Annotated in this window: 49 protein-coding genes and 1 pseudogene (1 of these 50 running past the window's edge); 35 read left to right on the top strand and 15 right to left on the bottom strand. The window is 73.1% G+C overall.

The genetic code is table 11. From position 1 onward, the window contains the following. Together ABZT74_RS20320 and ABZT74_RS20315 are read left to right on the top strand one after the other, a co-directional pair. Positions 1-454, top strand: the 3' portion of a protein-coding gene (locus ABZT74_RS20320) for a GNAT family N-acetyltransferase (RefSeq protein ID WP_356436603.1). 17 nt of this gene lie to the left of the window's left edge; only the last 454 of its 471 coding nucleotides appear in the window; its start codon lies beyond the left edge, outside the window; its stop codon occupies positions 452-454. A 19-nt stretch (positions 455-473) separates the two neighbouring features. Next, positions 474-1295: a serine hydrolase domain-containing protein gene (locus tag ABZT74_RS20315; RefSeq protein WP_356175269.1), complete on the top strand. Its 822-nt coding sequence runs from the start codon at positions 474-476 to the stop codon at positions 1293-1295. Between the two features lie 34 nt (positions 1296-1329). Here the strand turns inward: ABZT74_RS20315 and ABZT74_RS20310 are convergent, their stop codons facing one another. Next, entirely contained in the window at positions 1330-2151 is an 822-nt protein-coding gene (locus tag ABZT74_RS20310) for an NAD(P)H-binding protein (RefSeq protein ID WP_356175266.1), read from the bottom strand. A 96-nt stretch (positions 2152-2247) separates the two neighbouring features. Between ABZT74_RS20310 and ABZT74_RS20305 the strand changes: the two genes are divergently transcribed. Beyond that, positions 2248-2847, top strand: a complete 600-nt coding sequence (locus tag ABZT74_RS20305; protein WP_356175263.1) for a TetR/AcrR family transcriptional regulator — start codon at positions 2248-2250, stop codon at positions 2845-2847. A 22-nt stretch (positions 2848-2869) separates the two neighbouring features. Here ABZT74_RS20305 and ABZT74_RS20300 read toward each other — a convergent pair whose 3' ends face one another. Beyond that, positions 2870-3526, bottom strand: coding sequence for a pirin family protein (locus tag ABZT74_RS20300; protein ID WP_355863858.1), 657 nt, complete (start codon positions 3524-3526; stop codon positions 2870-2872). A 97-nt stretch (positions 3527-3623) separates the two neighbouring features. Between ABZT74_RS20300 and fasR the strand changes: the two genes are divergently transcribed. From fasR to fabF, 5 genes are all read left to right on the top strand, one after another. Then, positions 3624-4829: a fatty acid biosynthesis transcriptional regulator FasR gene (fasR, locus tag ABZT74_RS20295; protein ID WP_356175260.1), complete on the top strand. Its 1206-nt coding sequence runs from the start codon at positions 3624-3626 to the stop codon at positions 4827-4829. A gap of 89 nt (positions 4830-4918) precedes the next feature. Continuing rightward, a complete protein-coding gene (locus ABZT74_RS20290; RefSeq protein WP_356436599.1) occupies positions 4919-5836 on the top strand; it encodes an ACP S-malonyltransferase in 918 nt (305 codons plus the stop codon). A 13-nt stretch (positions 5837-5849) separates the two neighbouring features. Further along, positions 5850-6881 (top strand): ketoacyl-ACP synthase III, encoded by a 1032-nt coding sequence (locus ABZT74_RS20285; RefSeq protein ID WP_164375621.1) that lies wholly within the window; start codon positions 5850-5852, stop codon positions 6879-6881. A 73-nt stretch (positions 6882-6954) separates the two neighbouring features. Next, entirely contained in the window at positions 6955-7203 is a 249-nt protein-coding gene (locus ABZT74_RS20280; RefSeq protein WP_081217104.1) for an acyl carrier protein, read from the top strand. 127 nt (positions 7204-7330) lie between these two features. Beyond that, a complete protein-coding gene (gene fabF, locus ABZT74_RS20275; RefSeq protein ID WP_356175254.1) occupies positions 7331-8602 on the top strand; it encodes a beta-ketoacyl-ACP synthase II in 1272 nt (423 codons plus the stop codon). Positions 8603-8689: 87 nt separating this feature from the next. Here fabF and ABZT74_RS20270 read toward each other — a convergent pair whose 3' ends face one another. Beyond that, positions 8690-9184, bottom strand: a complete 495-nt coding sequence (locus ABZT74_RS20270; RefSeq protein ID WP_355863735.1) for a DUF3145 domain-containing protein — start codon at positions 9182-9184, stop codon at positions 8690-8692. A gap of 301 nt (positions 9185-9485) precedes the next feature. Between ABZT74_RS20270 and ABZT74_RS20265 the strand changes: the two genes are divergently transcribed. Continuing rightward, positions 9486-10382 carry an SGNH/GDSL hydrolase family protein gene (locus ABZT74_RS20265; RefSeq protein ID WP_356175251.1) on the top strand — a complete coding sequence of 299 codons (897 nt, stop codon included), beginning with the start codon at positions 9486-9488 and terminating at the stop codon, positions 10380-10382. Between the two features lie 10 nt (positions 10383-10392). Next, positions 10393-11367, top strand: a complete 975-nt coding sequence (locus ABZT74_RS20260) for an aldose epimerase family protein (protein ID WP_356436597.1) — start codon at positions 10393-10395, stop codon at positions 11365-11367. Between the two features lie 80 nt (positions 11368-11447). Here ABZT74_RS20260 and ABZT74_RS20255 read toward each other — a convergent pair whose 3' ends face one another. Further along, a complete protein-coding gene (locus tag ABZT74_RS20255; RefSeq protein WP_356436595.1) occupies positions 11448-13898 on the bottom strand; it encodes a glycoside hydrolase family 3 C-terminal domain-containing protein in 2451 nt (816 codons plus the stop codon). 102 nt (positions 13899-14000) lie between these two features. On the opposite strand from ABZT74_RS20255, the gene ABZT74_RS20250 reads away from it, so the two are divergent. Beyond that, positions 14001-14576: a TetR family transcriptional regulator gene (locus ABZT74_RS20250; RefSeq protein ID WP_356436593.1), complete on the top strand. Its 576-nt coding sequence runs from the start codon at positions 14001-14003 to the stop codon at positions 14574-14576. Between the two features lie 168 nt (positions 14577-14744). Then, positions 14745-16037 (top strand): pyroglutamyl peptidase, encoded by a 1293-nt coding sequence (locus ABZT74_RS20245; RefSeq protein WP_356436591.1) that lies wholly within the window; start codon positions 14745-14747, stop codon positions 16035-16037. A 50-nt stretch (positions 16038-16087) separates the two neighbouring features. Here the strand turns inward: ABZT74_RS20245 and ABZT74_RS20240 are convergent, their stop codons facing one another. From ABZT74_RS20240 to ABZT74_RS20230, 3 genes are all read right to left on the bottom strand, one after another. Continuing rightward, positions 16088-16900 (bottom strand): EI24 domain-containing protein, encoded by an 813-nt coding sequence (locus ABZT74_RS20240; protein WP_356436589.1) that lies wholly within the window; start codon positions 16898-16900, stop codon positions 16088-16090. Positions 16901-17048: 148 nt separating this feature from the next. Further along, positions 17049-17468, bottom strand: coding sequence for an organic hydroperoxide resistance protein (locus tag ABZT74_RS20235; RefSeq protein ID WP_355863720.1), 420 nt, complete (start codon positions 17466-17468; stop codon positions 17049-17051). A 180-nt stretch (positions 17469-17648) separates the two neighbouring features. After that, positions 17649-18671 (bottom strand): NADP-dependent oxidoreductase, encoded by a 1023-nt coding sequence (locus ABZT74_RS20230; protein WP_356436586.1) that lies wholly within the window; start codon positions 18669-18671, stop codon positions 17649-17651. Between the two features lie 140 nt (positions 18672-18811). Between ABZT74_RS20230 and ABZT74_RS20225 the strand changes: the two genes are divergently transcribed. Next, complete coding sequence (locus ABZT74_RS20225) at positions 18812-19261, top strand: MarR family transcriptional regulator (RefSeq protein ID WP_356436583.1); 450 nt, start codon at positions 18812-18814, stop codon at positions 19259-19261. A 73-nt stretch (positions 19262-19334) separates the two neighbouring features. Here the strand turns inward: ABZT74_RS20225 and ABZT74_RS20220 are convergent, their stop codons facing one another. Continuing rightward, a complete protein-coding gene (locus ABZT74_RS20220; protein ID WP_356436580.1) occupies positions 19335-20249 on the bottom strand; it encodes a hypothetical protein in 915 nt (304 codons plus the stop codon). 311 nt (positions 20250-20560) lie between these two features. Between ABZT74_RS20220 and ABZT74_RS20215 the strand changes: the two genes are divergently transcribed. From ABZT74_RS20215 to ABZT74_RS20170, 10 genes are all read left to right on the top strand, one after another. Beyond that, the gene (locus ABZT74_RS20215; RefSeq protein WP_356436577.1) at positions 20561-21718 is read left to right on the top strand and encodes a mandelate racemase/muconate lactonizing enzyme family protein; all 1158 of its coding nucleotides are present in this window, start codon (positions 20561-20563) and stop codon (positions 21716-21718) included. Further along, positions 21715-22719 carry an alcohol dehydrogenase catalytic domain-containing protein gene (locus tag ABZT74_RS20210; protein WP_356436574.1) on the top strand — a complete coding sequence of 335 codons (1005 nt, stop codon included), beginning with the start codon at positions 21715-21717 and terminating at the stop codon, positions 22717-22719. The genes ABZT74_RS20215 and ABZT74_RS20210 overlap by 4 nt, the downstream gene beginning before the upstream one ends. 120 nt (positions 22720-22839) lie before the next feature. Beyond that, entirely contained in the window at positions 22840-23820 is a 981-nt protein-coding gene (locus ABZT74_RS20205) for a hypothetical protein (protein ID WP_355863708.1), read from the top strand. 45 nt (positions 23821-23865) lie between these two features. Beyond that, complete coding sequence (chvE, locus tag ABZT74_RS20200; protein WP_355863706.1) at positions 23866-24978, top strand: multiple monosaccharide ABC transporter substrate-binding protein; 1113 nt, start codon at positions 23866-23868, stop codon at positions 24976-24978. 32 nt (positions 24979-25010) lie between these two features. After that, positions 25011-26561 carry a multiple monosaccharide ABC transporter ATP-binding protein gene (gene mmsA, locus ABZT74_RS20195; RefSeq protein WP_355863704.1) on the top strand — a complete coding sequence of 517 codons (1551 nt, stop codon included), beginning with the start codon at positions 25011-25013 and terminating at the stop codon, positions 26559-26561. After that, complete coding sequence (gene mmsB / locus ABZT74_RS20190) at positions 26558-27802, top strand: multiple monosaccharide ABC transporter permease (protein WP_356175225.1); 1245 nt, start codon at positions 26558-26560, stop codon at positions 27800-27802. Before mmsA ends, mmsB begins: the two co-directional genes overlap by 4 nt. Before the next feature lie 54 nt (positions 27803-27856). Then, the gene (locus ABZT74_RS20185; protein ID WP_356436570.1) at positions 27857-29005 is read left to right on the top strand and encodes an aldose epimerase family protein; all 1149 of its coding nucleotides are present in this window, start codon (positions 27857-27859) and stop codon (positions 29003-29005) included. A 161-nt stretch (positions 29006-29166) separates the two neighbouring features. Then, a complete protein-coding gene (locus tag ABZT74_RS20180) occupies positions 29167-30876 on the top strand; it encodes an aminotransferase class I/II-fold pyridoxal phosphate-dependent enzyme (RefSeq protein ID WP_356436567.1) in 1710 nt (569 codons plus the stop codon). Between the two features lie 202 nt (positions 30877-31078). Next, positions 31079-32341 (top strand): extracellular solute-binding protein, encoded by a 1263-nt coding sequence (locus tag ABZT74_RS20175; RefSeq protein WP_356436564.1) that lies wholly within the window; start codon positions 31079-31081, stop codon positions 32339-32341. Between the two features lie 237 nt (positions 32342-32578). Beyond that, positions 32579-35557, top strand: a complete 2979-nt coding sequence (locus ABZT74_RS20170) for a beta-galactosidase (RefSeq protein WP_356436561.1) — start codon at positions 32579-32581, stop codon at positions 35555-35557. 14 nt (positions 35558-35571) lie between these two features. On the opposite strand, the gene ABZT74_RS20165 is transcribed toward ABZT74_RS20170, so the two are convergent. The 4 genes and pseudogenes from ABZT74_RS20165 to ABZT74_RS20150 all read right to left on the bottom strand — a co-directional run bounded on the left by ABZT74_RS20165 (position 35572) and on the right by ABZT74_RS20150 (position 39186). Further along, a complete protein-coding gene (locus ABZT74_RS20165; protein ID WP_355863691.1) occupies positions 35572-36459 on the bottom strand; it encodes an SMP-30/gluconolactonase/LRE family protein in 888 nt (295 codons plus the stop codon). Then, positions 36456-37229, bottom strand: coding sequence for an IclR family transcriptional regulator (locus ABZT74_RS20160; protein WP_355863689.1), 774 nt, complete (start codon positions 37227-37229; stop codon positions 36456-36458). The genes ABZT74_RS20165 and ABZT74_RS20160 overlap by 4 nt, the downstream gene beginning before the upstream one ends. Positions 37230-37429: 200 nt before the next feature. Then, positions 37430-38653 (bottom strand): annotated as a pseudogene (locus tag ABZT74_RS20155) (helix-turn-helix domain-containing protein); the annotation flags it as partial. Positions 38654-39033: 380 nt separating this feature from the next. After that, positions 39034-39186 (bottom strand): hypothetical protein, encoded by a 153-nt coding sequence (locus ABZT74_RS20150; RefSeq protein WP_355863687.1) that lies wholly within the window; start codon positions 39184-39186, stop codon positions 39034-39036. 268 nt (positions 39187-39454) lie between these two features. Between ABZT74_RS20150 and ABZT74_RS20145 the strand changes: the two genes are divergently transcribed. The 10 genes from ABZT74_RS20145 to ABZT74_RS20100 all read left to right on the top strand — a co-directional run bounded on the left by ABZT74_RS20145 (position 39455) and on the right by ABZT74_RS20100 (position 52276). Then, positions 39455-40432, top strand: a complete 978-nt coding sequence (locus tag ABZT74_RS20145) for a DUF3068 domain-containing protein (protein ID WP_356175207.1) — start codon at positions 39455-39457, stop codon at positions 40430-40432. 282 nt (positions 40433-40714) lie between these two features. Continuing rightward, complete coding sequence (locus ABZT74_RS20140) at positions 40715-41866, top strand: glycosyltransferase family 4 protein (RefSeq protein WP_356436558.1); 1152 nt, start codon at positions 40715-40717, stop codon at positions 41864-41866. Between the two features lie 89 nt (positions 41867-41955). After that, complete coding sequence (locus ABZT74_RS20135; RefSeq protein ID WP_356175337.1) at positions 41956-42666, top strand: class I SAM-dependent methyltransferase; 711 nt, start codon at positions 41956-41958, stop codon at positions 42664-42666. Continuing rightward, positions 42663-47426 (top strand): alpha-(1->3)-arabinofuranosyltransferase family protein, encoded by a 4764-nt coding sequence (locus tag ABZT74_RS20130; protein WP_356175334.1) that lies wholly within the window; start codon positions 42663-42665, stop codon positions 47424-47426. Before ABZT74_RS20135 ends, ABZT74_RS20130 begins: the two co-directional genes overlap by 4 nt. Continuing rightward, entirely contained in the window at positions 47423-48928 is a 1506-nt protein-coding gene (locus tag ABZT74_RS20125; protein WP_356175201.1) for a condensation protein, read from the top strand. The genes ABZT74_RS20130 and ABZT74_RS20125 overlap by 4 nt, the downstream gene beginning before the upstream one ends. Next, entirely contained in the window at positions 48925-49698 is a 774-nt protein-coding gene (locus ABZT74_RS20120; RefSeq protein ID WP_355863679.1) for a class I SAM-dependent methyltransferase, read from the top strand. Before ABZT74_RS20125 ends, ABZT74_RS20120 begins: the two co-directional genes overlap by 4 nt. A gap of 14 nt (positions 49699-49712) precedes the next feature. Beyond that, positions 49713-50618: a hypothetical protein gene (locus tag ABZT74_RS20115; RefSeq protein ID WP_356436648.1), complete on the top strand. Its 906-nt coding sequence runs from the start codon at positions 49713-49715 to the stop codon at positions 50616-50618. Continuing rightward, positions 50615-50842: a Trm112 family protein gene (locus ABZT74_RS20110; protein ID WP_355863676.1), complete on the top strand. Its 228-nt coding sequence runs from the start codon at positions 50615-50617 to the stop codon at positions 50840-50842. Before ABZT74_RS20115 ends, ABZT74_RS20110 begins: the two co-directional genes overlap by 4 nt. After that, a complete protein-coding gene (locus ABZT74_RS20105) occupies positions 50839-51744 on the top strand; it encodes an FkbM family methyltransferase (protein WP_356436555.1) in 906 nt (301 codons plus the stop codon). Before ABZT74_RS20110 ends, ABZT74_RS20105 begins: the two co-directional genes overlap by 4 nt. Then, positions 51650-52276, top strand: coding sequence for a hypothetical protein (locus ABZT74_RS20100; RefSeq protein WP_356436551.1), 627 nt, complete (start codon positions 51650-51652; stop codon positions 52274-52276). Before ABZT74_RS20105 ends, ABZT74_RS20100 begins: the two co-directional genes overlap by 95 nt. Here the strand turns inward: ABZT74_RS20100 and ABZT74_RS20095 are convergent. From ABZT74_RS20095 to ABZT74_RS20085, 3 genes are all read right to left on the bottom strand, one after another. After that, positions 52270-53148, bottom strand: a complete 879-nt coding sequence (locus ABZT74_RS20095; protein WP_356436548.1) for a hypothetical protein — start codon at positions 53146-53148, stop codon at positions 52270-52272. The two genes, ABZT74_RS20100 and ABZT74_RS20095, sit on opposite strands and share 7 nt — an antisense overlap. A 188-nt stretch (positions 53149-53336) precedes the next feature. Further along, entirely contained in the window at positions 53337-53990 is a 654-nt protein-coding gene (locus ABZT74_RS20090; protein ID WP_356436545.1) for a toxin-antitoxin system, toxin component, read from the bottom strand. Continuing rightward, on the bottom strand, positions 53987-54283 hold the full coding sequence (locus tag ABZT74_RS20085; protein ID WP_356436542.1) for a hypothetical protein: 297 nt from the start codon (positions 54281-54283) through the stop codon (positions 53987-53989). The genes ABZT74_RS20090 and ABZT74_RS20085 overlap by 4 nt, the downstream gene beginning before the upstream one ends. 238 nt (positions 54284-54521) lie before the next feature. On the opposite strand from ABZT74_RS20085, the gene ABZT74_RS20080 reads away from it, so the two are divergent. Together ABZT74_RS20080 and ABZT74_RS20075 are read left to right on the top strand one after the other, a co-directional pair. Further along, positions 54522-56066, top strand: a complete 1545-nt coding sequence (locus ABZT74_RS20080) for an acyl-CoA synthetase (protein WP_356436539.1) — start codon at positions 54522-54524, stop codon at positions 56064-56066. Next, positions 56059-57444: a carboxyl transferase domain-containing protein gene (locus tag ABZT74_RS20075; RefSeq protein ID WP_356436536.1), complete on the top strand. Its 1386-nt coding sequence runs from the start codon at positions 56059-56061 to the stop codon at positions 57442-57444. The genes ABZT74_RS20080 and ABZT74_RS20075 overlap by 8 nt, the downstream gene beginning before the upstream one ends. Positions 57445-57671: the final 227 nt, after the last annotated feature.

Genomic DNA, 57671 nt, shown 5'->3' with positions numbered 1-57671 from the left:
TGCCACAGCCGAGGACGCCAGGGAAGTGCTCCGCCTGCGCCAGGTGATGATCGACTCGGTCTTCGCCGCCGACGGCTCCAGCGGGTGGCACACCGCCTCGCTGCCCACCGTACGCGCGAAGCTCGCCGATCCCGAGGGGTCCTTCGTGGCCTTCGTGGTCGACCACCCGGACCGGCCCGGCGCGCTGGCCGCCCTCGTCGCCGGCACGGTCGAGTACCGGATCGGACGGGCGGAGAATCCGCACGGCGCGGTCGGGCACGTCTTCAGCGTCGCCACCGACTTGGACGCCCGGCGCCGCGGGTACGCCCGCGCCTGCATGCGGACGCTCCTCGACTGGTTCCGCGAGCGGGGTGTCCGGCAGGTCGACCTCAACGCGTCCGCCGAGGCCGAGCCGCTGTACGCGTCCCTCGGCTTCTTCCGCAAGCCGGACCCCTCGATGCGGCTGACCCTGTGAGCCCCTTAGGGTCGTGAGCATGTCCTTGCAGAGTCTGGCGCTGATCGCGAACTGGCCCGTCCCCACCGCCGCCGCCGCGGTCGTCCGCGCGGACGGCACGGTCGTGGGCACCCAGGGCCCGGGACAGCACCGGTTCGCGCTCGCCTCGGTCACCAAGCCGCTCGCCGCGTACGCCGCGCTCGTCGCGTACGAGGAAGGGGCGATCGAGCTCGACGAACCGGCCGGACCTCCCGGCTCGACGGTCCGGCATCTGCTCGCGCACACCTCCGGTCTGGCCTTCGACGAACACCGTGTGACCTCGGCTCCCGGCGAGCGCCGGCTGTACTCCAACGCCGGTTTCGAGGTGCTCGGGGACCACATCGCCGAGGCGGCGGAGATGCCCTTCGCGGAGTACCTGCGCCAGGCGGTCCTCGAACCGCTCGGCATGACCGCGACGACCCTGGACGGCTCCCCCGCCCGGGCCGGCGTCTCGACGGTCGAGGACCTCGTCCGTTTCGCCGCCGAACTCCAGGCCCCCCGGCTGCTGGACCCGCGCACGGTCGCGGAGGCGATGACCGTGCAGTACCCCGGGACGAAGGGCGTCCTGCCCGGCTACGGACACCAGAGCCCCAACGACTGGGGCCTCGGCTTCGAGATCCGCGACTCCAAGTCGCCGCACTGGACCGGGAGTTCGTCCTCCCCTCGGACCTTCGGCCACTTCGGCCAGTCCGGTACGTTCCTGTGGGTCGACCCGGTCGTCGGCGCCGCCTGCGTCGCCCTGACCGACCGGGCCTTCGGACCCTGGGCGATCGAGGCGTGGACCCCGTTCACGGACGCGGTCCTCGCCGACCTCACCGCCTGACGGGAGATCCGCGGCGACCGCGCCTCCCGCACGCTCAGCGGAACGCCGCCGCGTTGCGCCGCGCCCACCCGGCGAACGTGCCCGGCGCGCGGCCCAGCACCCGCTCCACGTCGGGGCTGACCCGGCGCTCCTCCTCGGTCGGTTCGCCGAGGATGGCGAGGGTGCCCTCGACCACCGGCGGCGGCATGAAGGCCGACATCCGCGCGTGCGCCTCCTCGCGGGTCTGCTCGGTGAAGCGCACCGGCTCGCCCAGCGCGGCGCCGATGGCGGCTGCGCGCTCCCGCGGGGTCGTCGCCGCGGGGCCGGTCAGCGTGTAGGTGGCCCCGGCGTGGCCCTGCCCGCGCAGTGCGGCGGCCGCCACGGCGGCGACGTCGTCGGGGTCCACGAACGGCAGGCCGACCTCGCCGAACGGAGCCTCGGCCTCGCGGCGGGCCCGGACGGATCCGGCCCAGGCGAACGCGTTGGTGGCCATGCCGCCCGAGCGCAGGACCGTCCAGTCCAGCCCCGACTCCCGTACCGCCCGTTCGAAGCGGGCCGGGTGCCCGTAGGCGTCCGGGCGCGTTCCCACACCCTGTGAGGAGAGCAGCACCACCCGGCGGACTCCGGCGGTCTTCGCCATGTCCAGGATCGAGTGCGGGTCCTCGCCCGCCACCAGCAGGAACAGCGCCTCGGCGCCCTCGAAGGCGGGGGCCAGTCCGGCCGGTTCGGCGAGGTCGGCGGCCACCGGCCGGACGCCCTCGGGCACGTCCGCGCCGGTGATCCGCCGGGCCACCGCCGTCACCGGCAGCGCGGCGTCGTCGAGCGTCCGCACCAGCGCTCGTCCGACGTTCCCGGTCGCTCCTGTCACCACGTACATGTCGGTCTCCCCGTCGTTGATTTAGTCAGTCGACTGACTTACTTCGATGCGATGGACGCTAGCAAGCGGTGAGCGCGGCTGTCTATAGTCAGTCGGGTGACTGACTCAGAGAAGGTCCGGAGCCCGCGGGCCCGGGCGGGCGGCAAGCGGCGGCTGCTGACGGCGGCGGCGGCCCGGGTGCTGCACGAGCAGGGCGTGGAGCGCACGACGATCGCCGACATCGCCCGTGCCGCGGGCGTCCCCGCGGGCAACGTCTACTACTACTTCAAGACCAAGGACGAGCTGGTCGAGGCCGCCCTCGCCGAGCACGCCGGACACCTGAGGGAACTCACCGACGAGCTGGACCGGCTCCCCGATCCGCGCGAACGCCTCAAGGGACTCGTCGGGGCCTGGGTCTCCCGGCGCGACACGGCGGCGCGCTACGGCTGTCCGACCGGCACCCTCGCCGCCGAACTCGACAAGCGGGACGACGGCGGCCTCGACCTCGCGGCGGGACAGGTGGTCCGGCTGCTGCTGGACTGGGTCGCCGGGCAGTACCGGGAGCTCGGCGACGCCGACCCGGAGGGCCGCGCGCTGACCCTCGTCGGCGCCTACCAGGGCATGTCCCTGCTCTCCAACGCCCTGCGGGACCCGGAGATCATGACCCGCGAGGGGGCGCGGCTGATCCGCGAACTCGACGCGGCGGCCCGGGTGTGACCCGACCGACGGCCCGCGGAAGTCAGCCGACGGCCATCTCCCACATCAGCAGCTCGGCGGGCACGCCCGCGACGAGTTCGATGTCCTTCGCGTCGGTGATCCGGGCCGCGTCGCCCTCACCCAGCTCCTCGCCGTCCAGGCGGACTTCACCCCGGACGACGTGGACGTAGACGAAGGGCGCGTCCGGGACGGCGGTGCGCTCACCCGCCGTCAGACGGCGCACGTGCAGCATGGCGCCCGCCTCGGGCAGGGCGTACGGGGTGGAGTCGGCGATGCCGTGGACGATCTCGTAGGACGGGTCGCCGCCGGGTTCCAGCGGGGCGAGCCACATCTGGACGAAGACCAGCGGGAGTTCGCCGTCGTTGCGCTCGACGTGCCGGACGCCGCCCGCCGCGCTGAGGCGCTGGACGTCACCGTGCCGCAGCACCGACTCGTACCCCGCCGAGTCACGGTGGGTCAGTTCTCCCTCCACCACCCAGGTGACGATCTCGGTGTGACTGTGCGGGTGTTCGTCGAAGCCCGCGCCGGGAGCGAGCCGTTCCTCGTTGCAGGCGATCACCGCACCGAAGCGGAGGTTGTCGGGGTCGTAGTGCGGGCCGAAGGAAAAGGCGTGGAGCGAGGAGATCCCGGCCGCCGGGTCCCCTCCGCGGTAGCGCTCTTCGGCGCGGCGGACGTCCATCACGTCCACCACCGTAGCCCCGGCCGGGCGCCCGGCCTCCCCGCTTACGTGCGACCCGCCGCCGCACGGCTCCGTCCTGATAAGGCAGTCTTGTCCCGTGCCCGAACCCGAAGCGAGCAACCCCGAGCGCCCAGCGCACGACGTCCACGCGCACTCCGCGACCCTCAAGCGGCTGGAGCGGTCGTCCGGCAGTCTCGCCGCGCAGGCGATCACGCGCATGGACGAGACGCTGTCGTGGTACCGGGCCATGCCACCGGAGAACCGGTCGTGGATCGGGCTGGTCGCCCAGGCCGGTATCGCCGCCTTCACCGAGTGGTTCCGGCATCCCGACGCGCCCCAGGCCATCTCCACCGACGTCTTCGGGACCGCCCCGCGCGAGCTGACCAGGGCCATCACCCTGCGCCAGACCGTGGAGATGGTGCGGACCACGATCGAGGTCATGGAGTCGGCCATCGACGAGGTGGCCGCCCCCGGCGACGAGTCCGTACTGCGCGAGGCGCTCCTGGTGTACGCCCGCGAGATCGCCTTCGCGACCGCCCAGGTGTACGCGCAGGCGGCGGAGGCCCGCGGCGCGTGGGACGCCCGGCTCGAATCCCTCGTCGTGAACGCCGTGCTCTCCGGCGAGGCCGACGAGGGTGCCGTCTCCCGGGCCGCCGCGCTCGGCTGGAACTCGCCCGAACATGTCTGCGTGGTGCTGGGCACGGCACCCGACGGTGACAGCGAACTGACGGTCGAGGCGATCCGGCGGGCCGCCCGGCACGCCAAGCTCCAGGTGCTGACCGGCGTGCTCGGCGACCGGCTGGTCGTCATCGCGGGCGGCAGCGACAACCCCCTCGCCGTCGCCAAGTCGCTGATCGGCCCGTACGCCGCGGGGCCGGTCGTCGCCGGGCCGATCGTGCCCGACCTGCTGGCCGCGACCCGGTCCGCGCAGGCCGCCGCCGCCGGCCTCAAGGCGTGTACCGCCTGGCAGGACGCCCCGCGCCCGGTGCTGGCGGACGATCTGCTGCCGGAACGCGCGATCGCCTCCGATCCGTCCGCCCGCGACCAGCTGGTGGAGGAGATCTACAGACCGCTGGAGGAGGCCGGCTCCGCGCTCCTGGAGACGCTCAGCGTCTATCTGGAGCAGGCGAGCAGCCTGGAGGGCGCCGCCCGGATGCTCTTCGTGCATCCCAACACCGTGCGCTACCGGCTCCGACGTGTGACTGACGTCACCGGCTGGTCGCCCTCGGATGTACGATCCGCCTTCACGCTGCGGATCGCGCTGATCCTGGGGCGTCTCGCCGATGGAGATCCCCAGACCTAGCCTTTTGTCGGGGACCTACAATTCCCCCTCGTGTTCTTCGTCCCTGTCCCCACGGGCGGCCGTGGCCGTCCACAAGAGAGAGTGTGAGAGTGCTCGTACTCGTCGCTCCCGGCCAGGGCGCCCAGACGCCCGGCTTCCTGACTCCTTGGCTCGAACTCCCCGGTGCCGCCGACCGCGTCGCCGCGTGGTCGGACGCCATCGGGCTCGACCTCGCCCACTACGGCACCCAGGCCGACGCGGACGCGATCCGCGACACGGCCGTCGCCCAGCCGCTCCTGGTCGCCGCGGGCCTGCTGTCCGCCGCCGCTCTCGGTGACGTGAACCCCGGTGCCGTCGCGGGCCACAGCGTCGGCGAGATCACCGCCGCCGCGTTCGCCGGAGTCCTCGACGACACCGCCGCGCTGACCCTCGTGCGGGGACGCGGCCTGGCGATGGCCGACGCCGCCGCCATCACGAAGACCGGCATGTCGGCGCTGCTCGGCGGCGACCCGGAGACGACGGTCGCGCATCTGGAGAAGCTCGGCCTGACCCCGGCGAACGTGAACGGCGCGGGCCAGATCGTGGCCGCCGGCACGCTGGAGCAGCTGGCCGCTCTGGAGGCGGACAAGCCCGAGGGTGTCCGGCGTGTCGTGGCCCTGAAGGTCGCGGGCGCGTTCCACACCGAGCACATGGCCCCCGCCGTCGAGGCGCTGGCGAAGGCCGCCCAGGACCTGACGCCGGCCGACCCGCGGGTCACCTACGTGTCGAACCGGGACGGCAAGGCCGTGGCCACCGGTGCCGAGGTCGTCGAGCGGCTGGTCGGCCAGGTCGCCAACCCGGTCCGCTGGGACCTGTGCATGGAGACCTTCCAGGAACTCGGCGCGACCGCGCTGATCGAGGTGTGCCCCGGCGGCACGCTGACCGGTCTGGCGAAGCGCGCGCTGCCCGGCGTCACGACGCTGGCCCTGAAGACACCCGACGACCTCGACGCAGCTCGCGAGCTCATCGCCGAGCACAGCGCGGCCTAAGGAGCCCGAGAGCATGTCGAAGATCAAGGCACCCAAGGGCGCTCCGTTCGCGCGCATTCTCGGCGTCGGCGGCTACCGCCCCGTCCGCGTGGTGCCCAACGAGGTGATCCTGGAGACGATCGACTCGTCCGACGAGTGGATCCGTTCGCGCTCCGGCATCGAGACCCGGCACTGGGCCTCCGACGAGGAGACCGTCGCCGCGATGTCGATCGAGGCGTCCGGCAAGGCCATCGCCGACGCCGGGATCAACGCCGACCAGATCGGCGCCGTGGTGGTCTCCACCGTGTCGCACTTCAGCCAGACCCCGGCCATCGCCACCGAGATCGCCGACAAGCTCGGGACGAACAAGGCTGCGGCCTTCGACATCTCGGCCGGCTGCGCGGGCTTCGGCTACGGCCTGACCCTCGCCAAGGGCATGATCGTCGAGGGTTCGGCCGAGTACGTCCTCGTCATCGGCGTGGAGCGGCTGTCCGACCTGACCGACCTGGAGGACCGCGCGACGGCCTTCCTGTTCGGCGACGGCGCGGGCGCGGTCGTCGTGGGTCCCTCGGACGAGCCGCACATCGGCCCGACCGTGTGGGGCAGCGAGGGCGACAAGGCCGGAACGATCAAGCAGACCGTGCCCTGGGACCGTTTCCACGTCGGCGACGTCACCCAGCTCCCGCTCGACTCCAAGGGCGAGATCAAGTTCCCCGCCATCACGCAGGAGGGCCAGGCGGTCTTCCGCTGGGCCGTGTTCGAGATGGCGAAGGTCGCGCAGCAGGCTCTGGAAGCGGCCGGGATCAGCCCGGACGACCTGGACGTCTTCATTCCCCACCAGGCCAACGAGCGGATCATCGACTCGATGGTGAAGACCCTCAAACTGCCGGAACACGTCACGGTCGCGCGTGACGTGCGTACCACCGGCAACACCTCGGCCGCCTCGATCCCGCTCGCTATGGAGCGGCTCCTGGCGACCGGAGCGGCGAAGAGCGGCGACACCGCGCTCGTCATCGGCTTCGGGGCGGGTCTCGTGTACGCCGCGACGGTCGTTACCCTCCCCTAGGCACTCCGTGCCGGATCATCCGGTCCGTACGGAACATCGCCACCCTCTGTAAACACACCGAAGGAGCGCCGACATGGCCGCCACTCAGGAAGAGATCGTCGAAGGTCTCGCCGAGATCGTCAACGAGATCGCCGGGATCCCCACCGAGGACGTCCAGCTGGACAAGTCCTTCACCGACGACCTGGACGTCGACTCGCTGTCCATGGTCGAGGTCGTCGTCGCCGCCGAAGAGCGCTTCGACGTCAAGATCCCCGACGACGACGTCAAGAACCTCAAGACGGTCGGCGACGCGACCTCCTACATCCTCAAGAACCAGGCCTGATCCGTCGATCACCTGGGCCGACCGTCCGGGTTCGCCGGGGCCTAGTGCCCTGGTTCGCCTGGGCTGATGCCCCGCCACCCGGCGGTGGCGCCGCTGAATCCTCGTATCCGTTGGAGAAAGAATTCCCGTGAGCCCGACCAATCGCACCGTGGTCGTCACCGGTATCGGCGCAACCACACCGCTGGGTGGCGACGCAGCCTCTACCTGGGAGGGCCTGATCGCCGGACGTTCCGGCGTCCGCCCCCTGGAGCAGGAGTGGGCCGCCGACCAGGCGGTCCGTATCGCGGCGCAGATCGCCGTGGAGCCGGGCGAGGTCATCCCCCGCCCGCAGGCCCGCCGACTGGACCGCTCGGCGCAGTTCGCGCTGATCGCGGCCAAGGAGGCCTGGGCGAACGCCGGTTTCACCGACAAGGCGGGTGACGACGCCAGCGTCGACCCCGACCGTCTCGGCGCTGTCATCGCCTCCGGCATCGGTGGCGTGACGACCCTGCTCGACCAGTACGACGTGCTGAAGGAGAAGGGCGTACGCCGCGTCTCCCCGCACACCGTCCCGATGCTGATGCCGAACGGCCCGTCCGCCAACGTGGGTCTCGCCGTGGGCGCCCGCGCGGGTGTGCACACCCCGGTCTCCGCCTGCGCCTCCGGCGCCGAGGCCATCGGCTACGCCATCGAGATGATCCGCACGGGCCGCGCCGACGTCGTCGTCGCCGGTGGCACCGAGGCGGCCATCCACCCGCTTCCCATCGCCGCGTTCGGCAACATGATGGCGATGTCCAAGAACAACGACGACCCCGAGGGTGCCTCGCGCCCCTACGACGTCGCCCGTGACGGCTTCGTCCTCGGTGAGGGCGCCGGCGTCGTCGTCCTGGAGTCCGCGGAGCACGCCGCCAAGCGCGGTGCCCGGGTGTACGCCGAGGCGGTGGGCCAGGGCATCTCGGCCGACGCGCACGACATCGTGCAGCCGGAGCCCGAGGGCCGCGGCATCTCCCGCGCCCTGCAGAACCTGCTCGACAGCACCGACCTGGACCCGGCCGAGATCGTGCACGTGAACGCGCACGCCACCTCGACGCCGGCCGGTGACGTGGCCGAGCTGAAGGCACTGCGCAAGGTGTTCGGCGACGACGCCGACCACTTCGCGGTCTCCGCGACCAAGTCGATGACCGGTCACCTCCTCGGTGGTGCCGGTGGCGTCGAGTCCGTCGCCACCGTGCTCGCGCTGTACAACCGGATCGCGCCGCCGACCATCAACGTCGAGAACCTCGACCCCGAGGCCGAGGCCGCCGCCGACATCGTGCGCGGCGAGGCGCGCAAGCTGCCCGTCGAGGGCCGCATCGCCGCTCTGAACGACTCGTTCGGATTCGGCGGGCACAACGTGGTGCTGGCGTTCCGCACGATCTGACGCCAGTCGCCCGCAGCTGAACGGCGTGTGGCCCGTACCCCCTGAATGAAGGGGGTACGGGCCACACGCCGTCGGGCGTCGTCCGGGTCAGACCACCTGGTGCAGCCAGCGGACCGGGGCGCCCTCGCCCGCGTAGCGGAAGGGTTCCAGTTCGTCGTCCCAGGGCTTGCCGAGGAGCTTGGCGAGGTCGGCCTCCAGGTCGGTCTCACCGCGCTGGGACCGCAGCAGCGCGGCGCGCAGCCGGTCCTCGGGGATGAGGATGTCGCCGTGGATGCCGGTGACGGCGTGGTAGATGCCGAGTTCGGGGGTGCAGCTGTAGCGCTCGCCCTCGGCGGTGGGACACGGCTCGGCGGTGACCTCGAAGCGCAGCAGGTGCCAGCCGCGCAGTGCGGAGGCGAGTTTGGAGGCGGTGCCGACCTCGCCCTTCCAGGAGAACTCGGATCTCCAGGTTCCCGGCGCGGCGGGCTGCCGGATCCAGTCGAGGCTGACGCGCGTGCCGAGCACCCCCGCGACCGCCCACTCGACATGCGGACACAACGCGCGGGGCGCGGAGTGCACGTAGAGAACTCCACGTGTCGTCACTGGGGCCTCCGGACAGTGCGAGACATCTTGTAACTTGGCGGACGGCAGTGGCAGGGCGGCCACGTGGCGAGGCTACCGTGCGGTGGCGCGAGGAGTGTGACGTACCGTCGGTCCAGGCGCCGTGAACTCCGAGGTTTCACCCGGCGGGACGCGTCCGGACCTCCCGCGGAGGTCCGGAGCGGTCTCCGGGCCGGTCCGGCCGCCCGTGCGGTGCGGGCGGCCGGCCCTGTACGACGTGGTGCGACCGACCGCGGGGAGCGGGTGCCGACCAACCCTGTACAACGAACGAGGAGACCAGGGGATGCGCAATCGCGGCCACCGTTCACGGGCCGTCCTCGCCGTCGCGGTGGTGGCCCTCCTCGGCGTCGCCGGGTGCGACGCCTCGGGCGGCAACTCCTCCGCGCCCAGCGGTACGGGAGGTCACGCGTCCCCGAAGCCCACGCCGGCGTGGGACCGAAGCCCGGCGTCGATGGCCGCGGTCGGCGACTCCATCACCCGCGGGTTCGACGCGTGCAGTGTGCTGTCCGACTGTCCCGAGGTGTCCTGGGCGACCGGCAGCGACCCGCGGGTCAGGAGCCTCGCGGTCCGTCTGCTCGGCAGGACCGGGGCGGCCGAGCGGAGCTGGAACTACGCGGTGACCGGCGCGCGGATGGACGACCTGCCCGGCCAGATGGCGCAGGCGGCGACCCGCCGGCCGGAACTGGTCACGGTGATGGCGGGCGCCAACGATGCCTGCCGCGCCTCCACCTCGGCGATGACGTCGGTGACCTCCTTCCGCCGCTCGTTCCAGGACGCGCTGGACACCCTGCGCGGGACGCTGCCCAAGACCCAGGTGTACGTGTCGAGCGTGCCGGACCTGAAGCGGCTGTGGTCCCAGGGACGGGGCAACGCGCTCGGCAAGCAGATCTGGAAGCTGGGCATCTGCCCCTCGATGCTCGGCGACGCCGACTCGCTGACCTCGGCGGCGACGCTGCGCCGGGACCGGGTGCAGGACCGGGTGGAGGCCTACAACCAGGTGCTGCGCGAGGTGTGCGCCAAGGACCGGCACTGCCGCTTCGACGGGAACGCGGTCTTCGACTACCGCTTCGGCACGGACCAGTTGAGCCACTGGGACTGGTTCCATCCGAGCACCGACGGCCAGGCACGACTCGCGGAGATCGCCTACCGGACCGTCACGGCGCGGAAGCCCGTCACCTAGGGTTTCCGTCATGAGCGAACTTTTCGGCACACTTTCCGACGGCACCCCCGTCCACCGCTTCACGCTGGAGCGGGCCGGGGTCCGGGTGCGTGTGCTCACGTACGGCGGAATCGTGCAGTCGGCCGAGGTGCCGGACCGGGACGGGCGGGCCCTCGACGTCACGCTGGGCTTCTCCGACCTGGCGGGGTACGTGGAGCACCCGGAACCGTATCTCGGGGCCCTGGTGGGGCGGTACGCGAACCGGATCGGCGGCGCGTGCTTCCCGCTCGACGGGGCGACCTACCACCTGGCGCCGAACAACGGGCCCAACTCGCTGCACGGCGGCGAAGGGGGCTTCGACAAGCGGGTGTGGGACGCGGAGCCGCTCGAACACGGGGTGCGGCTCTCCCGGGTCAGCCCGCACGGCGAGGAGGGCTTCCCGGGCCGCGTGGAGGTCTCCGCGGCGTACACGCTCGACGAGCGGGGCGCGCTGCGGATCGTCTACGAGGCGGTCAGCGACGCGCCGACGGTGCTGAACCTGACGAACCACACGTACTGGAACCTGAGCGGGTCCGGCAGTGCGATCGGGCACGAACTGCGGCTCGACGCGTCACGGTTGACGCCGGTCGACGCCGACCTCATCCCGACTGGGGAGCTGGAGTCCGTCGAGGGCACCCGCTTCGACTTCCGCACCGCGCGCAAGACGGGGGCGGGGTACGACCACAACTTCGTGCTCGACAAGGGGATCACGGACAGTCCGGTCGAGGTGGCCGAGCTGTACGACCCGGAGTCCGGGCGGGTGCTGACCGTGGCGACCACCGAACCGGGCCTGCAGTTCTACACCGCCGACCATCTGGACGCCCCGTTCGCGCCCAACGACGGGATCGCGCTGGAGACCCAGCACTTCCCCGACTCGCCGAACCGGCCGGAGTTCCCGACCACCGAGCTGCGGCCCGGCGCCGTCCACCGGTCGCAGACGGTGTACGCGTTCTCCACGCGGCCCTAGCGTACGGAGCGCGGAGAACGGCGAGCCCCGGTCCGGAGGTCAGGTTCCGGACCGGGGCTGGTCGGAGGGGCGTGCGCCGGTTACGCCTCGATGATCGTGCGCAGCCGGGGGTCCGTGAGGGAACGCCCTGCCTGAACCTCGTACGAACCCTTCACAAACGCCCAACCGCCGGCGGCGGTGTCCCAGATCTCGAAGGCGCGGCGCGGCAGCTCCACGACGGCTTCGGCACTCTCGCCCGGACCGGCCTCCACGCCGGCGAATCCGGCGAGGACCCGGGCGGGCCGCTCCGCGTCCGGCTCCCCCGGGGCGAGGTAGACCTGGACGACCTCGCGTCCGGCGCGCTCGCCGGAGTTGCGGACACGGACGGTGACGGTCGTGTCCTCGACCTCGATCGCCTCGTAGGTCCAGTCGGTGTAGCCGAGGCCGTGGCCGAAGGCGTACGACGGGGTACGGCCCTCCTTCTCCCAGGCGCGGTAGCCGATGAACACGTCCTCCGTGTAGGGCAGTTCACCGTCGGACGGGGCGACCCGGGTGACCGGGGCGTCGGCGAGGGAGCCCCAGGTGGTGGGGAGACGGCCACCGGGCTCGTGGGCGCCGGTGAGGACGTCGGCGAGGGCGGCGCCGCCCTCCTGGCCGGGGAACCAGCTCAGGAGCACCGCGGCGACCTCGTCGCGCCACGGAAGCTCCACCGGGGAGCCGGAGTTGACGACCACGACGGTGTTCGGGTTGGCGGCGGCGACGGCGTGCACCAGCTCGTCCTGGCGGCCCGGGAGCCTGAGGTCCGCCCGGTCGAAGCCCTCGGACTCGACGCGGTCGGTGGTGGCGACCACGACGACGGCGGTGTCGGCGGCGCGGGCGGCCTCGACGGCCTCGGCGATCAGTTCGTCGGCGTCGCGCACCGGTTCCTGGTGGGCGAGCGAGAAGCCGACGACCTTCATCGGGATGTCCTCGGGGAGCGCGACGACGTACGTGAGGGAGACCTCGACGGGCTGTCCGGCGGTGAGTTCGGCTTGGCCGCGCGGGACGGGGGCGCCGAAGAACGTGATGAAGGGGTCGTCCTTGTCGGTGCCCTGGACGTCGTCGAAGTACGTCGTGCCGTCGACGGTGAGGGTGAACGCGCCGAGGCCCTTCACGCCGAAGGTGTGCAGGCCGGTGTCGCGCGGGGTGAAGGTGCCGGTCAGCTCGACGGTGCGCAGGGTGTCGTGGGTGACGCCCTCGGGCAGGTCGTCACCCATCCACTGGATCTGGCCGTTCGGGGCCGAGCCGCTGCCGATGACCGCGCCGGAGGCGTCGCGGCAGACCGCGCGCAGCTCGAACCCCTTGTCGGCGACGGGGAGTTCGACGGTCGGGTCGGCACCGACGGCGTAGCTGAGCGTGCCCTCGGGGAGGGCGGCGGTGAGGCCGTCGAGGGGCGAGATCACCCGGGCGGGGAAGACGGTCGCGGAGCCGCCGCCGAGGACACGGGCGTCGCGGGCGGCGGCGCCGATGAGAGCGACGCGCCGGCCCTCCGCGAGCGGCAGGGCGCCTTCGTTGCGGACGAGGACGAAGGCGCGGCGGGCGATCTCGCGGGCCAGCGCCTCTCCGTCGACGGTCGCGGGCGGCTCGGTCACGACGGGCTCGGCGCCCTGGAGGATGCCGACGCGGGCGGCGAGCCGCAGCACGTTGCGCACGGCCGTGTCGACCGTGGCCTCCTCCACCTCGCCGGCCCTGACGGCGGCGGCGAGCGGTGCGCCGTAGACGGTGCGCGGGCCGGGCATGGCGACGTCGAGGCCGCCCTCGATGGCGGCCTTGGTGGCGCGGCCGGCCATCCAGTCGGAGACGTTGAAGCCGTCGAAGCCCCACTCGCCGCGCAGGACCTCGTTCACCAGGTAGCGGTGCTCGGTCATCGTGGTGCCGTTGACCTGGTTGTAGGCGGTCATGATGCCCCAGGGGTGGGCGTTCTCGACGATGGTCTCGAAGGGCGCCAGGTAGAGCTCGCGCAGGGCGCGTTCGGAGACGAGGTTGTCGACGGTGAAGCGGTCGGTCTCGGCGTCGTTGGCGACGAAGTGCTTGACGGTGGTCGCGACGCCGCCAGACTGCACGCCCCGGACGTAGCCGCTGCCGATCGCGCCGGTCAGCAGGGGGTCCTCGCTGTAGGCCTCGAAGTGCCGGCCGCCGAGCGGGGAGCGGTGCAGGTTCACGGTCGGGGCGAGCAGGACGTGGACGCCCTTGCGGCGGGCCTCCTGGGCAAGGAGCGTGCCGGCGCGGCGGGCCAGCTCCGGGTCCCAGGTGGCGGCGAGCGCGGTGGGCGAGGGCAGCGCGACGGAGGGGTCGTCCGCGGTCCAGCGGACGCCGCGGACGCCGATCGGGCCGTCCGACATCACGAGGGACCGCAGGCCGATCTCGGGGAGTGCGGGCAGCGTCCACATGTTCCGGCCGGACAGCAGCCGGGCCTTCGCGTCCAGGTCGAGGCGGGCGAGGGCCGCCTCGACGGCGGCCTCGCGGGCCGCGTCCTGCCGGTCCTTCGCCGTCTCCACCGCTGTCTCCGCCATGGCGGCACCTCCTCGTTTAAAGCCGTCTGTGGCCCCATCCTGCATCGGTTACCTGTAGATCGGTAGGTTTCGTTATCCTGCCGTTACAATCGGTGGGGGCGGATGCCGTACGGTGACGCCATGGCGACCAGGACCAGGAGTGAGGAGCGACGCGCGGAGATCGTGCGTGCGGCGCTGGAGGTGATCGCCGAGCGCGGCTACCGGGGCGCGAGCCTCGCCGCGGTCGCCGAACGCGTGGGACTCACCCAGCAGGGCCTGCTGCACCACTTCCCGACCAAGGAGGCGCTGCTCGTCGCCGTGCTCAAGGAGCGCGACCAGTGGGACGCCGTGCCGGACAGCGCGTGGCGGGCCGACCTGCTCGTGTCGCTGGTCGAGTACAACGCGATGCGGCCCGGCATCATCCAGACCTTCTCCGCGCTGCTCGGCGAGAGCGTCACGGAGGGCCACCCGGCGCGCGAGTTCTTCACCCGGCGCTACACCGCCGTCCGCGCGAACATGGCCTCGGTGCTGCGCGCCGAGTACGGGGAGCGGCTGCCGAGCGGTCTCACGCCGGAGCGCGCCGCTCCGCTGCTCGTGGCCGTGATGGACGGGCTCCAGTACCAGTGGCTGCTGGACCCGGAGTCGGTGGACATGCCGGCCGCGTTCCGCGACTTCCTCACGCTGCTGGGCGAGAACTGACGCTCCTCGCGCAACAGGTTCGACGCGGGCGGCGTACGCGCTCTCCGACGTACGACGACCGGCGTGGTTCGGCCACGTGAGTCCCGCACCATGGCGTACGCCCCTCGCGTCACGGGATACTCGGCGCCGTCCGGTTGCACCCCCACGCGACGGAAGGCCCGAACTCCCTTGAATGGTCTGCGCGTTCGGATCGGTTGTCTCGGGCTGGCGCTGCTCGCGGGGTTCGCCGCGCCGCCCGCCGCCTCGGCCCTGCCGGCCGTGTCCGCCACTGCCGCCGAGGCTCCCACGGCCGAGGAGGGGCGGCTCGACCGCGCGGCGCCCCAGGAGATCCTGCGGCGCTCCGGATTCGACGCGGTGGCACCGGAGTTCGCGCGGGCACTGGAGCGGGCGGGGTCGTACGCACAGGCCGAGCGGGTGACCCGCCGGCAGGGTGCGCGCCTGTGGCGGCGGGCGGTCGACCGGGTCCAGGGCCGGGAACCCGCGGGCGGGGACCTGAGCCGGGACGACGACCGCCCGCTGTACTGGGCCCGGCTCGGCATGACCCGCGAAGTCCGGCAGTGGCGGCCCGTGTTCGGGATGACCGACGTCCAGCGCACCCGCCTGCTCGACGGTCTGGAACAGAGCTCACGCGGCCAGGACGCCGTGCGCTTCCCGCCGCGCGCGGGGGTGAAGCGGATCCTCATCACCGGGTTCGACCCGTTCACCCTGGACCGGGACGTCCGGATCTCCAACCCCTCCGGGGCGACCGCGCTGGCCCTCGACGGTACGACCATCCGGACGGCGGACGGACCCGCACGGATGGAGGCCGTCGTCTTCCCCGTCCGCTGGCGGGACTTCGCGCAGGGCGTGGTGGAGCGCGCCCTGCGGCCGTACCTCCCGCACGTGGACCTGTTCACGACCATCAGCCAGGGCCGCGTCGGCCGGTTCGACGTGGAGCGCGTCAACGGGGCCTGGCGGGGCGGTTTCCCGGACAACGAGAACGCCTCCAGCACCGGGACCGTGCCGGTGACCGACCCGGCGACGCAGCCCCAGTGGACGTCGACGACCCTCCCGTACGCGCGGATCGTCGCCGCGCGGACGGGGCGTTTCCCGGTCTACGACCACACCTCGGTGACCGAGATCCCGGCCGGGGGCACCGGTCCCGTCGTACGGCCCGAGGGACCGACCGCGGGGTCGCAGGCCCGCGCGGGCGGCGGCGGGGACTATCTGTCGAACGAGATCGCCTACCGGGCGACGTTGTTGCGCGACCGGCTCGGCCTGGGAGCGGGTCTGCCGGGCGGCCATGTCCACACGCCCGTGCTGGAGTTCGGGGCCGGCAACACGGACCCGGCGACCGGGGCGGTGACGGACCCCGCCTTCGTGCGCAACCGCCTCGACATCGTGGCCCAGGTGCGCGCGATCCTGACGGTGGCCGCGGGGGCCGGGACACCGGCCGTCGGCGCGGAGCGCTCGCGCGACTGAACCGGAGGCGAGGCCGCCAACCGGAGGCGAGGCCGCCGGGGCCCGCCCGGTCAGGAGGCGGCGGGCTCCTCCGCCGAGGCCGCGGCGGAGACCTCGGCGTCGCTCGCGCCCGCGCCGGTCTCCTCGCCGAGCAGGTCCCGGGCCATCAGGGTGGCGCCCGCGACGGCGCCCGGCATCAGGAAGACCGCGACGAACGGCACGACGAACGCCAGGGCCAGCGGGGTGCCGAAGCCCCAGACCAGCGTCTTGCGGGAGCGGAGCAGGGTGAGGCGGGCCCGCAGGTCGACCCGGCGGCGCTGCAGGGCGACGGCGACGAGTTCCTCGGTGAGGAAGAAGCCGGTGACGAAGAAGCCGAGCACCGGGACGGCGGTCTGGCCGACGAACGGCACGAAGCCGAGCGCGAAGAGGAGCACGCCCCAGACGGCGGCCCGCACCACGATCCGGAGGCTGTCGCGGCCGGAGATCCACAGTTCCCGCCAGAGCGGCAGCCCCGACTCGGGGGCGGTGCCGTCCGGGGAGACGTCACGGTCGACCTTCTCCGAGAGGTTCTCGTAGAAGGGCTGGCCTATCAGCAGGGTGACGGCGGTGAAGGTGACGACGGCCAGGAGCAGGGCGAGGGCGAACAGAACGGCGGTGAGGAAGCCGCGGAAGAGGCCGGACCAGGGGCTGGCCCAGTGGTCGGCGAACGGGGTGGACCAGGTGACGAGGTCCTCGCCGTACGTGGCGAGCGCGACCAGCGCCGCCGCGTACAGCACGAGCGTGATGAGGCCGGGCAGCAGGCCGAACCCGTACTGCTTGCCGTGCCGGACCACCCAACGCTGGCCCCGCAACAGATGACCGAAACCCACCCCGAGATCACGCATGGGGGAACCCTATCGGGGTGCCGCGCGGGGCAGCACGGGGCGGTGGCGACGGGTTTCCGCCGGGCACGGCACCGGACCTGTCGCGCGCACGCCGAAGGCCGCGCCCCGCGTCCCGGGGTGCGGCCTCCGTGGCGTGCGACGAACGCCGTCAGGCGAGCGTCACGGTGATGTTGCCGCGCGTCGCCTTCGAGTACGGGCAGACCTGGTGGGCCTTCTCCAGGAGCGCGCGGGCGGTGCCGGCGTCGACGTTCGGGATCGCGGCGGAGATCTCCACGATGATCCCGAAGCCGTCGTCGTTCTTGCCGATGCCGACCTTCGCGGTGACGGTCGAGCCGGAGATGTCGGCGTTCTCCTGCCGGGCCACGACGCCGAGAGCGCCCTGGAAGCAGGCGCTGTACCCGGCGGCGAAGAGCTGCTCCGGGTTGGTTCCGGCGCCGCTGCCGCCCATCTCCTTCGGCGGGTTGACGACGACGTCGAGCTTGCCGTCGTCGGTGGCGACGCGGCCGTCACGGCCGTTCTCGGCGGTGGCGACTGCGGTGTACAGGACCTCGGACTGCTGGATGGACATACGGTGCGCTCCTCCTTGGCCGGTCGCGACTCGCGCCCACGATCGCGACGACTTCGGAAAGAAGTTATCGCATGTCGGAAGTTCGGCGACAGGCCCGCCCCCGGCCGCCGTGGCGGGCCGGGGGCGGGACGCGCCGCGCGTCCCAGTGGGTCAGGACGGGTCGGAGCAGGTCGGCACAGGTCAGAGCTTGACGATCATCTTCCCGGTGTTGTCGCCGCGCAGGACGCCGAAGAAGGCCTCCAGATTGTTCTCGACGCCCTCGACGACCGTCTCGTTGTACTTCAGCTCGCCGGAGCGGACCCAGCCGCCGACCTCCCGCACGAACTCCTGCTGGAGGTCGTAGTGGTCGCCGACGAGGAAGCCCTGGATGCGGCCGCGGGTCTGGATCAGGCGGGCCAGGTTCTTCGGGCCGGGGACGGCCTCGGTGCTGTTGTAGACGGAGATCATGCCGCAGATCGCGATGCGGCCGTCCCGGTTGAGGGAGCCGATCGCCGCCTCCAGGTGGTCGCCGCCCACGTTGTCGAAGTAGACGTCGACACCGTCGGGGGCTGCCTCGCGGAGCTGCTGGGCGACCGGGCCGTTCTTGTAGTTGAAGGCCGCGTCGAAGCCGTACTCCTCGACGAGGAGCTTGACCTTCTCGTCCGAGCCGGCGGAGCCGATGACGCGCGAGGCGCCCTTGAGCCTGGCGATCTGGCCGACCTGGCTGCCGACGGCGCCGGCCGCGCCGGAGACGAAGACCGAGTCGCCCTCCTTGAAGGAGGCGACGCGCAGCAGCCCCGCGTAGGCGGTGAGGCCGGTCATGCCGAGGACGCCGAGGTACGTGGAGAGCGGCGCGGCGTCGGGGTCGACCTTGACGGCCTGCTTGGCGTCCACGACGGCGTACTCGCGCCAGCCGAGGAAGTGCAGGACGTGGTCACCGACGGCGATGCCCTCGGCGTTCGAGGCGACGACCTCGCCGACCGCGCCGCCCTGCATGGTCTTGCCCAGCTCGAACGGCGCGACGTAGGACTTGGCGGAGCTCATGCGGCCGCGCATGTACGGGTCGACGGAGACGTACGCGTTGCGCACCAGGACCTGACCCGGCCCCGGCTGCCGCACCTCGGCCTCGACCAGGGCGAAGTCCTCGGGCTTCGGCCAGCCGACCGGACGGCTGACCAGGTGCCATTCACGGTTGACGGCGGGGAGCTGGGGGGTCTCGGACATGAGGGTGCGCCTTTCACGGGGGGCGAGCGGCTCTGGCGGTTTCAGCGATGGAGCATCGACGGCAACAAGTACTTCATTACCTGAAACAACCATGCGCCTGAATATTTCATGATGTCAAGTAACGGGGTACGCTCGGAGGCATGGCCACCCAGAAGAGACCCCGGATCGACCCCTTGACCGTGGAGGTCGTCGAGCTGATCGGCACGGTCGTGGCCCGCTACCACGACGAGTACGAGGACGCCGCGGCCGAGCACGCCCTGACCGGCGCGCAGGCGCGGCTGCTGAGCCTGCTCTCACTGGAGCCGCTGCCCATGCGCCGTCTGGCGCAGAAGCTGCGGTGCGAGCCGTCGAACGTCACGGGGATCGTGGACCGGCTGGAGGCGCGGGGGCTGGTGGAGCGTCGTCCCGATCCGGCGGACCGCCGGGTGAAGCTGGCCGCCGCGACGGCCGAGGGGCGCACGGTGGCCGGGGGTCTGCGCGACTCCCTGAAGTTCGCCCGCGAACCCCTCGCCGGCCTGTCGGAGCAGGAGCGGCTGACCCTGCGGGACCTGCTGTCCAGGATGCTGGAGCCGGACGGCGCCACGGGCTGAGCGTCCCGCACGCGGGGCGCGGGAGGCCCGGAAGGCCGCTCCTGCCGGTGCGGCCCGATCCGAACGGCGGATCCTAGGCGCACCACCACAGGAAGCGGCTGCACGTCTCCGAAGGGCTGGGCTTCGGCGGCGCGGCCGAGGCCGTCGGGGCCGTCGTGGCGGGGGCGGAGGTATGGGGGGCCGAGGGGGCGGGCGCGGCCGTCGAGGGCCGGTCCGGGAGCGTGCCCGCGGTCGCCGACTGCACGTCCTTGGTGTCCTTCGCGCTCGTCGCGGACGCGGACACGGAGGGCGAACCGGAGGCCGAGGGCGAGGCCGAGGCGTCGGGCGTCCGGCCCGCCGAGGCGTCACCGGGGGCCGCAGTGCCGTCCTTCGGCTGCGCGGCGTCCTTCGCCTCCGCCGCCGAACCGTCGGGCGACTCGCCGCCGGCCGCCGCCGGGCTGGGCCCCAACCCGGGCGCGTCGACGCCGAGTTCGGCGAGGCTCAGGCCGCCCGCCGCGAGGACGAAGCCGGCCACGACGAACAGGGTGCGGCGGCGGCGCCTGCGGTGCGCGGCCGCCTTGCGGTCACGCCGGCTGGTACCGCCCTCCGCGTCCGGCGCCTCCGGATCATCGAGATCACCGGGGTCCCCCGGATCGCCTGAACTCCTGTCGCCGGGGACGGGGTCGGAGCCGGAGTCGGCACTGTACGAACTGCCGTCGTCGTACGAGGTGCCGTCGTCGTACGAGCCGCCGTCGCCGTACGGGGCTGCCGCGCCGTGCGAGGTGTTGTCGCCGTACGGGGCTGCCGCGCCGTAGGAGGTGTTGTCGCCGTACGCGGCTCCCGCGCCGTACGCGGCGCCGTAGGCCGGGCCGGCATCGCGTTCCCGCGCGCCGGGCCGTTCGGCGGGCACCCGGGGTTCTTCGACGCGGAGGGCCTCGACCGGGGTGCCGCACCCGGGACAGGCAAGGGCGCCGTTGAGGTGCCGTCGGCACGCGTGGCAGTAGTCCATGACGCGGGAAGACTAAGTTCGCTCTCGGTAACGTTCCTAGGCGCGCCTGTGAAAGTTCTGTGCGGAACCGGGAGTTCCGGCACGGCGGTAGGCGACACCCCCGCCCATTTCCCTCCATCCGCACCATCCGAGCGGCCCGCACACCCCTTCCCCGCACGTCGGCCCGCCGCACCACACTGTCCCGCGCGAGGCCCGTCGAAACCGTTCTGTGCGCGAACCATTGACACCCCCCGGGCCGCTTCCTTACTGTCACGCCAGCATTTCGAACGTGTGACGAAATTTCGAACAGAGAAGCACAGGGGGCAACTGCCGTGCGCATCACGGGAATCACCACACACGTGGTCGGGACACCCTGGCGGAACCTGACCTACGTCCAGGTGCACACCGACGAGGGCATCACCGGAGTCGGCGAGACCCGGATGCTGGGCCACACCGACGCGCTGATCGGCTATCTGCACGAGGCCCGGACCAATCACATTCTCGGCTCGGACCCCTTCGCTGTCGAGGACCTGGTCCGCCGCATGAAGTACGGCGACTACGGCCGCGCCGGCGAGATCGTGATGTCCGGTATCGCCGTCATCGAGATGGCCTGCTGGGACATCAAGGGGAAGGCGCTCGGGGTGCCGGTCTGGCAGCTCCTCGGCGGCAAGGTGACCGACCGGGTCAAGGCGTACGCGAACGGCTGGTACACCACCGAACGGACCCCGGAGGCCTATCACAAGGCCGCGCAGGAGGTCGTCGCGCGCGGTTACCGGGCCCTGAAGATCGACCCGTTCGGCACCGGCCACTTCGAGCTGGACCACGAGGCCACCCTCTACTCGGTGTCGCTCATCGAGGCGGTGCGCGACGCGATCGGTCCGGAGACCGAGCTGATGCTGGAGATGCACGGCCGGTTCTCGCCGTCCACCGCGGTCCGGCTGGCCCGCGAGCTCGCGCCGTTCCAGCCGGCGTGGCTGGAGGAGCCGGTGCCGCCGGAGAACCTCAAGGCGCTGGAGAAGGTGGCCGCCAAGGTCGACATCCCGGTCGCCACCGGTGAACGGATCCACGACCGGATCGAGTTCCGCGAACTCTTCGAGAGCCAGGCCGTCGACATCATCCAGCCCGACGTCGGTCACATCGGCGGCATCTGGGAGACCCGCAAGCTCGCCGCGGCCGCCGAGGCGCACTACGTCCTGGTGGCGCCGCACAACGTCGGCGGCCCGGTGCTGACCGCCGCCTCCCTCCAAGTCGGCTTCAGCACACCGAACTTCAAGATCCTGGAGCACTTCAACGACTTCGCGGACGCGGAGATCAAGAAGGTCGTGAAGGGCGCCCCGCAGGTCGTGGACGGCTACTTCGAGCTGTCCCACGAGCCCGGCCTCGGCGTCGAGCTGGACGTCGACGCGGCGGCCGAGTTCCCGCAGCAGCAGGCCCGGTTCGACCTCTGGGCGGACGGCTGGGAGCAGCGCAGGCCCAAGGCGGACGGATGAGCACCGCGGTCGTCGTCGACCGGCCCGGCGAGCACCGGCTGGTCCCGCACGAGCCGGTGCGGCCCGCGGCGGGCGAGGCACTCGTGCGGGTGCACGCGGTCGGCATCTGCGGCAGCGACCGCGAGGTCTACCAGGGCAACCGGCCCGAGGGGTACGTGCGCTACCCCCTCACCCCGGGCCACGAGTGGTCCGGGACCGTCGAGGAGGTCGGTGCCGGTGTCCCCGCGACGCTCACCGGCCGCAAGGTCGTCGGCGAGGGCTTCCGCAACTGCCAGGTCTGCGACCGCTGCCACGCGGGCGAGACGACACTGTGCACGGCGGGGTACGAGGAGACCGGCTTCACCGTTCCCGGCGCGATGGCGGCCACGCTGACGCTCCCGGCCCGGCTGCTGCACGTGCTGCCCGACGCCGCCGACCTGACCGCCGCCGCCCTGCTGGAGCCGGCCGCCTGCGTCGCGGCTGCCGCGCTGAAGGCGAACGCGCTGCCCGGTGAGCGGGTGGCCGTGGTGGGCACCGGAACGCTCGGGATGTTCGCGGTGCAGTTCCTCCGGGCGGGCTCCCCCGCCGAGCTGCTCGTGGTGGGCACCCGCCCCGACCGGGCGGCGCTGGCGAAGGAGTTCGGCGCCACCGGATTCCGTACCCGCGACGAGGAACTCCCCGGCGGCTTCGACGTCGTCGTGGAGACCGCGGGGTCCGCGTCCGCCGCGCGCACCGCCGCCTCCCTGCTGCGGCGCGGCGGACGCCTGGTCCTCACCGGGATCCCGGCGCCCGGCGCGGAGGGGCTCGACCCGACCGACCTCGTCGTACGGCAACTGGAGGTGCACACCGTGTTCGGGGCACCGCCGGAGGCCTGGGCGCACACGGTCCGGGTGTTCGGCGCCGGTCTGCTGAACCCGACGCCCCTGGTGACGCACGAGCTGCCGCTCGCCGCGTTCGCGGAGGCGATCGAGCTGGTGGGGTCCGGTGACCCCGAGGTCGGCAAGGTCCTGCTGAAACCGTGACCGCCCGAGCCGTACGCCGGTGCGGGGCCTCCTGACAGCCCCGTACCGGCGTACTCCCCGGGCCTCAGCACACCCAAAGACGCGAACCTTGTCCGAAATATCGAACATGAAGGACGGCTTGTGACGACCGATGCCTCTCCCACGGCAGCCCGGCGACCCGGCGAGCGGGCGCTCGCCGCGCTCGGCCTGGGCGCGCCCGCCCTCTCCCCCGCCGACGCCTCGCCGCACGCCTTCCCGGGAGGCGGCCGCTGGCGCACCGAGGTGCCCTCCGTCGAGGGACCCGAGGCGCTGGCCGCGGTGCTCAAGGAGTCCTCGCGGCTCGACGTGCCCATCCACCGGATCAGCCAGGGCAGCGGTGTCTGGATGCTCACCGACGCCGAGATCACCGAGATGGTCGAGGCCACCGGCGAACGCGACATCGAGCTCTGCCTGTTCACCGGTCCGCGCGGCACCTGGGACATCGGCGCCTCGGTCCGCACCGACTCGCGCGGCGGGGGGCTGCGCGCCCGCGGTCACGACGCCGTCGCCGGCTGTGTGGAGGACGCCGTCCGTGCCACGGAGCTGGGGGTGAAGTGCCTGCTCGTCGCGGACGAGGGGGTGCTGTGGACCCTGCACCGGGCGCGCACCGCGGGGATCATCCCGGCGGACACCACGCTCAAGGTCTCGGCGCTGATCGGCCCGGTCAACCCGGCCGCGTACGCGGTGTACGAGCACCTCGGGGCCGACTCGGTCAACGTGCCGAGCGACCTGACGCTCGGTCACCTCACCGAGATCCGGCGGATCTCCGCCGCCCCCATGGACATGTACATCGAGGCCCCCGACGACCTCGGCGGGTACGTGCGGATGTACGAGGTCGCCGAGCTGATCCGGCGCGGCGCACCGCTCTATCTGAAGTTCGGGCTGTCCAAGGCCCCCGGGATCTACCCCTACGGCACCCATCTGCGGGACCTGACCCTGAGCACCGCCCGGGAGCGCGTACGGCGCGGCCGGCTCGCGCTCGACCTGCTCGCCCGGCACGGCGCGGACGGCGACATGGCGCCGCTCGGTTCCCGCACGCCCGGCCCGCTCCACCGCTTTCCCACCGATGTCACCCCGCTCTGACCCGCTGCCCTCTCTCAACGACGAGAAGAACAAGGACTGATCATCATGCGCAACCGCAGAGCCGCCCTCGCCGCCATCGCCGGCGCCGCCTCCCTCGCCCTCACCCTGTCCGCCTGCGGACAGGACAGCGACGGCGGCAGCGACGACAAGTCGGGCAGCACCAAGGGCGCCACGATCGGCATCTCGATGCCGACCAAGTCGTCCGAGCGCTGGATCGCCGACGGCAACAACGTGGTCAAGAACCTCCAGGCGAAGGGCTACAAGACCAAGCTGGCGTACGGGGAGGACGACCCGGACCAGCAGGTCTCGCAGATCGAGAACATGATCACGCAGGGTGTGAAGGCGCTGATCATCGCCGCCATCGACAACAAGTCGATGAACAACGTGCTCCAGCAGGCCGCCGACGCCAAGATCCCGGTGATCTCCTACGACCGGCTGATCCTCGGCAGCAAGAACGTCGACTACTACGCGTCGTTCGACAACACCAAGGTCGGTGAGCTGCAGGGCGGTTACATCGTCGACAAGCTCGGCCTGAAGGACGGCAGCAAGAAGGGGCCGTTCAACATCGAGCTGTTCGCCGGCTCCAACGACGACAACAACACGAAGTACTTCTTCCAGGGCGCGATGAACGTCCTCCAGCCCTACATCGACAAGAAGCAGCTCGTCGTGAAGTCCGGGCAGACCAACCTCACCCAGGTCACCACGCTGCGCTGGGACGGCGGCACCGCGCAGAAGCGCATGGACGACATCCTCACCTCGGCGTACAAGAGCGAGCACGTCGACGCCGTGCTGTCGCCCTACGACGGCATCTCGATCGGCATCCTCTCGTCGCTGAAGTCGGACGACTACGGCTCCAAGAGCAAGCCGCTGCCGGTGGTCACCGGCCAGGACGCCGAACTCGCGTCGGTGAAGTCGATCATCGCGGGCGAGCAGACGCAGACCGTCTACAAGGACACCCGCAAGCTGGCGACGGTGGCCTCGAACATGGTCGACGCGGCGCTCAAGGGCAAGAAGCCCGAGATCAACGACGACAAGACCTACGACAACGGCACCAAGGTCGTCCCCGCGTACCTGCTGCAGCCCGTCAGCGTCGACAAGTCCAACTACGAGAAGGAGCTCGTCGACACGGGCTACTACAAGGCCACCGACCTCAAGTAACCCCCGCCCCCTACTGATTGGAAGGCACGACCATGGCGGGACCCGTCCTGGAAATGCGCTCGATCGTCAAGACCTTTCCCGGCGTCAAGGCGCTGTCGGACGTCACTCTGACCGTCCAGCAGGGCGAGGTCCATGCCATCTGCGGGGAGAACGGCGCCGGCAAGTCGACCTTGATGAAGGTCCTCTCCGGCGTTCACCCGCACGGGAGTTACGAAGGGGACATCCTCTTCGATTCGGAGGTCTGCACCTTCAAGGACATCAGGGCCAGCGAGCAGCACGGCATCGTGATCATCCACCAGGAACTGGCCCTGGTTCCGTACCTCTCCATCGCCGAGAACATCTTCCTCGGCAACGAGCACGCCACCCGCGGGCTCATCAGCTGGACCGAGACCCTGCGGCACGCGTCCGAACTGCTGCGGCGGGTCGGGCTCGACGAGAACCCGCAGACCCGCGTCGCCGACATCGGCGTGGGCAAGCAGCAGCTCGTCGAGATCGCGAAGGCGCTGTCGAAGAAGGTGAAGCTGCTCATCCTGGACGAGCCGACCGCCGCCCTGAACGACGAGGACAGCGGCAAACTCCTGGATCTCATCCTGGAGTTGAAGAACCAGGGCATGACCTCGATCATCATCTCCCACAAGCTCAACGAGATCGAGCGGGTCGCGGACTCGGTGACCATCCTGCGCGACGGGCGGACCATCGAGACGCTCGACGTGAAGGCCGCGGAGACCACCGAGGACCGGATCATCAGCGGCATGGTGGGCCGCGACCTGGAACACCGCTTCCCGGAACGCACCCCGCACCACCCCGAGGCGGGCGCCGCGCCCGCCCTGGAGATCCGCGACTGGACCGTGTTCCACCCGATCGACCAGCAGCGCAAGGTGGTCGACGACGTGTCGATCTCCGTGCGCCGCGGCGAGATCGTCGGCATCGCCGGGCTCATGGGCGCTGGGCGCACCGAACTCGCGATGAACGTCTTCGGGCGCGCCTATGGCCGCTACGCGGGCGGCACGGTGCTCAGGGACGGCAAGGAGATCCGGACGAAGACCGTGTCCCAGGCGGTCGGTCACGGGATCGCGTACGTCACCGAGGACCGCAAGCACTACGGCCTCAACCTCATCGACACGATCAACCGCAACATCACGCTCAGCGCGCTGGGCAAGGTCGCCCGGCGCGGGATCGTCGACGAGCACGAGGAGCGGCAGGTCTCCGAGGGGTTCCGCACCTCCATGAACATCAAGGCGCCGACCGTCTTCGAGCCGGTGGGCAAGCTGTCGGGCGGCAACCAGCAGAAGGTCGTCCTGAGCAAGTGGATCTTCGCGGGGCCCGAGGTGCTGATCCTGGACGAGCCGACCCGCGGGATCGACGTGGGCGCCAAGTTCGAGATCTACACGGTCATCGACCGGCTGGCGGCCGAGGGCAAGGCCGTCGTCTTCATCTCCTCCGAGCTGCCGGAGCTGCTCGGCATGTGCGACCGCATCTACACGATGGCAGCGGGACGGCTGACGGGTGAGTTCTCGCGGGCGGAAGCCTCGCAGGAATCGCTGATGCGTCAGATGACCAAGGACAAAGAGGTAACCCGATGAGCACGGATGTGACCGCCAAGACGCCGGCCCCCGCGCCGGCCGGCAAGAGCGGCTCGGACACGGGAGAGAGCCTGCTCCAGCTGATGCTGGACGGCATGCGCCGCAACATGCGGCAGTACGGCATGCTGTTCGCCCTCGGTCTGATCGTGGTGCTGTTCGCCGTGTGGACCGACGGTGACCTGCTGCTGCCCCGCAACGTCTCCAACCTGGTGCTGCAGAACAGCTACATCCTGATCCTCGCGATCGGCATGATGCTCGTCATCATCGCGGGCCACATCGACCTGTCGGTCGGCTCGCTGACGGCGTTCGTGGGCGCGATCGGCGCCGTGCTGATGGTCAACCACGACCTCTCCTGGCCGCTCGCCCTGGTGCTGTGCCTGGCCATCGGCGCGGCCGCGGGCGCGGCCCAGGGCTTCCTCATCGCCTACCTCGGCATACCGTCGTTCATCGTGACCCTCGCGGGCATGCTGACCTTCCGCGGTCTGACCGAGATCTTCCTCAAGGGCCAGACGATCGGCCCGTTCCCCGAGGGTCTGCAGAAGGTCGCCAACAGCTTCCTGCCCGAGGTCGGACCCGACACGAACTACCACAACCTCACGCTGCTGCTCGGCCTCGCCCTGATCGCCTTCGTGGTGTTCCAGGAGGTCCGCGACCGCAAGCGGCAGCAGGAGTTCTCCCTCGACGTCCTGCCCCGCAACCTCTTCCTGCTCAAGCTCGTCGCGCTGATCGCCGCGGTGTTCACCGTCACCCTGCTGCTCGCCAGCTACAAGGGCGCTCCGGTGGTCCTGCTGATCCTCGGTGTGCTGGTCGCCGGCTTCGGCTACCTGATGCGCAACGCGGTCATCGGCCGGCACATCTACGCGATCGGCGGCAACCTCCCGGCGGCGAAGCTGTCGGGCGTGAAGGACAAGAAGGTCACCTTCCTGGTCTTCCTGAACATGGGCATGCTCGCGGCCCTGGCGGGTCTGGTCTTCGCCGCCCGCTTCAACGCGGCCTCGCCCAAGGCCGGTCTGAACTTCGAACTCGAAGCGATCGCGGCCTCGTTCATCGGCGGCGCGTCGATGAGCGGCGGCGTGGGCACGGTCCTCGGCGCGATCATCGGCGGTCTCGTCCTGGGCGTGCTGAACAACGGCATGAACCTCGTCGGCGTCGGCAGCGACTGGCAGCAGGTCATCAAGGGCCTGGTGCTGCTCGCGGCGGTCGGCTTCGACGTGTGGAACAAGCGCAAGGTCGGTTCGTAAGTCGGCCGGGCCCCGCCCGTCCGGGCGGGGCCCCTTCCAGTGCAGGAGCCGCACATGGACATGAGCAGACGTACGGTCATCGCAGCGGCAACGGCGGCGGGGCTCACGGCCGCCGCCGGTGTCGGAACGGCGCACGCCTCCGGAGGCGGCAGGCCCGCCAAGGAGGTCTTCGGCAGACTCGCCGACGGGACGACGGTCCACCGGTGGTCGCTGGAGAACGGCGGCACCCGCCTCAAGGTCCTGTCGTACGGCGGGATCGTCCAGTCCCTGGAGATCCCCGACCGGCACGGCCGGTACCGCAACGTCGTCCTCGGCTTCGCCGGTCTCGACGACTACGTCGCGAAGAGCCCCTACTTCGGGGCGCTGATCGGCCGGTACGGCAACCGGATCGCCAAGGGGCGGTTCACTCTCGACGGCACCACCCACCAGCTCTCCGTCAACGACGGCGTCAACAGCCTGCACGGCGGCGCCCAGGGCTTCGACAAGCGGGTCTGGGACGTGGCGGGCTTCACCTCCGGCACCGACGTCGGGCTCGTCCTGCGCTACACCAGTGCCGACGGCGAGATGGGCTACCCCGGCACACTGCGCGTCAAGGTCACCTACACCCTGAACCGGCACGGCGACTGGCGCATCGACTACGAGGCGACCACCGACCGGGCCACCGTCGTGAACCTCACCAGCCACGTCTACTGGAACCTCGCCGGTGAGGGCAGCGGTTCCATCTACGACCACGAGCTGGAGATCGCCGCCGCCCGCTACACCCCGGTCGATTCGGGCCTGATCCCGACCGGCGAGCTGGCGCGGGTCGCGGGCACGCCGTTCGACTTCCGCCGCGCGAAGACGGTCGGCGAGGACATCCGGGTGGGCCACCAGCAACTCCTGTACGGCCAGGGCATCGACCACAACTGGGTCCTCGACAAGGGCATCTCCGCCCGGCCCGAGCACATAGCGACCCTGCGCGACCCGTCCTCGGGGCGCCGGCTGAGGATCGCGACCACCGAGCCGGGCCTGCAGTTCTACTCGGGCAACTTCCTGGACGGCACCCTGCTCGGCACCGGCCGTCGCATCTACCGCCAGGGGGACGCGCTGTGCCTGGAGACCCAGCACTTCCCGGACTCACCGAACCGTCCGTCGTTCCCCTCGACGGTGCTGCGACCGGGGCACACGTACCGGACGAGCACCGTGCACACCTTCGGTCCGTGACCGACCTTCACCACCGGTTCACCGACTCCCCACGATTTCCCGCCGATTGAACAGCGCCACCTCCGCATCCGTATGGAAGGGCGGCCCGTGCTCCCCCGCACGGGCCACCCCACGTCCGAGGGCCCGTCCTCCCCAGCGGGCCCGCCCCCTACGGAGGTTCCATGGCAGGCAATGTCACCTCGCTCTTTCGCGGCACCGCGGCGCACAGCCCGTCGATGGCCGCACTGACGCGGGAGGGTGACGGAGCCGGACCCGTGGACTTCTGCATTCCGTGCAACCCGTACTTCCCCACTCCCGCGATGTTCGACGAACTCGCGGGCCGGCTACGCGAGATCATCACCTACTACCCGAGCAGCGCCGACACCATCACCGCCGAACTGTGCTCGCTGCTCCGGCTTCCTCCGCAGTGCGTCGCGATGGGCAACGGCTCCACCGAGCTGATCACCTGGATCGACCACCTGCTGGTCCGGGAGTCCCTCGCCATCCCCGTCCCCACGTTCGGCCGCTGGACCGACCAGCCCATGGAGACCGGCAAGCGGGTCGACATGTTCCCGCTCCAGGAGTCCACCGGCTTCGCCCTCGACCTCGCCGCGTACGCGAAGTTCATCCGGGCCCGCGGCACCCGGGTCGCCGTCCTGTGCAACCCGAACAACCCCGACGGCGGCTTCCTGCCCCGTCAGTCCGTCATCCAGTTCATGGACGCGATGGCCGACCTGGACCTGATCGTCATCGACGAGTCGTTCCTGGAGTTCGCCGACGCCGAGTCCGAGCCGAGCGTCGTCGAGGACGCGGTGATGCGGCCCAACGTCATCGTGCTGCGCAGCCTCGGCAAGAACTTCGGGCTGCACGGCATCCGCTTCGGGTACCTCGTCGCGAACCCCGCCCTGGCCGGCAAGGTCCGCTCGATGCTGCCCAAGTGGAACCTCAACTCCTTCGCGGAGAGCGTGGTGTTCATGCTCAAGGAGCACGGCGCCGAGTACATGGAGAGCCTCCACATGGTCCGCCGCGACCGGCTCGACATGGCTCGCGAACTGGCCGCGCTGCCCGGCCTGACGGTCTACCCCTCGCAGGGCAACTTCCTCTTCGTACGCCTTCCCGTGGGCGCCGAGGGGACCGTGGTCCGGGACCGGCTGCTCACCGAGCACCGCATCCTGGTCCGCGAGTGCGGCAACAAGATCGGTTCGTCCAGCCGCTTCCTGAGACTCGTGGTGCGCCCCCAGGCCGACGTGCGTCGCCTGGTGTCCGGTCTGGAGCAGGTGCTCTACGGGTCCAGGAGGGGAGCCGCCGTACCGGAGCTGAGCACAGGGACCGGCTACAGCTCGGGTACGGCGGCCGTCGACCGTCTGGTCGGTGCCACCAACGGCGCAGGGATGCAGGGGCTGGCCGCCCAGGCGGGGGCCTGGCCCGGGACCGCCCCCCAGGTCCCGGCCGCCGCCCCCGCGCCCGTCCTGCCGCCCGCTCCGCCCGTGCGGCCGGCCGCCGCCGTGATCTTCCCCGACCAGCAGCCCGCGGCGGCCCAGAACCGCCCCGCCCCACAGCCGTTCGCGGCCGCCGCCTACGCGGCACCGCAGGCCGCGCCGCCGGGTGTGCCGCAGCCCGGCAGCTGGCCCGCGGCGGCCCAGGGACCGGGCGCGATGCCCGCGCAGATGCCGCCGGCCGCCGGCTGGAGTCCTGCCCAGCCGCCCGGCCTCCAGCCCGCAGCCGCGCAGGCGGGCATGCCCGGCATGCCGAACGCCGCGTCGCTCGGCGCGCAGGGCGGCCTGACGGCCGCTCAGGTCCGTGGCAGGACCCAGCCCGAACCCCCTCCCCCACCACCGTCGAACGGCGGCTGGGGAGCCGTCGGCGCGATGCTCTACAACCAGGCGGGCTGAACAGGCCACCCGCGACGGGCCCTTCGGCGGCCCGCGCACACCCCTGCCGGCTCCCACGTCCGGGGTCCCGGCCAGGGGCCGCCGACACACCGCCGGAACCAAAACGCAACCGGCCCGGCCCTGTGCGCCACCCGCCCCCGGGCCTACGATCGACGCTCTTCGTCTACGCGCGTCGAGAGTGGCGGGAACAGAGGTGGTGGCCGTGCGTCGCAGTGCCCGGATCATGGTGACGATGACGGCCGCGCTCGGCCTCACGGCGAGTGCGGCCGGCTGCGGAGCGGGGCAGGGGACCGAGGCCGCGGGGACCACCACGCTGACCGTCGTCGCGACCAACTACGGCGACAGCGTCCACAAGAACTCACAGGGCTACTGGGACCGCGTCGGACTCGCCTTCCAGGCCGCCCACCCCGGCGTGCGGGTGGTGACCACGGTCTACCCGGCCGGCACCGTGGACGCGAAGGTCGCCGCGCTGGTGAAGCGGGGCAAGGCGCCCGACATCGTGCAGAGCGGCAGCTTCGCCCAGTACGCGGCGGCCGGACAGCTCTACTCGGCCGACGAGGTGCTCTCGATCCCCGTGCAGGCCGGGTTCGTCCGCAGCCTCGCGGACGCCGGGAAGGTGAAGGGCATCCAGTACGCGATGCCGTTCACCGCGAGCACCCGGCTGCTCTACTACAACAAGGACCTGTTCCGGCGGGCCGGCCTCGACGCCCCCACCACCTGGCAGGAAATCGCCGCGGACGCCCGGGCGTTGAAGGCGCAGGGCGTGAAGTACCCGATCGCGCTGCCGCTCGGGCCCGAGGAGGCCGAGGCGGAGACGCTGGGATGGCTCCTCGCGGGCGGGGGCGGCTACACCGGCGGCGCCGGGGGCTACGACTTCGTCTCCGAGGCCAACGTCTCGGCGTTCACCTGGCTGAGGACGAACCTCGTCGAGCCGGGACTCACCGGCCCGGTGGCGCCCGGCAGGCTGAACCGGAGCGCGGCGCTCACCTCCTTCGTCGACGGCGAGGCCGGCATGGTGAACGCCCCGCTCTCGCTGATGCGGCAGATCGCCGACTCCTCGCAGAACGTGCCGTACGGCACCGTCGCGCTGCCCGGCAGCACCGGCAAGGAGGTGCCGACCATGGGCACCGCCGACTGGGTCGTCGCGTTCGAGCAGGGCGGGCACCGCGAGGAGGCGGGCGCCTTCCTCGACTTCCTGTACGGCGACAAGTACGTCCGCGAGCAGGCCACCGAGTACCAGCTGCTCCCGGTCACCGCGACGGTGGCCGAGGACCTGCGCGCCGACCGCCGCTACCGCGCCCTCTGGCACGGTCTCGACGCGCTGGACGGCATGGACCTGTACCCGCTCGCCGAGACGGACTGGGCGCGGGTGTCGACCTCGATCCGGTCGAGGATCGGTGCGGCCGTCGCCCCGGGCGGCGATCCGGAGGCGGTCCTGACGTCGATAGCGAAGACGGCCCGCTGACCCGGCCGGAGCTTCCCCCGCCGTGAGGGTTCCGCGGCGCGCGCGGGAGAGGAGGATGCCGTCGTCCGGCGGGCGACGGCGTCCGCCATACCGCCCATACCGCGTAATCCGCCCGCGCCGGGAACCTCATATGACCATGAAATGACCTGCCTGTGTGGACAATGGCCGCACCCTCCCCCGGGTGCTCGGGCCCGGCCCGGCCGGGGGTTCCCCATCGCCGTCCCCGGGAGGACCCGCATGGTGTTGAGCAGACGTACCTTCAGCGCACTCGCCGGCACCGCAGCACTCGGCTTCTCCCTCGGCGGCAGCGGCAGCGACGTGGCGAGCGCGGCCGGAAGGGCGGTCCTCGCGCCCACCGGTCCGGCCCCCGCGCCGCCCGGGGCCGACGGCCGGAAGCACACCGTCGGCTTCGACCGCTACTCGATGCTCGTCGACGGCCGCCGCCTGGTGATCTGGTCCGGCGAGGTCCACCCGTTCCGGCTGCCGAGCCCGTCCCTGTGGCGGGACGTCCTGCAGAAGCTGCGCGCCCACGGCTACAACACGGTCAGCATCTACGTCGCGTGGAACTACCACTCCCCCGCCCCCGGGACGTACGACTTCACCGGCGTCCGCGACCTCGACCTGTTCCTGCGCACCGCCGCCGAGACCGGGCTGTACGTCATCCTGCGCCCCGGCCCCTACATCAACGCCGAGGTGGACGCGGGCGGCTTCCCCGGCTGGCTGACCGCCACCCCGGGGGTGGCCCGCACCTCCGACCCGACGTATCTGAAGCACGTCGACCAGTGGCTGACCGCCGTCGACCGGATCGTCGCCCGCCACCAGTACACCGACGGCGGCGGCACGGTCGTCCTCTACCAACTGGAGAACGAGTACGACAACCACGTGACCGAGCCCGCCGGCCGCGACTACATGGCACACCTCTACGCGAAGGTCCGGGCCGACGGCATCGACGTGCCGCTCTTCCACAACGACAAGGGCCGCAACGGCCACTGGGCGCCGGGCACCTTCGACACCGGCGGCGAGCGGGGCCGTTACCTGTACGGCTTCGACGGCTACCCGTCCCCCTTCAAGACGCCGCCGGACTGGGGCCACTTCGGCGTCGGCGGCACGAAGGGCGGCGCGACCGCGAGCCCGGACACCCCCGGGTTCATCCCCGAGTTCGGCGGCGGCTGGTTCGACCCGTGGGGCGGCGCCGAGTTCGACGGCAAGGGGTACGCGGAGTCCCGCCGCACCCGCGACGCCGCCTACGAGCGCCGGTTCTACCTCACCAACCTCGCCAACGGCATCACCGTCCACAACGTCTACATGACCTTCGGCGGCACGTCCTGGGGCTGGCTGCCCGCACCGATCGTCTACACCTCGTACGACTACGGGGCCGCCCTCGACGAGGGGCGGCAACCGACCGAGAAGCTGACCCCCATGCATCAGATCGGCCAACTCCTCCACTCCGTGCCGGAGTTGGCGAAGCTGGACCGCGCCGAGGCGATCCCGTCCGACGACCTGGGCGCCGATCTCGGCATCAAGACCTACCACCTGGTCAACCCGGACACGAAGGCGCACGTCCACGTGCTGCGCAACGACTCGGCCGCCGAGGCGGTCGCCTCGGTTCCGCTCGCGGGCACGACCGTCCCCGTGCCGGTGCCCGGCCTCGACGCGAGACTCCTCGTCACCGGGATCTCCCTGGGGCGGCGGACGCTGCGGTACTCGACGGCCCAGCCGATGCTCCGTCTGACCGCCGGACGCCAGGACATCGCCGTGTTCACCGGCCGCTCCGGAGAGTCGACCCGCACCTGCCTGGACGTGGCGAGCGAACCGACGGTCACCGTGCTGGACGGCACCGCACGGCACGGCTTCGAGGACGGCGTGCTGCGGATCGACGCCCGGCTGGACGGCGTCACCCGCGTCCTGGTCGAGGGCGGCGGCGTCACGGCCCCCCTCCTGCTGCTGCTCGCCGACGACGAGAGTTCCCGCCGGCTGTGGCGCTACGACACCCCGTCGGGCCCGGTCCTGGCGCGCGGCCCGGCGCTGCTGCGCACGGCGGCCCTGCGCGGCAGCACCCTCCATCTCACCGGGGACACCGTGGACGCGGCGGACCTGGAGGTGTGGGGGCCGCGCGGAATGACCGAACTCGTCTGGAACCAGGGCACGTTGCGGGCCCGTGCGACCACCTCGGGGAGTCTGCGCGCCGAGCAGCGGCTGCCCGGGGTGCCGTCGGTGCGGCTGCCCGCCCTGACCACCTGGCGCCGGTCCGCCGAGAACCCCGAGTCCGCCGCCGACCACGACGACTCGGCGTGGCGGGTCGTCGACCGGAAGACCTCGCACAGCGTCACCCCCGTCCCCGCCGGGCAGCCCGTGCTGTTCGCCGACGACTACGGCTTCCACTACGGAGACGTCTGGTACCGGGGCCGCTTCGAGGACGCCGGTGACGCCGAGTCCGTGGCGCTCTCCTATGTCGCGGGCGCCCAGGGCCTGTTGATGGCGTGGCTGGACGGCGAGCCGCTGGGTACGCACCGGATGCCGGTGCCGGACAAGAAGACCGTGCGGCAGGGGACCTGGTCGGCCACCGCGACCTTCCCCGTCCGACCGCGGCCCGGCCGGTCCCACGTGCTGTCCGTGCTGGTCCGCCGGATGCAGCACGACGAGGACGGCAGGGCGAACGACAGCCACAAGGCCGCCCGCGGACTGACGGCCGTGACCTTCGCCGGCGCCGCCCCCGCGATCGGCTGGCGCATCCAGGGCGAGGCGGCCCCCGACCCGGTGCGCGGGCCGCTCAACAACGGCGGCCTGCACGGGGAACGGCACGGCTGGCATCTGCCCGGGTTCGCCGACGGCGGCTGGAAGCTCGTGGACCTCCCGCGCGCCGAGAAGCGGCAGGGCGTCACCTGGTACCGCACCGGGTTCCGGCTCGCCGTCGAGAGCGGCGTGGACGCCTCGATCGGCCTCACCCTCACCGACGACGCGGCCCGCGCCTACCGCGTCCAGATCTTCCTGAACGGCTGGAACATGGGCCAGTACATCAACGACGTGGGCCCGCAGCACACGTTCGTACTGCCCAACGGGGTGCTGCGCACCCGGGGGTCCAACACACTGGCCCTCGCCGTACTGTCCGACGGGACCACCCCGGCGGGCCCGGGGCGGGTGGAACTGACCCTGCTGGGCAGCGCCGCCGGAGGGGTTCCGGTGACCCCGGTCGACTCCCCCGGCGCCCCCCGGTAGGCCCGGCGGCGGCGCTATCCGGCGAACGGCGGCTGCCGCAGGCCCTTTCCGGCTCCCGGGACCACCAGCAGGGAGCCGGACAGCGGGTGGGGACGGCTCATACCGGTGCGGGCGGTGGTGATGTAGAGGTCGGTGAGGCCGGTGCCGCCGAAGGCGCAGGCCGTGGGGCGGCGGACCGGCAGGGGGACGACCCGGTCGAGTCCGCCGTCCGGCGTGTAGCGGCGGACCGCTCCGCCGTCCCAGAGGGCCACCCAGACACCGCCGTCGGCGTCCACGGTCAGGCCGTCGGGAAAGCCGTCCTCGATGGTCGCGAACACCCTGCGGTTCACCGGAAGCCGGTCGTCGTCCAGGTCGAACACGTCGACGCGGCGGGTCGGCGAGTCCACGTAGTAGACGCGCCGGCCGTCCGGACTCCAGCCCGTGCCGTTGCTGACGGCGACGTCGTCGAGGATCGGGCGGACCGTGCCGTCGGGTGCGATCCGGGTCAGGGTGCCGCCGCCCGGCGCCTCGTCGTAGCGCATCGTTCCGCACCACAGCGAGCCGTCGGGGGCGACGGCCGCGTCGTTGGCCCGGCGCCCCGGGACGGGTTCGCGGTGCAGCCAGCGGAACGGGGCCGCCGTGCCCGCGGGTCCGCCGGAACCCGTGGAGTCGCCCGACGTCGCCGGCGGGTAGAGGCCAACCCCGTCACGGAGGTTGACGACCAGGCCGCCGCCCGCGCGGGGCTTGGCCGCGCCCACGTGCTGCTCGGTGGCCAGCACCGTACGGCGGCCGGTGGCGGGATCGTAGGTATGGACGCGGGAGCCGAGGATGTCGACCCAGATCAGGCGGTCGGCCGCGCTGTCCCAGGTGGGACCCTCGCCGAGCGCGGCGTGGGCGCGGACCGCGACCTCGACGGCCGTCATCCCACGCTCCGGTGGCCGAGGCGCTCGGACAGTTCGGCCGCGCCCTTCGCGGCGAGCTGTTCCAGTTCGGCGCGGCGCTCGTCGCTCCAGCGGATCATCGGCACGGAGATGGAGAGCGCGGCGACGACCTGTCCCGTGCGGTCGCGGACGGGGGCGGCGACACAGCTGACGTCCGGGTTGGACTCCCTGTTCTCGACGGCGACCCCGTGGCGGCGGATCTCCGCGAGGGCCTCGCGCAGGGCTCCGGGTTCGGTGATGCTGTTGGGCGTCATGGCGACGAGGTCGGCGTCGTCGGGGATGCGCGCGGTCAGCTGCTGCTCGGGCAGCGAGGCGAGGAGCATCTTGCCGACGGAGGTGCAGTGCGCGGGAAGACGCCGGCCGGCCGCGGAGACCATGCGGACGGCGTGCGTGGAGTCGACCTTCGCGATGTAGATGACGTCGGTGCCCTCGAGGATCGCCACGTGCACGGTCTCGTCGCAGGTCTCGGCGACGGAGCGGGCGACCTGCTGGCCCTCGGCGGCGAGGTCGAGCTGCTCGGCGTACCGGCTGCCGAGCTGGTAGGGCCGGACGCCGAGGCGATAGCGTCCCGGCTGCCCGGGCACCTGCACGATGTACGAGCGGGCACAGAGGGTGGTGACCAGTTCGTGCACGGTGGTGCGCGGCAGCCGGAGCCGGCGCACGATGTCGGGGGCGGAGAGCGTGCCGTCCCCGTCGAGGAAGAGTTCCAGGATGTCCAGAGCCCGGGTCACGGCAGGTACGAGGCGTCCCACAGCCGGCCCCCTCCCATATGTTCGAAATTTCAACAGACGATCGGCATGACGAACACAGGCTAGTCATAGTGGGCTTGGGCGGGCAATGGGTGGGGCGGGGTCCCCGGTGGGCGCGCGCGGCGGCGGGGCGCGTGGGCCCGGCGGGGCGACGGCCGGGTGGCCGGGGCGGGCCGGGGGCGGCCGCCGCCGCGGGCGGGGCGTCAGCGGCGGGCGCGGGGGTCTCCCAGTTCGCCGCGCAGGCGCTGGGCCCGCAGGACGAGTTCGAGTTCGAACCGCCGGTCCGGGTCGTCGATCTCGTCGCCCCACAGTTCCCTGATCTGGCGCAGGCGGTAGCGGACGGTCTGCGGGTGGACGCCGAGCCGGGCCGCGACCTCGGGGGCGCCGCCGCGCGTCTCCAGCCAGGCCAGCAGCGTCTCCGCGAGCCGCCTGCCGTGCGTGGGCCCGCAGTGGGCCAGCGGTTCCAGGCAGCGCAGGGCGAGATCGTCGATCAGTTCCTCGGGCTGGAGGAGGACGAGTGCCTCGGTGTGCTCCGTGCAGTGCAGCACCTCTCCGCCGGGCAGGAGCCCCCGCTCCATGAGACGTACGGCGGCCTCGGCCCAGCGCAGCGACTTCGCGGCGTCGGCGAGCGGGACGGGCGGGCCGATCGCGCCGGACCATCCGGTCAGCGCCCGGTGCAGCAGTTCGGGCCGGCCCGCGGCGTCCGGCTCGGGCACGACCATGCGCGGCTGCTCGTACTCCATGTCGAGCAGCACGCTCTGGCCGACGGCGGGCGCGACCGCCTCGCGGGCCGGACGCAGCAGGACGCCGACGGCCAGCCTGCCCGGCAGCGGCCAGCCGACCCGGGCGGCCCGTTCGGCGAGGCCCTCGGCGAGGTCGCCCCGGGGGTGGTGTTCGGAGAGCAGCAGTTCCATGAGGCGCCGCTGGAGGCGGAGGCGTTCCCCGGCCTGCCGGGCGGCGGCCTCGGCGTAGCCGCGCACGGACTGGTCGACGAGACCGTCGAGGTACTCGTATCCGGCGTCGACCAGTTCGTACATCGCCGGGGGCGGGATGTCGACGCGCTGCCCGATCTCCGCGAAGCGGCGCCAGGCGAGCCGGACGCCGAGCCGGTAGATGGCCTGGAGGGAGTCGAGGCTGCGGCCGTGCAGTCCCTCGCCGCGGCCGAACTCCTGGAAGACCTCGGGGTGGACGCGCGGGCGGCCCTCGGCCGTTCCGAGGTGCTGCACGAAGACCTCGATGGCGCGGCGGATGCCGACGAGGGCCATCGGCTCGCCGGAGTCGTCGAGCACGAGCGGCAGATGCGGGTACTCCCGGCGGATCTCGCGCAGGATCTCCTCGGCGAGTCCGGGCGCCTCGGCCATGGCGACGGTGGCGAACTGCCGGACCTGGCGGCGCGGAACGTCGTGCCAGGCCGAGCGGGGCGTGACGGCTGCGGGGCGGGCCCGCGGTGTGCGGGCCGCCTTGGCTCCGGGCGTGCCCGGCGCGGGGGCGGCGGCCGCCTCCGCCGCGTCGGGGCCGGTGCGTCCCGACGGGCCGGTCCCGCTCCGCCCGGGCCCGGGGCCGGAGCGCGCGGCGCCCGGTTCCGGCCGCTCGCCGGGGCTGGTGTCGCGAGCCTCCGGTCGTTCCGTATCCCCCGGCCGTCCGGGACCGGCCGGGGACCGACGTGCCGGCTCACCGGTCGAGTCGGGGTTCCCGTTCCCGTCGCGGCGGGGCGGGTCCTTTGCGGGCACGCCGGATCCGGCCCGCCACAGCGGGTCCTCGGACTGTCGTGACAGCGCCGGCCGGGTGCCTCTGCGGCTCGGCACGGTCAGCGCTCCTGGGCGGCGTTCTGGTAGGTGATCAGCGGGGTGTTCGGCTGGTCGGGGGTCGCGTCGAGGAGCGCGACGATGCCGAGTGCGGCGCCCACGGCGAGTGCGGCGGAAGCCGCGACGGTGAGCGCGACGGCGAGCAGTCTGGACATCGCAGGGTCAGCCTCTCTGTCGGAGGTCGTCCCCACCCCGGAACCCGTGCGGCCGACGGCCGACAGGTCCCACGGACAGCGCCTGCGCCGGCCCCGCCCGGCAGGAGCCCAGTCTCGACAATGCATTGACACTCCGTCAAGGGTGCGCCTACGGTTCCCGGCCCATACCGCACGTGCACTTTCTCCCACGGTGTCGACGCATCCGTATCACCACGCACCAGCTGATATCACCGCTGCGTCGAGCCTCCTCAGCCCCTGGAGTGCCCGGATGCGCCGTAAGTTCTCACCCGTCTCCCTGATCCTCGTCGGCCTCGGTACCTTCCTGCTCGTGCTGGCGCCGATGCTCGCCTGGTACGTGGAACCACGTGCCGCCGTGAACCCGATCGACATCGACACGACCGCCGTCTACAAGGGCACCGGCAGCGTCTTCGACCTCGGCAGGGCCGAGACCGTGCCCGGCCAGGACATCACCGTGACCCAGGTGGTGCGCGGCGACGTCGCCGACAGCGAACGCAGTGGCCGGGCCGTCTGGGACGTGACGACGACGGTCGACACCGACGCCTCCCTGCCTGCGGCCGACCCGCACGACGCCCTGGAGTTCATGCCGGGCCGCTGGGTCACCGACCGGCGGTCCAACGAACCGGTGCACTGCTGCCAGGAGCACCCGTACTACGAGGGCGACGCCTATCTGAAGTTCCCCTTCGACGTGCGCAAACACGACTACCGGTGGTGGGACAACTCCCTGGGCGCGCCGGTCACCCTGCACTACCGGGGCACGAAGAAGATCCGCGGGTACCGGGGCTACCGGTTCACCGGGACCGTCCCCGCCACCCGGACCGGGACGCGGCAGGTGCCGGGCGCGCTGGTCGGGGAGCCGCAGCGCGGCCAGGTGCTCGCCGAGGAGTGGTACGCCAACCACCTCGTCGAGCTGGTCGTCGACCAGCGCACCGGGCGGGTGATCTACGCGCAGGTCGGTCCGCGCAAGACGCTGCGGGCCCCGGGCGGCACGAAGGACGAGGCGGTGCTCCTGGACAGCCGCAAGCTGGCCTTCACGGCGGCGACCCAGCGGGACCAGGTCGAGCAGGCGAAGACCGAGAGCGGCCAACTGCTGCTCCTGGGAACGACGTTGCCGATCGGTGCCGGTCTGCTCGGGTTCGTCCTGGCCGCGGCGGGGGCCGTTCTGCTGGTACGCGGGCGACGGGATCCCGGTTCGTCCGCTTCGCCCCCGTCCACGCTCACGATGTGATGTGCCGTCAGCTCCACAAAGCCCCGAAATTGTCATCTCGGTGAGTAGCCGACGCGAACGGCGCGGCGAAAACTGTCCACCCCACCCGAACACAGCGCATTCACAGCCCCGTTACAGCCGAGCGCCCCGCGTCCCCCGCCGCAGGGCGCACCACCGGCGTCACCCCGCGACGCCGGCCACGTCACCCACGGAAGGCACCCGAGGCGGCACGACCACCGAGGACCGGCGCCATGTCCCGCCCCCCACACTGAGTTCCGCACCCCGAGACGAGTTGGAGCACCCATGCCCCAGCACGTACCGTCCCCGCTGCGCACCGTGTCCCCGCGGACCGCGCAGTACCCTCCGGCGCCCTCCCCGTACCCGCGCCGCATCGTCTTCCTCGCCCGCCGCGATCTCGGCAACCCGGCGGCGGGCGGCTCCGAACTCCTGGTCGACCGGCTGGCCGAGGGGCTGACCGGGCTGGGCCACCAGGTCACCCTGGTGTGCGGTGGCCCCTCGTCGGGCCACGGCTACCGGGTCGTCTCGGCGGGCGGTGACCTCGGGCACTTCCTGCGCGCCCGGCCCGCCTTCCACCGCGAGGTCGGAGGATGCGACCTGCTCGTCGAGGTGTGCAACGGACTGCCGTACCTGGCCCCCCTGTGGCATCACGGGCCCACGCTCTGCCTGGTCAACCATGTGCACACGGACCTGTGGCCGATGCGGTTCGGCGGACCCCTCGCGCCCGCCGCCCGGCTCGGCCGGCGCCTCGAACACTGGGCGCTGGCCGGTGCCCAGCGCGGCAACCTGCTGGTCGCCGTCTCCCCGTCGACGGCTCTGGCGCTGCACGCGATCGGCGTCGAACGGGACCGTGTCCGCGTCGTCCACAACGGGGTGGAGGAGCCGGGGCCGCGTGCCGCGCGCTCGCCCGAGCCGCTGTTCGTCGCCGTGGGACGGCTGGTGGAGTACAAGCGGATCGATCTGCTGCTGCGGCTGTGGGAGCGGGTCCGGCCGGTCACCGGAGGCAGACTGGTGATCGTCGGGGACGGCCCCGAGCGCGAACGTCTCCGTCAACTCGCGGGCGAGGGGGTGGAGTTCACCGGCCATGTCTCCGAGGCGGAGAAGCACCGGCTGCTCTGCGCCGCCTGGCTGCTGCTGCACCCCTCCGCGGTGGAGGGGTGGGGTCTGGTGGTCACCGAGGCGGCCGCGCGGGAGACGCCGGCGATCGCCTTCGACGTGCCGGGGCTCCGGGACTCCGTCGTGGACGGCGAGACGGGTGTGCTGGTGCGCGGCGAGTCCTCCTTCGCGGCCGCCTGGTGCACCCTCGCCCTGTCCGCCCGCCGCCGCGCGCTGATGGGCCGGGCGGCCCGCGACCGTGCCGCCGCCTACCGCTGGAACCACACGGTCCGCCGGTTCCGGGCGGTGGCCGCGGAGGCGGTGAGGGGCTGGGCACCGTGACGGCCACCGGACGCGGACCCGGCGCCGCGGGCGCCGCCTTTCCCGGCGGCCCCGGACCCGCCGGGGGCACCGGGTTCAAGGACCCCTCCCTGCGCCGTTCCCTCGCCCTGTTCCGGGCCTTCCTGCACGAGCAGGACGACCCCGCCGCCTGCTACGCGCTGCTCGCCCGCGACGCGGCCGACCAGGTCGAGGCGGTGTACGGGGCCGTCGACGGCCGGACCGTGGTGGACGTCGGGGGCGGCGGCGGCTACTTCACCGAGGAGTTCCGGCGGCGCGGCGCCCACGCCTACCTCTTCGAGCCGGACGTACGGGAGTTGGGGGCGAAGCCGGCCGGCGGGGCCGTCGTCGCGGACGGCTATCTGCTGCCGCTCGCGGACGGGGTCGCCGACGTCTGCTTCTCCTCCAACGTCCTGGAGCACGTGGCCGATCCGCAGACCTTCCTCAGCGAGATGGTCCGCGTGACCCGCCCGGACGGACTGATCTACGTCGCGTTCACCAACTGGCTGTCCCCGTGGGGCGGTCACGAGTGGGCGCCCTGGCACTACTTCGGCGCCGAGCGGGCCCGCGCCCGCTACCGGCGCCGTACGGGCAGGCCCGCCAAGCACACCCTCGGCGAGAACCTCTTCGCCGTGCACGTCGGCACCACCCTGCGGCAGGTCCGTGCCCGCGACGACGTCACCGTCGTCTCGGCGCGCTCCCGCTACTGGCCCTTCCTCGCGGAAGCCGTCACCAAGGCACCGGGGCTGCGCGAGTTCGCCACCTGGAACCTCCTCCTCATCCTCCGGCGGTGTCCACCATGACGAGCACGGTCCAGGCTCCTCCCCCGGCAGCCGTCCGCCCCGCAGCAGGCGCGTCCGGACCCCCGGAGGGGCCCCGCTCACGCCGGTGGCTGCTGGGGTTCTGGGCCGTGGTGTTCGCGCTGTTCCTCGCCGTGCACCCCGGGCGGGCGACCTTCGACACCAAGCTCGGGGTGTCGCAGGATCCCTGGCAGTTCCTGTCCGACCTGGGCCGGCTGTGGCACGACCGGGGCGGCTTCGGCGGCATCCAGGACCAGTACGTCGGCTACGCCTGGCCGATGCTGCCGTACTACGGGCTGTGCCGGCTGGTCCAGCTGCCGGTGTGGCTGGCGGAGCGGCTGTGGCTGTCGATCGTGGTGTCGGTGGCCTTCTGGGGGGCGCTCCGGCTGGCCGAGCGGCTGGGGACCGGCAGCCGCGCGTCCCGGCTGCTCGCCGCCGTCGCGTACGCGCTGTGGCCGGTGTTCACCGTCGTCGTCGGGTCGACCTCCGCGGCCGCGCTCCCCGGCGCCTTCCTCCCCTGGGTGCTGCTGCCGCTCACCGACGCACGCCGCACCGCCCGGGTCGCGGCCCTGCGCTCGGCGCTCGTCGTGCCCTTCATGGGCGGGGTGAACGCCGCGGCCACCCTCGCGTCGCTGCTTCCCGTCGGGCTCTATCTGCTGTCGCGGCCGCGCGGGCGCCGGCAGCGGAGACTCATCGGCTGGTGGGTGCCGGGCGTGATCCTCGCGACGGCCTGGTGGTGGATCGCGCTGCTGCTGCTCGGCGCGTACGGCGAGAACTTCCTCCCGTACATCGAGACGTCGCAGACGACGACGGCCACCATGTCGGCCACCGAGTCGCTGCGCGGCGCGGGCAACTGGGTGGCCTACCTGCACTTCGGGGAGGCCTGGCTGCCGGCCGGCTGGTCCGTGGCGTCCTCCGTGGTCGTGATCGTCTGCTCGGCGCTCGCGGCGGGGCTCGGGCTCGCGGGTCTGGCGCGACGGGACCTGCCCGAACGCCGGTGGCTCGTGCTGACGGTGCTGTCGGTCGTACTCATCACCTGTGCCGGGTACGGCGGTTCGTTCGGGGCGCCCTTCCACGGCGTGGCCCAGGACTGGCTGAACGGCTGGCTCGTCCCCTTCCGCAACATCTACAAGTTCCAGACCGGTCTCGCCCTCGCCCTCGTCCTCGGCCTCGCGCATCTGGTGGGGGTCGCCACCCGGACGCGCGGTGCCCGGCCGGTGCGCGGCAGACGTCTCGCCCCGCTGATCGCGGCGGTCCTCGTGCTGCCCGGCCTCGCCTGGCCGTACCTCAACGGGGCGATCCTTCAGCCGGGTTCGTTCCGGGAGCTGCCGCGGTACTGGCACACCACCGCCGACTGGCTGGAGAAGTACTCGCCCGACTCCCGCGCCCTCGTCGTCCCCGCCACCGCGCACGGCATCTACACGTGGGGCTCCCCCATCGACGAACCCCTCGACGTGCTCGCCGACTCCCGATGGGCCGAGCGGGACTACGTGCCCTTCGGCACCCCGGGCAACCGGCGCGCCATGGACGCGGTCGAGCAGGCCCTGCTCACCGGCGGCGACGTCCCGGGGCTGGCGGACTACCTGAGCCGGGCCGGTCTGTACTACGTCGTGGTCCGCAACGACCTCGACCCCGACCAGCTCGGCTACGTCCCGACCGCGACGGTGAAGCGGACCCTGGAACAGTCGGGCTACCAGCGGGTCACCGGGTTCGGGCCGGTGACGACCGGCGGGCGGATCGCGAACGACACCCCGCTCCAGGTCGAGGGACTCTACCCGCGGCAGCGCGCCGTGGAGATCTACGAGCCGGCCGACGAGGCGGTGCCCCGGCCCGGGCAGGCCGGGCTGAAGCCGATCGCGGACACCGCCGTGGTCTCCGGCGGTCCCGAGGCGCTGCTCCCGCTCGCCGCCGACCCGGCGGTCCGGGGCCGTGCGGCCGTGCTGACCGGCGACAACCATCCCGGGCTCGGCACCGCGGGCGTGCAGATCGTGGGGGACGGGCTGCGGCGCGCCGACACCCGTTTCGGTCTGGTCGACGCGAACACCTCGTACACGTACACGCGCGACCAGCGCAACGACAGCGACAGTGTGCAGGACCCGGGGCGCGCGCCCCGGCAGATCCTGCCGACCGACGGCGTCGGGCACCAGACCGTCGCGGAACTGCGGGGCGCCCGGTCCGTCACCGCGTCGTCCAGCGGCAACTGGCTGTTCCATCTCCCGCAGTACGACCCGGTGAACGCCTTCGACGGCAACCCGGACACGGCGTGGGCGGAGGGCGCGGCCGGGTCGGCGAACGGGCAGTGGCTGCGGATCCGCTTCGACGGCTCCGTCGACGTGCCCGCCTCGTTCGACGTGATCCCGCTGCCGCAGGACGGTGTGCGCTCGGCGGCGACCCGGGTCAGGGTGGAGACGGAGAAGGGCTCCGCGTCCAGCTATCTCCTGCCCGACGGCAGGAAGCAGACCGTCAAGGCCCCGCCGGGGTCGACGAGTTGGCTGCGGATCACGATCACCGGATCGACCGCGCGGCGCGCCGGGCTCACCGGCGCGGGCTTCTCCGAGATCGGCCTCCCCGACGTGCGGGTGACCCGGCTGCTGCGGCTGCCCACGGACGCCGCCGGCGCGGACGCGACCTCCGAGATCGTCTCCCTGCACCGCTCCACCGACCCGACCGGGCTCTCCCCGACGGGCACCGAGGCGGGCCTGCACCGTGCCTTCTCGACCTCGACGGCGGGCACGTACACGCTGAAGGCGAGTGCCGTCCCCGTACCGGGCGCGGAACTCGACAAGCTGCTCTACGAGGTCGCGCCCGAGCAGCAGGGCCGGATCACGGCGACGGCGGATTCGACGTCGCGGCTCGGCGCGGGCGTGTCGGCGCGCAACCTCACCGACGGCGACCTGACGACGGCGTGGATCGCGGGCTCCGATCCGACGATCCATCTGAGCTGGCCGGGCAAGCAGCCGGTCTCCGCTGTCGTGCTGGCACCGGCGGGCGGTCTTTCGACCCGCCCGACGAAGGTCGAGATCAGTTCCCCGGACGGCGCGGCGGTCGTCGGGGTCGACGAGAACGGCTGGGCCCGCTTCGACACGATCACCACCGACCACCTCGACATCAGGGTGACCGGCACGGCCCGGCTCACCGTCCACAACCCCGTCGCCGGCGCCGGTCTGCGGCTGCCGGTCGGCCTCACCGAGGTGTACGTGCCGGGCCTCGACCAGTACCGCACCCCGCGGCCCGCCGGCACCCGCCCCTTCTCCCTGCCCTGCGGCAGGGGCCCGGTCGTGGCGGTCGACGGGAAGCTGTACGAGACGAGCGCGCAAGGGACCGTTCGGGACCTCATGGAACGCCGTCCCGTGGAGGTGACGCTCTGCCAGGAGGGGCGTGAGGGCGGTGACCTGAGCCTTTCGGAGGGTTCGCACCGGGTGGAGGCGGGCGACGGGGGGCCGCTCGCCGTGACGGACGTGACCCTGACCCGCGGGACCCCCGAGGAGGCCGGCAGCACGGAGCGGGGTCTGCGGATACGGGACTGGCTGGGCGACCGCCGCGAGGTGACGGTCGGCTCGGGCGCGGCCTCGTACCTGACGACGTACGAGAACTTCAACGACGGCTGGAAGGCCACTCTGGGCGGCAAGGAGCTGACCCCGGTACGGCTCGACGGCTGGCAGCAGGGCTGGCGGATCCCGTCCGGCGCGGGCGGCACGGTCACCCTGTCGTACGAGCCCGCAACGATGTACGAGGCGGGGCTGATCGCCGGCGGCGTCGGCATCCTGGTGCTCGTGGGCCTGGTGGTGTGGGGCCGTCGGACGCCCGGTCCCGACGAGCCGCAGCCGGTGCCGCCCGCACCGGGCATCTGGCTGGGCCTGGTCGCCCTCACCCTGGTCGGCGTCGTGATCGCGGGCTTCTTCGCCCTGCTGGTCCCGGCCCTCGCGCTGCTCGTCCGGCGCCGGCACACGCTCCTGGTCCCGATCGCGTTCCTCGCGCTCGCCGGGGCCGGTGCCGCCGCCGCGACGGGCGCGGGCTCGCCCCCTTCGGCGGGCGAGGGGGCGTTCGGCGGCGCCGCCCAACTGCTGGCCCTGATCGGCCTGTTCGCCGGCCTGGTCGGCGTGGCTGAGTCACGGGCGCGGGGCGTGCCGGCCACGCCCGGAGCGGCACCGGACCCCGCGCCTGCCCCGACGGCTCCGCTGCCCCGCCGGGAACGCGACGGGTCCCACGGTCCGCGCACCCTCCCGGCGGGCTTCAGGGCCCGCCGGGGAGCGGACCTGTCGAAACGGGAGCACCCCGATGCGGGGCCGGGCGGGGAGCGGCCCGCCGATCCGGAGGCCGAAGCGGGGGGTGCGGCCGGACCGGCCGGTGTGTCCGGCGCCCTCCCTCCATCCCGTACGTCCGGTGCGGGCGCCGCGGAAGTCCGGCCGGAGAAGGGCGCGCCCGGCGACGCCCATCACGAACTCCGGTCCGGAGACGGCGAGTCAGAGGCAGCGGACGCCGAAGTCATGCGCGTTCAAAGGCAGTCCGGGGAGCTCCCGTCCGAAGGGGCCGCCGGTTCGCCGGAGTCCGGGCGCTCCGAGCCCCGAGCGCGCACCCGGTCGGAGGAGCCCGGGATCGTCGCCGGGCCCACCGTGTCCGCGCGCGGGCCCGAACCGCTGCGGCGCGAGGACGATCCGGCGGGGGCACGGACCGCGCTCCGCGGACCGATCCGCGCGCCGGGGCGGCGGGCCGCGCTTCCCGAAAGGTTCCGGAAGGACCAGGGCAAGGAGCCGACCTCATGACCACGGTGGACCATCCCGCACGCGACGGCACGGGCGGCCCCGCGGGGCGCCCGACGCGCGTTCCGTTCCCGGTGGTGGACGAGGTCGCCCGGCACTGCCTCCAGGAGGCCGAGCCGGAGACCGTCCACATCGAGATCCATCTCCCGGGTCCGCTCGACCGGGACCGGCTGACGGCCGCGTTCACCGAGGCGCTGCGCCGCCACCCGCGGGTGCTGATGCGCGAGGCCCCGGGACGGTGGTACCGCCGCCGTTACGAATGGGAGCTGACCCCGGAGCCGGACACGGCAGTGGTGTCCTTCGCGCCGCCCGGCCGGGACTCCCTGCGGGCCGCGCGGACCAGGTGCCTGGAGGCGGCCCCGCCCCTGTCGGCGTCACCGCCCGTCCGCCTGGAAGTGGTGGAGGACGCGGGTCCGGCGGTGGGGAGCGGGGCGACGGACGCCGTGGGCGTCCCCGGCCGCGAGCACGCCCAGGACAGCGGCGGCACGGGCCCGCTGCCGCGGGGGGCGGGCCCCGGCCGCCAGGACACCGGCGGTGCGGGCGCGGGCGCCGGTCCCGGTGCCCCCGACGACGTCGGCGCGAGCAGCCGCGCGGGCACCGGCACGGTCCTCTTCCTCACCATCAACCACACCGCCCTGGACGGCCCCGCCTGTCTCCGGGTGCTCGCCACAGCGGCGGAACTGTACGGCGGCCGGGACAACACCCCGGCCGCGCCGCCCGTGCGCCCTCCGGACGCCGTCGAGCCCGGTGACGGAGACAGCCCGTCCGTGTGGACGCCGCCCGCCCGGGTCGCCCCCGGTGTCCCCGAGTCCACTCCGGGCAACGGCCTGATCGTCACCGAACTCGCCGTACCGCGCCGCCCCCAGGGCTCTCCGTACACGGTCAACGACCAGCTGATGGCCGCCACCGCGCTGACGGTCGCCCACTGGAACCGCGAACACGGCGCGCGGCCACGGCCGTTGCGCATCACGATGCCGGTGGACGACCGGCCGCGCGGCGCGGACATGCCGATCGGCAACGGGACCCGGCTGGTGGAGGTCACGTTCGCCCCCGCGGAGGTGGACGCCTCCCGCATGGGCGAGCTGCTGCGCCGCACCGCCCGGCGCACGCGCGCCCTGAAGGCGGCCGACCGGCCACAACTCGGGCACGGAGCGGCCTTGTTGACCTCGCCGGTCGTTCCGGTGGCCTGGCGGGCCGCGGTCACCCGGGGGCTGCGCAGGGCGGCCGGCCCGTGGACCTCGACCTGCCTGCTCAGCAACATCGGCCGCATCCCGTACGCCCTGGACTTCGGTGAGGAGGCCGGCCGTGCCCGGGCCGTCTGGTTCTCGGCGCCCGCCCGTACACCCCGCGGACTGACCGTCACGACCGCGTCCACCGCGGGGCGCCTGCACGTCTCGCTGCGCTGGTCGCGTTCGCTGCTCGGCCACGGCGACGGAGCCCACCTCCGCGACCTCTTCGAGCACTACCTGCACGCGACCGAGGAGACGGAGGCGAGCGGCCGATGACGACCCGCGCCCGGTCGGCGGAACCCGCCCCGGCCACCGCCGCACCGCACCGCCGCACCGGCGGACTCCGGGACTTCTACGAGGACCCGGCCGTCCCCGTCGCCTCCGGTACCGCGCGCACCCTGCGCCAGGCGCGGATGCTGGCCACGGCGCTCGGCCCGGCCACCTCGGGCGCGCGGACCGTGCTCGACATCGGCTGCGGCGACGGCACCGCCGCCCAGGCCGCGGCCCCGCTGCTCGCCGGGCACCGGGTGGTCGGCGTCGACTGGTCGCAGGACGCCCTGCGCCGGGCCCGCACCCGCGTCCCGTACGCGGTCCGCGGTGAACTCACGGGCGGTGGACTGCCGTTCGCCCCGGCGTCGGCGGACGCCGTGCTGTTCAGCGAGGTCGTCGAGCATCTCGTGGACCCGGACGGGGCGCTCGACGAGATCCGCCGGGTGCTGCGCCCCGGCGGGCACCTGATGCTGTCCACCCCGAACCTCGCCGCCTGGTACAACCGCGGGCTGCTGCTCGCCGGGATCCAGCCCGTGTTCTCCGAGGTGAGCCTGCGGGCCGTGCACGGCCGTCCCGGGCGGGAGGTCGTGGGTCATCTGCGGCTCTACACGGCCCGCGCGCTCCGGGAGTTCGTCGCCGCGTCGGGCTTCGAGGTCGTCCGGCTCGCGGGCGCCCCCTTCCACGGCGTACCGCGCCCGCTGCGTCCGCTGGACCGGCTGGCCTGTGCCGCGCCGTCGCTGTCCTCGATCCTGCTGCTGCACGCGCGAAGGACGTAGCCATGGTGTGGGGAGTGATCGCGGCGCTGCTCGCGAACGTGCTGTACAGCGGCGGATTCGTGCTGGAGAAGCGGGCGTTGGGCGCCCTGCCCGAGGTGGACTTCCGACGGCCCGCCCGGCTGCTGCGGCTGGTGCTCGGCAGCCCGCTGTGGATCGGCGGCTCGCTCGCGCTGGCCGCCGGGTTCGCCGCGCAGCTCGCCGTGTACCGCACCCTGCCGATCGCCGCCGCCCAGGGCATCTTCGTCTCCGGGCTCGTGCTGCTCGTGCTGCTCTCCTCCCGGCTGCTCGGCGAGCGGACCACGAGCCGGGAACGGTACGCGCTCGCAGCGATCCTGCTCGCCCTGCTGATGGTCGTGCTGTCCCTGCGCGAGGGCGCGGACACGGTGAGCCGCAGCGCTCCCGCCCCGCTGGTCCTCACCGTCTGCCTGCCGTCGCTCGCCCTGGGCGTGTGGCTGTACGGGCGGGCGGAGCGGCGCTCCCGGGAACCGCGCCGCGCACCGCCCAGCGGCGTCGCGTACGGGGTCGCGGTGGGCCTGTTGTACGGGGTGAGTTCGCTCGCCGTGAAGGGAGTGTCGAGCCGGCTGACGACCCACGACCCGACCGGCGCGGCCGTCGGCCTGCTGCGCTCCCCGTACCCCTATCTCCTGCTCTTCACGGGCGCGTTCGGCCTGGTCATGTCGCAGGCGGCGCTGCAGCGCTGCCGGGCGTCACTGATCGTGCCGGTCTGCACGACCGTGAGCTGTCTGTTCACGGCGGTGCTCGGCACCCTCACGTTCGGCGAGGCGCTGCCGCACGATCCGGTCCGGCTCACCCTGCGGCTGGCCGGCACCGTCCTCGCGGTGGCCGTCCTGCTCGCCATGCCCCAGCAGGACGCGGTGCCGCACACCCCTCTCGGCGCCAAGGAGCTGACACCCCCATGAACCCCGACGACCCGCTGCTGAGGATCCTCGCCTGCCCCCTCGACAAGGGGCCCCTGCACCTGCTTCCGCCCGACGAGGAGCGGCGGGTGGAGGAGTCGCTCTACAACCCGCGTCTGCGCCGCCGCTATCCGGTCGTGGACGGCATCCCCCAGCTGCTGCCGTCCTCCGGGCAGCAGGTGACGGAGGACGAACACCGGGAACTGCTGCGGCGGATGACCCCGTGAGCGGATCCGCGGCCGGCCGCACGGACCGGACCCTCGCCGCGCGCGTCGCCCCCTTCGTGCCCACCCGGCTCGTCGCGGCGGCGGCCCGGTTCGTCTACCCGCGCTTCGAACCCGAGCTGGCCCGGCTCGCCGACCTCTGCCCGCCGGACTGCGGCACGGCGGTGGACGTGGGCGGCTGGTACGGCCCCTGGACGCACCGTCTCGCCGGCCGGGCACGCCGCGTGGTGACCGTGGAACCCGTACCGCACCTGGCCAGGCTCCTCGCGTCGGGCGCCCCGGGCAACGTCAGCGTGGTCGGGGCCGCCGCCTCCGACCACCGGGGCACCGCCCGGCTGTGGCTGCCCGCCGACGACGCCGGTGACCGCGGGGTGTCCTCGCTGGTCCGCCGGGACATCCACGCGCGCGCCCTGGAGGTGCCCTGCCTCACCCTCGACAGCCTGGACCTGTGGGACGTCGGCTTCATCAAGATCGACGTGGACGGCAACGAGCCGGCCGTACTGCGCGGCGCCCGGAACCTGCTGACCCGCGACCGCCCCGCCCTCTTCGTCGAACTGGAGTCCCGGATCCAGCCGGTCGCCCCGGTCGTCGAGCAGCTGGCCGGGCTCGGGTACGCGGGCTGGGTGCTGCCCGGCAGGAACTGGCTGCCGCTCGCCTCCTTCCCGCTGGAGGAGCACCAGGCGCGGACGGCGTACGTCGTCGGGCAGGGGCTGCTGCGCCGGGTGCTGCCGCCGCGCGGTCCCCGGTACGTGAACTCGGTGCTGTTCCTGCCGGACGGCCGGCGTCCGGGCGAGGGGCCGGTGCGCGACGATGGACCGCATGCCGGCCAGACGCCCCACCACCCCGTTCACCCCGCTCGACTTCCAGCTGGTCCTGCTGCGCCGCATGGCCGACCACCAGCCTGACCTGGTCGAGGACGCCCGCCACGCCCTGGGCGTGTCCATCGCCGACATGCGCGAGGCCAACCGCCGCTGGCAGGCGATGCTGCACGCGCCGCGGCAGCGGTCCGCGGCCTCCCGCTACCGGTCGGTCCTCGGCGCCCCGCAGTCCTCGGCGGAACGCCGGATCGGCGATCTGACCTGCGAGGCCCTCCAGTGGCCTGTCCCGCTGTGGCCGACGCTGCGCTTCGAGGTCCTTCTCACCGCGAACGGCGTCGCGTGGAACGAGTGGCTGGTGCGGGCCCCCGGCACCGACGGACCCGCCCTCGGGACCCTGGACGACCTGGCGCCCTGGTCCTGCACGGTCGACGAGGTGGCGCGCGCCTTCGCCCCCGTCCGGCCCCTGGAGGGCACGGCCCCGACCCGCTGGGGGCTGGCGTTCACGGCCCCCGACGCGTCGGGCGTACGCCAACAGTGCGCGGCGGAGTTCACCTGGGGGCTGCTGCAACGGGTGGCCGTGAAGGGCCCCGCGCCCGAACCGGCGCCGCCCGGTCACTGAGCGGCGGCGGCCTCGATGATCGCGTCCACGACGACGGGCAGCGACCGCGGGTGCAGGAAGAGGAACAGGTTGGGCTCGACGAGCTCCAGCTCCATCACCAGGGGCTGTCCGTCGTCACCGTCGACGAGGTCCACGCGCGCGTAGAGCACGGTGTCCGCGCCGCCCGGGACGGCGGCCAGCGCCCGCTCGGCGACGGCCCGTTCGGCAGCCGTGGGCTGCCAGACCTCCAGGCGGGGGTGCGGCGTCTTGGCGCCGTCGTAGGGGGTGCCCCGCTCCAGGACCGCTCCCTTGCGGCTGGCGTGCAGCAGCCGTCCGGCGAAGAACTGCAGGGCCCGCTCGCCCCGGACGTCGATGTTCGCCAGATACGGCTGGACCATCGCGGTCAGCCCCTCGGCGTGCATCCGCGCGAGCTGGCCCACCGCCGTCCCACGCTCCTTCGGCGTGTACCGGGCGGCGTAGCGGGCGCCCGCCCCCGCCGTGGGCTTCACGACGAACTCGTGCCCGTCGGGCAGTTCGACGGGGTCCCCCGGCGCGAGGTAGCGGGTCGGGACGACCGGGACGCCCGCCTCCGCGAGGTCCCCCAGGTACCGCTTGTCCGTGTTCCAGCGCACGACCCGCGCCGGGTTCCGGAGCCGTGTCAGGCCCGCGCACCGCTCGGCCCACTCCACGAACTCGGCCGACCGCCAGCTGTAGTCCCAGGTCGACCGGATCAGCGCCAGGTCGAACGCGGCCCAGTCGGTGTCCGGGTCGTCCCAGTGCACGACGGCGGCCTCGGCACCGGCGTCCTCCAGCGCGTCCCGCAGCACCGCCAGGTCCCGGTCGACGGTGGGCTCCTCGCCCGGGTTGTACGTGACGAGCGCGATACGGGCCACGACGACTCCCCTCCTCGTACGACAGCCGGTGTACGGCCGCGGACGTGCCCGCCGGCACGTCACCTCGGGACGATCCCGCCGCAGGCTAACAACCACCCGCGCCCTCGGGCCAAGCCGATACCGGCCGGCACCTCGGCGCACGCGGGGCCGGTGTCCGTCCACGGAGCGGTGCGGGGGCCGCGCGCCGGTCAGTCCTGGGGGCCGTAGCCCAGCGAGGTGCGGATGGCGCGGCCGACCGGATCGACCGGGCCCCGGCCACCGGGCCGGGTCACCCACGAGCGGAAGACGCTCGCCAGGTGCAGACCGAACTCCTCGGCCCGGGCCTCGTCCGCCTGCCGTGATCCGTCACGGGCGGCGACGGTGAGGGCGAACTCGCGCCGCGGCGGCGCGCCCGCCCCGGTCCAGTCGGGACGGCCCGAGAGAGCGGCGCGCGCGACGGCGGAGGCACCGTCCACGTGGTGGTCGCGGTGCCCTTCCTTCATGTGCCACAGCTCGTGGCCGAGGATGACGAGCTGCTGCACCGTCTCGGCGCGCTCCTCGACGACGACCAGGTCGAAGTCGCCGAACTCCATCCACAGGCCGGTCACTTCGATCTCGTCGGGGAACCGTTCGAAACGGAGCTGGACGGGGCGGCCGGCCCGGCGCCGGCTCATCTCCTCGCACAGCGCCCGCGCCAGCTCCCGTACGTCGACGGGGGCGTCGATCCTGCGCCGGAGCACCCGGCCGAGTTCCACCGCGAGCGCCCGCGTCTCGGAGCGGGCGCCCCGCGGGCGCAGCGCGGTCAGCAGCCGTCCGACAGCGCCCGCCGGACGCGGCCTGATCCGCGGCCCCTGCCGCGTCATCGGGCCGCCCCCTCGCCGCCCGGCGGGCCGGGCACGCGGGTCGCGCGCGGGACGGCGTCCCGCCCGAACGGCGCGCGGGCCCGGTCCCCGGTCCGGCCGCCCACCGCTCCGCCCGCCCGGACGTCGCGCACCGGCCCGGCCGCCCGTACCGTCCCCGGCCGGTCCGCGGGCGGAGCCGTCCGGGGCGAGGGGGCGTACGGGACGAGGGCGTCGCCCCGGTCCTGGCCCTGCCCGGCGGTCGGCGCGTCGAGGCGTTCGCGGGTCTCGGGACGGGGTGGCGGGGACTGACTCACCAAAGGGCTCCCGGCAGTTGACTCATCAAGTTGTCACGCCCGGCCGACACTACGGGGCCCGGTCCCTCGGCGCCACGGTTCCCGGACGATCGCGCCGGCCTCCCGGGCGATCGTCACGGCGTCCGCACCCGCCCTCCACGTCCCCGACGCGGACAGGCGGCCGGCCACCCGCCGCAGGAGCGTCATCGTGTAGGAAGAGGCTGTCCGTCCCGGTGAAGTCTCACGGCAAGGAGTCCTCGTGTTCTCCCTCTTCCCGGCCCTGGTGAGCGGCTCGGTCGCGGACCGGTCCGCGCTGCGCTTCGGTCATCGGTCCCTGACGTACGCGCAACTCGCCGCCTCGGCAGGGGCGCTGGCCGCGCGGCTCGACGGCGTCGGGCGGGTCGCCGTGTGGGCGACCCCGACCCTGGAGACGGCCGTGGGCGTCGTCGCCGCGCTGCTCGCCGGGGTGCCGGCGGTGCCGCTCAACCCGAAGTCGGGCGTCGCGGAACTCGGGCACATCCTCGGGGACAGCGCGCCGTCCCTGGTGCTCGCCGCCCCGGGCGAGACGCTGCCCGCCCCGCTCGCGGCACTGCGCAGGATCGACGTCGAGGTCCCCGGCACCGGAGGCGCCGGCCCGGCAGCGGAGCACGGCTCCTCGGCCCCGGCCGGCACCGGCGGCACCGACGCCTTCGCGTCCGCCGGTTCGGTCACCGACCCCACGGCTGCCGCCCTCGTCGTCTACACCTCCGGGACGACCGGCCCGCCCAAGGGTGCCGTCATCCCGCGCCGGGCGGTCGCCGCGACACTGGACGCGCTCGCCGACGCCTGGCAGTGGACCGGCGACGACGTGCTCGTGCACGGACTGCCCCTGTTCCATGTGCACGGGCTGATCCTCGGCGTCCTCGGCCCGCTGCGGCGCGGCGGGTCCGTACGGCACCTCGGGAGGTTCAGCACCGAGGGCGTGGCGCGGGAACTGAACGCCGGGGCGACCATGCTGTTCGGCGTGCCGACGATGTACCACCGGCTCGCCGGGGACCTCGACGGGAATCCGGAGCTGGCGGCGGCGCTGGGCCGGGCCCGGCTGCTCGTGTCGGGGTCCGCGGCGCTGCCGCTCCACGACCACGAACGGATCGCGGCCGCGACGGGACGCCGGGTCGTCGAGCGGTACGGGATGACGGAGACGCTGATGAACACCAGCGTGCGGGCGGACACGGAAGGGCGGCCCGGCACGGTGGGCGTTCCGCTGCCCGGCGTCGGGCTGCGGCTCGTCGAGGAGGACGGGACGACGATCGCCGGTTACGAGGCCGACGGCACCCCGACGGGCGCGTACGACGGAACGAGCGTGGGCGAGATCCAGGTGCGCGGGCCGAACCTGTTCAGCGAGTACCTGCACCGGCCGGACGCGACGGCCGCCGCGTACACCGCGGACGGCTGGTTCCGTACGGGCGACATGGCGGTCCTCGACCCCGACGGCGCCGTGCGGATCGTCGGCCGCAAGGCCACCGACCTGATCAAGAGCGGCGGCTACAAGATCGGCGCGGGGGAGATCGAGAACGCGCTTCTCGACCACCCGGGCGTGCGTGAGGCGGCTGTCGCCGCGGAGCCCGACGCCGACCTCGGGGAGCGGGTCGCCGCCTGGGTCGTGCCGGCCGACCCTGGGCGTCCGCCGTCCTCCGAGGAGCTGGCCGATCACGTGGCCCGCAGCCTCGCGCCGCACAAGCGGCCGCGCACGGTGCGGTTCCTGGACGAGCTGCCCCGCAACGACATGGGCAAGATCCTGAAGCGGGAGCTGCCCCGTGACTGACCGCTTCTCGGCCCGCGAGGCCATCGCCCAGGTCACCGACAGCTTCGCCGAACTCCCGCCCCCCGAGGGGAAGTCCGGCCCGGACGGCCCCCTGTCCTGGGAGGGGTACGACGCGGCGCGGGCCCGCGCGGCCGACCGCACGGGCGAGGAGGAGTCCGTCGTCTGCGGCACGGCGACGTTCGGGACGGCGAGCTTCGGCACGACGACCGACGGCAGGGAGCCGCTCGGCCCCGTCACCGCCGTCCTCGTCGCCTTCGAGTTCGGCTTCCTCGGCGGTTCCCTCGGCGAACGCACCGGGGCCCGTCTGGAGGCGGCCCACGAGCATGCCCGCGCCCACGGGCTGCCCGTCGTCTCGCTCGTCGCCACCGGCGGCAGCCGGATGCAGGAGGGCATGGTCGCGCTGACCCAACTCCAGCGTGTGGCACGGCAGTCGGAGCTCACCCGGGAGGCCGGCCTCCCGCAGGTCGCCGTCGTGCGCGATCCGACGACGGGCGGCGGCTGGGCCACGCTCGGCGCGGGCGCCGACATCACCCTGGCGCTGCCCGGGGCGCAGGTCGCCTTCGCCGGCTCCCGGGTCCGGCCGGCCGACGCGGACCCGGCCGCGTACACGGCGCAGGCGCAGCTCGCGTCCGGGTCCCTCGACGCGCTGGTCCCCCGGGAGCTGTTGCGGGAGACGCTCGCCCTCTGGCTGGACCTGCTCGTCAGGCCGTCCGCCGAACCGGCCCCCGTACCGGGCGCGTTGGGCGCAACCGAGCTGCCCGCCACCGGCTGGGACGCGGTGGAACGCGCCCGCGCCGGCGGACGCCCGCGCGCCGACGCCTATCTGGACGCGTACTTCACCCGCCGGACGACGATCGGCGGCGACCGCTGCGGCGGGACCGACGCCGGCATGGTGTGCGGCTTCGGCCGCACGCGCGACGGGCGGACGGTCGCTTTCGCCGCCCAGGGCGGGACGGCGACCCGTCCCGCGGGGTACCGCACCGCCGCCCGGCTGGTCCGGCTGGCGGGCCGGCTCGGCATCCCGGTGCTGACGCTGGTGGACACTCCGGGGGCGGCGAACGACGCGGACGCCGAGCGGCAGGGTGCCGGGCCGGCGATCGCCGACCTGTTCGCCGCGGTCGCGTCCGCCCGGACCCCGGTGACCACGCTGGTGATCGGGGAGGGCGGCTCGGGGGGCGCACTGGCCCTGGCAGCGCCCGGCAACACGTGGGCCACGCCGGACAGTTACTTCTCCGTCATCGCTCCGGAGGCGGCCGCGGCGATCCTCAAGCGGCCCGCCGGCGAGGTCCGCGCGACCGCCGACCAGCTTCGCGTCCGGCCGCAGGACCTGCTGGACCTCGGCGTGATCCGGGGCATCGCGGAGCCCTTGGGAGGCTGAACGGACGGCGGCCGCCGGCTCCCCCCTCCCAAGGGGAACCGACGGCCGCCCGGGGGACCGGCGCCGCGTCCCTCCTGCGCGGAGGGACCGGGATGCCGAGGTCGCCCGTTCCGTGGGCCGGCCGTGGGGGGGGGGCCGGGGGGGGGGGGGGGCGCCCCCCCCCGGGCCCCCCCCCCCCCCCCCCCCCCCCAACAACAGGGGGGGCCGGGCCCCCCGGGCCGGCCCAG

The sequence above is a fragment of the Streptomyces sp. NPDC005302 genome (genome assembly GCF_040607345.1).
GTDB lineage: Bacteria > Actinomycetota > Actinomycetes > Streptomycetales > Streptomycetaceae > Streptomyces.
Note: the sequence above shows the minus strand (reverse complement) of the source record. Positions and strands in the feature narration are given on the sequence as shown.

Coding starts and splice junctions, on each gene's coding strand:
- ABZT74_RS20090 (WP_356436545.1), bottom strand. CDS start 53,990: ATGACGCGGCAGGGGCCGCGGATCAGGCCGCGTCCGGCGGGCGCTGTC.
- ABZT74_RS20140 (WP_356436558.1), top strand. CDS start 40,715: ATGCCCCAGCACGTACCGTCCCCGCTGCGCACCGTGTCCCCGCGGACC.
- ABZT74_RS20120 (WP_355863679.1), top strand. CDS start 48,925: ATGACGACCCGCGCCCGGTCGGCGGAACCCGCCCCGGCCACCGCCGCA.
- ABZT74_RS20225 (WP_356436583.1), top strand. CDS start 18,812: ATGGCCACCCAGAAGAGACCCCGGATCGACCCCTTGACCGTGGAGGTC.
- ABZT74_RS20150 (WP_355863687.1), bottom strand. CDS start 39,186: ATGTCCAGACTGCTCGCCGTCGCGCTCACCGTCGCGGCTTCCGCCGCA.
- ABZT74_RS20240 (WP_356436589.1), bottom strand. CDS start 16,900: ATGCGTGATCTCGGGGTGGGTTTCGGTCATCTGTTGCGGGGCCAGCGT.
- ABZT74_RS20165 (WP_355863691.1), bottom strand. CDS start 36,459: ATGACGGCCGTCGAGGTCGCGGTCCGCGCCCACGCCGCGCTCGGCGAG.
- ABZT74_RS20255 (WP_356436595.1), bottom strand. CDS start 13,898: ATGGCGGAGACAGCGGTGGAGACGGCGAAGGACCGGCAGGACGCGGCC.
- mmsB (WP_356175225.1), top strand. CDS start 26,558: ATGAGCACGGATGTGACCGCCAAGACGCCGGCCCCCGCGCCGGCCGGC.
- ABZT74_RS20170 (WP_356436561.1), top strand. CDS start 32,579: ATGGTGTTGAGCAGACGTACCTTCAGCGCACTCGCCGGCACCGCAGCA.
- ABZT74_RS20235 (WP_355863720.1), bottom strand. CDS start 17,468: ATGTCCATCCAGCAGTCCGAGGTCCTGTACACCGCAGTCGCCACCGCC.
- ABZT74_RS20145 (WP_356175207.1), top strand. CDS start 39,455: ATGCGCCGTAAGTTCTCACCCGTCTCCCTGATCCTCGTCGGCCTCGGT.
- ABZT74_RS20185 (WP_356436570.1), top strand. CDS start 27,857: ATGGACATGAGCAGACGTACGGTCATCGCAGCGGCAACGGCGGCGGGG.
- ABZT74_RS20310 (WP_356175266.1), bottom strand. CDS start 2,151: ATGTACGTGGTGACAGGAGCGACCGGGAACGTCGGACGAGCGCTGGTG.
- ABZT74_RS20260 (WP_356436597.1), top strand. CDS start 10,393: ATGAGCGAACTTTTCGGCACACTTTCCGACGGCACCCCCGTCCACCGC.
- ABZT74_RS20130 (WP_356175334.1), top strand. CDS start 42,663: ATGACGAGCACGGTCCAGGCTCCTCCCCCGGCAGCCGTCCGCCCCGCA.
- ABZT74_RS20210 (WP_356436574.1), top strand. CDS start 21,715: ATGAGCACCGCGGTCGTCGTCGACCGGCCCGGCGAGCACCGGCTGGTC.
- ABZT74_RS20315 (WP_356175269.1), top strand. CDS start 474: ATGTCCTTGCAGAGTCTGGCGCTGATCGCGAACTGGCCCGTCCCCACC.
- ABZT74_RS20265 (WP_356175251.1), top strand. CDS start 9,486: ATGCGCAATCGCGGCCACCGTTCACGGGCCGTCCTCGCCGTCGCGGTG.
- ABZT74_RS20280 (WP_081217104.1), top strand. CDS start 6,955: ATGGCCGCCACTCAGGAAGAGATCGTCGAAGGTCTCGCCGAGATCGTC.
- ABZT74_RS20180 (WP_356436567.1), top strand. CDS start 29,167: ATGGCAGGCAATGTCACCTCGCTCTTTCGCGGCACCGCGGCGCACAGC.
- ABZT74_RS20285 (WP_164375621.1), top strand. CDS start 5,850: ATGTCGAAGATCAAGGCACCCAAGGGCGCTCCGTTCGCGCGCATTCTC.
- ABZT74_RS20110 (WP_355863676.1), top strand. CDS start 50,615: ATGAACCCCGACGACCCGCTGCTGAGGATCCTCGCCTGCCCCCTCGAC.
- ABZT74_RS20100 (WP_356436551.1), top strand. CDS start 51,650: ATGGACCGCATGCCGGCCAGACGCCCCACCACCCCGTTCACCCCGCTC.
- ABZT74_RS20220 (WP_356436580.1), bottom strand. CDS start 20,249: ATGGACTACTGCCACGCGTGCCGACGGCACCTCAACGGCGCCCTTGCC.
- ABZT74_RS20300 (WP_355863858.1), bottom strand. CDS start 3,526: ATGGACGTCCGCCGCGCCGAAGAGCGCTACCGCGGAGGGGACCCGGCG.
- chvE (WP_355863706.1), top strand. CDS start 23,866: ATGCGCAACCGCAGAGCCGCCCTCGCCGCCATCGCCGGCGCCGCCTCC.
- ABZT74_RS20230 (WP_356436586.1), bottom strand. CDS start 18,671: ATGTCCGAGACCCCCCAGCTCCCCGCCGTCAACCGTGAATGGCACCTG.
- ABZT74_RS20125 (WP_356175201.1), top strand. CDS start 47,423: ATGACCACGGTGGACCATCCCGCACGCGACGGCACGGGCGGCCCCGCG.
- ABZT74_RS20250 (WP_356436593.1), top strand. CDS start 14,001: ATGCCGTACGGTGACGCCATGGCGACCAGGACCAGGAGTGAGGAGCGA.
- mmsA (WP_355863704.1), top strand. CDS start 25,011: ATGGCGGGACCCGTCCTGGAAATGCGCTCGATCGTCAAGACCTTTCCC.